Genomic DNA, 57671 nt, shown 5'->3' on the forward strand with positions numbered 1-57671 from the left:
TCAATGCGCTTCCGGTCGAAGAACTGATGGATGGCGCGATTGATCTGATGGACAGTCTGGAACGGCTGGCTAACGACGACAGCACCCGTCAGGCACCGCAATCGCTGGTCGCGCTGCTGGATGAAAGCCGCGCATTGATTGCCAATGACGATTTGCAAAACGTGCCTGCGGACCTGCGCGCCGTGATTGCGGAACTCGATTCCATCGTGGCCCGCGCCAATGAACTGGACATTGTGGGTGATATTGACGGCGTTGTTGCCAGCGCCGCGCAAACCGTTGCCAGCATCCAAACCGCCACACAAAACCTGCCGCAGATCACCGCCAACATCGAAGCCCTGACCGCCAAGGCCAATGCGCTCGAGCTTGAGGCGCTTGTGGCATCAGCGGGCAGCACGCTTGATTCCATCGACGCACTGATCGCCAGCGACGACACGATGGACCTGCCTGGCACGGTGAATGGCGCGCTTGATGAAATGCGCGTATTTCTGGCCGAGGTCCGCGAAGGCGGGGCCATCGAAAACGTCAACGCCGTGCTTGCATCCGCGAATGAGGCCGCCCAAGCCGTCGAAGAGGCGGTCGCGGGCCTGCCCGAACTATCCGCGCGCGCCAACAGCCTTGTCGCGCAAACCCAAGCCGTGATCGAAAGCTATGGCGAACGATCGCGCTTTAACGCCGAAACCATGGCGACGCTGCGCGATATCCAATCTGCGGCAGATGCGCTGACCGCGCTTGCACGCACCATTCAACGCAACCCAAGTTCACTGCTGACAGGACGTTAAAATGCTCAAAAATGTAACAATCCTTGCCGTTGCCGCTTTGGCCGCCTGTTCTGCCCCTGCCGACCGTCTTGCACTGACAGCAGCGCCGTCAGCGCTTGAATTGCGCCCGCTTGTGCGCAGCGCGATGGTGCGCACCGTGTCATTGCCGACCTATGCCGCCGCCGAAGAAATCGCCACACAAACCGCCGAAGGGTTGATTGCAACCGATGACAGCGTGCTTTGGGCGGATGATCCGCAGCGCGCGATCACCTTGGTCATTGCCGATACGTTGGGCGATATTCTGAACACCGATGTCGGCCCCGATCCTTGGCCCTTTGTCGGGCTTCCAGACGTTGCGATTGATATTCGGGTCACCCAGATGCTGGCAGGTGCCGACGGGCAGTTCCGCCTGTCCGGCCAGTTTTTTGTCGGGGGTGACGGGATCGATTTTCGCAATAGCGCGCACCGCTTTGCGATCAGCCAGCCGATGCCGGATCAGTCTTTGTCCAGCATCGCGACCGCACAGGCCGCCGCGTTGCTGGTATTGTCAGAAGACATTGCGCGCACGCTAGCCCGCTAGTTTGACCCAAGCCGCATCGCGTTTGGATGACCGCACGCAGGCATCCACAAAGCGCATGCCTTGCAGCCCGTCCTCGATGGTCGGGTAAAGCACGTCCTTGCTGACCTGTTTGCCGTCGCGGTGCGCCTCGATGGCTTCTGCGGCCTCATTATAGATGGTCGCAAAGCCTTCGAGGTATCCTTCGGGGTGGCCCGCCGGAATGCGCGTCACACGCGCAGCCGCGGCACCCGTACCAGCACCGCCACGGGTCAACAGGCGTTTGGGTTCACCAAAGGGCGTAAACCAAAGCTGGGTCGGCGTTTCTTGCGACCATTCGATCCCCCCCTTGTCGCCGTAAACCCGCAACCGCAACCCGTTTTCATTGCCGGGTGCAACTTGTGAACACCACAAGGTGCCCCGCGCGCCGCCTTCAAAGCGCATCATGACATGCGCGTTATCGTCCAACGCACGACCCGGAACGAACGACTGCAAATCCGCGCTCAGCGTATCAAGCGTCAGACCGGTGACAAAACTGGCAAGGTTAAACGCATGCGTGCCGATATCGCCGGTTGACCCGCCAAGACCCGAACGCGCAGGGTCAACGCGCCAGTCGGCTTGCTTGCCCTCAACATGTTGGGTCAGCCAGTCTTGGACATATTCCACCTGCACCAGACGGATATTGCCCAGATCACCATTCGCAACCATTTCGCGCGCTTGGCGCATCATCGGATAGCCGGTGTAATTGTGGGTCAGCACGAACAGCGCGTCACTGTCATCCGCAACCTTCGCCAGTTTCTTGGCGTCAGCCATTGTCGATGTCAGCGGCTTGTCGCAGATCACATGAATGCCCCGCTTCAGGAACTCGCGCGCGGCGGCGTAATGCACGTGGTTCGGGGTAACGATAGCGACGGCTTCGATCCCGTCTTTCAGGCGGGCCTCGCGGATCGCCATGGCTTTGAAATCATCATAGGTACGGTCAGGCGCAAGACCGAGTGCCGCACCCGATGCTTGCGCCTTTTCTGGGGTGGACGACAAAGCGCCCGCCACCAGATCAAACCGCCCGTCAATACGCGATGCGATGCGATGTACCCCACCGATAAAGGCATCGTTGCCGCCCCCTACCATGCCCAGTCGAATTGGTCGTTGTGTCATCTTACAGCCCCAACATTTTGCGGTTTGCCGCGTGATCAATGTCACCGCCAGCAAAGTCATCAAAGGCGCGTTCTGTCACGCGGATGATGTGGTCTTTGACAAATTGCGCACCTTCGCGCGCGCCGTCTTCGGGATGTTTCAGACAGCACTCCCATTCAACCACGGCCCAGCCGTCAAAGTCATTGGCGGCCATTTTCGCAAAAATCGCGCCAAAATCGACCTGCCCGTCACCAAGGCTCCGGAAGCGCCCCGCGCGGTCCACCCAAGACTGGTAGCCGCCGTAGACACCCTGACGTCCGGTCGGGTTGAATTCGGCATCCTTGACGTGGAACATCTTGATCCGGTCTTTGTAGATGTCGATATTATCAAGATAATCAAGACATTGCAGCACATAGTGCGAAGGATCGTACAGCATGTTGCAGCGCGCATGCCCGTCGAGGCGTTCCAAGAACATCTCGAAGGTGACACCGTCGTGCAGGTCTTCGCCGGGGTGAATTTCATAGCAGACATCCACACCGCAGTCTTCGGCGTGATCCAGAATTGGGCGCCAACGCGCAGCCAGTTCATCAAAGGCGGCTTCAACCAATCCGGCGGGGCGCTGCGGCCAAGGGTAAACATAAGGCCAAGCCAAAGCGCCCGAGAATGACGCCATTTCGGTCAGTCCCATATGTTTGGACGCTGACAGTGCGTTTTTGACCTGTTCAACCGCCCACGCCTGACGCGCGGCAGGGTTGCCCTGCACCGACGGATCGGCAAAGCCGTCAAACGCCGTGTCAAACGCGGGGTTTACCGCGACAAGCTGCCCTTGCAGGTGGGTCGATAGTTCGGTGACAGCAACGCCATTTGCGGCGGCCTGCCCGACAAATTCATCGCAATAATCTTTGGATGCAGCGGCCTTGGTCAAATCGATAAACCGACCATCCCAGCTGGGCACCTGCACGCCCTTATAGCCGCAATCAGCCGCCCATTTTGTGATACCGTCCCAAGTATTAAACGGGGCTTCGTCGCCTGCAAACTGCGCTAGGAACAGCGCGGGTCCTTTGATCGTTTTCATTGAAATCCTCCCTGAATCGGGAAAACTATATCGTTTTCGTAATATTACGCCAGCCTAAAGTATACGTTAACGCGCAAATTGACCGGCAGACCCGCAGGAGTAGCGCAAATTCAGTCGCGGGTTTGCGCATTAAATGTGAACAGGGGCGTGCCGTTGATCGTATAGCCATTGATCAACTGCGCGGCATCCGCGCCCGTCAACCATTGCTCTAACTGTTGCGCCAGTTCATGTTTGACATGCGGGTGCCGCGCAGGGTTCACCGGAATATAGGCATATTGGTTAAACAGGACCGGATCGCCGGAAAACAGCAGTTCAAGTCCGGCCTTATTGCCAAAATTCAACCAGCTCGCGCGGTCGGAAAGGACATAGGCGTCCATCGCTGCGGCAGTGTTCAGCGCGGCCCCCATCCCTGCCCCGACAGACCGATACCAGTCGCCGCCCGGTGCGCTTTGCGCGCGTTCCCACAGCGCGCGTTCCATTTGATGGGTGCCGCTGTCATCGCCGCGGCTGACAAATATGGATTCTGTGCGGGCTATCCGCGCCAGCGCGTCACCGGCGGTTGGCGCTAGGGCAATTGCGGCGGGGTCGGCGCGCGGGCCGATAAGCACAAAGTCATTATACATGATCTCGCGCCGGTGCGTGCCATGGCCCGCGGCAATAAACGCTTCTTCTGATGTGCGCGCATGCACCAAAATCGCATCAACATCCCCCGCCTCGCCCAATCGCAGTGCTTGGCCGGTCCCGACGACCAGTAATTGCACCTCAATGGCCGTATCTTCGGCAATCGCGGGCAACAAGATTTCCGCAAGCCCCGCGTTGTGAAACGACGTGGTCACTGCCAATCTTAGGGTTTCTGCATGGGTGGCGGAAGCAACCAACGCCAAAACACAAGTAAACAAACGGATCATTCGACAATATCCCCCCTTAGTAGCGCAGCAGCCTGCGGTGTTTTCGGACTGGCGAAAAACGCGGCTGCGGGGCCGTTTTCGACGATGGCGCCCCGCATCATGAACACCACCTCGGTCGCGAGCCGTTTTGCCTGCCCGATATCATGGGTCGCCATGACAATCCTTGTACCTGACGCGTGGGCCGCAAGCAAAATGGTTTCGATTTCGCGGGTGGCACGCCCGTCAAGGCTGGCACATGGTTCATCCAGAAAAACGATCTCGGGGGCGGTGATCAGCGCACGTGCCAGCGCCAGCTTTTGCTGTTCGCCGCCCGAAAGCTGTGGCGCGGGCTGTTCCAATGCGCGGTCAAGCCCCACGCGCGCGGCCCAGCCACGCGCCATTTGCGCAGCCTCCGGTTTTGCCATCCCGTTCAGCCGCAAAGGATAGGTCAGGTTGTCCAGAACACTGCGCCGCAACATGATGGGCGATTGAAACACAAAACCTTGCCGTGCGCGCGCCTGATCCAACGGCACCTGCCAGACAGTATCCCCTTGCGCCAGCCTTTCCAGCCCGTGCAGCGCGCGCAAAAGCGTGGTCTTTCCGGCGCCGTTTGGCCCCAGAACAATCGTTAACCCCTGCCCGCCAATGGTCAGATCAACCGGGCCAAGCACGATCTTGCTGCGCCGTTTCACAACGGCACCCGACATTGTCAGCGGTAGAACCGGCGTTACCATTTGCCCTCCCTTTCCGTGCGTCCGACCGTGTGGATCACGATATTGACAGTCACCGCCAGCCCGATCAGCACAAAGCCAAGCCCGAGCGCGCGCGCAAAATCGCCCTTACCCGTTTCCAACGCGATGGCCGTTGTCAGCACCCGTGTTGCGTTGTCGATATTGCCGCCCACGATCATGATCGCGCCGACCTCGCCAATGGCGCGACCAAACCCCGCGAGCGCCGCCGTCAAAAGCGCGCGCCGCCCGTCCCAGATCAGCGTCTTGACGCGCTGCCATTTGCTGGCCGACATTGAAATCAGCAGATCATGGTAATCGGCCCAAAGGTCACGCATCGCCTGATGCGCAATTGATGCAATCAGCGGTGCAATGATGATGACCTGCGCGATGATCATGGCCGTGGGCGTAAACAACAGCCCCAGCACCCCAAACGGCCCCGAGCGCGAAAACAGCAGGTAAACGATCAGCCCGACCACCACCGGCGGCAACCCCATCAGCGCATTAAGCACTGCAATCACCAACCGCCGGTGCCGGAACCTGCGGATCGCAAGCCACGCCCCAAAGGGCAAAGCGATGCACGACGCAATCAGCGTCGCGGTTACCGTAACGCGCAACGACATCAGCGTGATCGCGACCAGATCCGGATCAAGGGTCACAACCAGCCAGAAACCGGATGCCAGCCCTTCCCAAATATCCCCCATGCGTTGCAGCCCTTATGTCGTCCCTTGGGCAGGGTTTCACGCAACGCGCGGGCGTTCAATGAAAATCAGAAAGTTGCGGATGCCTTGCGGGTTTTCTGGCCCGCACGGATAAACGCGCCGACAAAGATCAGGGTCAGCACAAGGATCACGGTCGGCGCAGGCGCGCTGTCGATGAAAAAGCTGATATAGATGCCCGCAAACCCTGAAATCAGCGTTACCGCCACGGCAATCACCAGCATCAGCCCGAAACGCTTGGTCAACAGGAACGCAATCGCCCCCGGTGCGATCAGCAGACCGATGGCCAGAATGATCCCCACCGCCGAAAGCGTGGCAACAATTGTCATCGAAATCAGCGTCAGCAGCCCGTAATGCAGCCAGCCGACCCGTAGCCCCACGGCCTGCGCTTGCACCGGATCAAAGGCATGTAGCAGAAAATCGCGCCGCTTGGCCAAGATCACCAGCGCGACAAACCCTGCGATAATCCCCGCAGTCCACAGATCGCCCGCGCTGACCCCCAGCATGTTCCCGAACAGGATATGATCCAGATGCATATCCGTGGTGATTTTTGTGTAAAGCACGATGCCAAATCCAAACATCCCCGAAAACACGATCCCCATCACGGTGTCTTGCTTTACGCGGCTGTTATCGGCCAGAAATCCGGTGCCCACGGCGCAGACCATCCCCGCGACAAAGGCCCCGATAATCAGCGGGATATGCAGCAGATAGGCCAGCACCACACCGGGCAAAACCGCGTGACTGATCGCATCGCCCATCAGCGACCAGCCCTTAAGAACAAGGTAGCATGACAGCAGGCTGGTTGGCACCGCGATGATTGCCATCATCAAAAAAGCTTTGTTCATAAAGGCAAATTGGAATGGGAAAAGAAGCGTCTCCATCATGATGCCCTGAGTGCAGCGGCGGCGCGGCGGCGCGCGGCCAGATAGCCATGTTTGGGCGCAAAGATGAACACCGTCAAAAAGATCAGCGTTTGCAAGGTCACGATCAACCCGCCCGTGGCACCATCCATAAAATAGCTTAAATATGCCCCGACAAAGCTGGTCCCTGCCCCGATTGCCACGCTTAGTATCAGCAAACGCGGGAAACGGTCGGTCAGCAAATAGGCGGTCGCCCCCGGTGTTACCACCATCGCGATCACCAGAAACGCGCCGACCGTTTGCAAGGCCGCAACGCAGGATGCCGACAACAGCGTGAAGAACACCACTTTCAATGCATCCACCCGCAGCCCGATCGACCGCGCGTGGGTTTCGTCAAAGAAGGTAACCATCAGGTCTTTCCACTTGGCCAGCAGCACCGCCAAGGTCACAAACCCGATGATCGCAAGTTGCAATGTGTCCGACGGGGTGATTGCCAGAATATTGCCCATTGTAATGGTTTCCACGCTGACCGATGTGGGCGAAAGCGACACCATAAACAGGCCAAGCCCGAAGAATGATGTAAAGATGATCCCGATGATCGTGTCTTCTTTCAGGCCCGAACGCTGGTTCAAAAACAGCATCGCCCCCGCCGCCAGCCCGCCTGCCGCAAAGGCGCCCAGTGCAAATGGCAGCCCCAGCATATAGGCCCCCGCCACTCCCGGAACGATGGCGTGCGAAAGTGCATCACCGATCAGCGACCAGCCTTTGAGCATCAGATAGGCCGATAAAAACGCACAGACACCGCCCACCAGCGCACTGACCCACATGGCGTTGAACATATAGCTATAGCCGAACGGTTGTAGCAGCGTGTCGATCAATTGCCGCCCCCTTCATCATAGACGACAAAGGGGCGTTCATCGTCCGAGATCACGGTGATCTGACGACTATCGTCATCGTCATGCAGATCCGACCCGCCCAGTACGAAATGGCGCAACACGCCACCAAAGGCCAATTCAAGGTTTTCGCGGGTAAATGTCGTTTCAGTCGGGCCAAACGCCAGCACGGTTTCCTTGACCAGCACGGTGCGGTCGCAAAATTCGGGGACAGAGCCAAGATTATGCGTCGACACCAGCATCACCCGACCTTCATCGCGCATATCGCGCAACAGTTGGATAATCGCGTCTTCGGTTTGCACATCGACGCCTGTGAACGGCTCGTCCAGCAAGATCACCTTGCCGTCTTGTGCCAGCGCGCGGGCCAGAAACACACGTTTACGCTGGCCACCAGAAAGCTCACCAATCTGGCGGTGCCGGAAATTTGCCATGCCAACGCGCGCCAAGGCAGCGGTGACGGCATCCTGATCGGCCTGTTTGGGGCGGCGCAGGAAACCCATATGGCCATAGCGCCCCATCATCACCACGTCTTCGACCAGCACCGGAAAGGTCCAGTCGACTTCCTCGGATTGCGGCACATAGGCGACGATGTTCTGGCGCAGGGCTTCTTTGACCGGCATGCCCAGCACGCTAATGCTGCCGCCCGCGGCAGGCACAAACCCCATGATCGCCTTGAACAAGGTCGATTTGCCAGCCCCGTTGACGCCGACAAGTGCGGTAATTGTGCCTGTAGGTATGTCAAAACTGGCGTGGCGCAAGGCGGTATGCCCGTTGCGATAGGTGACCGTCACATCATCCGCGACAATGCCTAAGGTCATTGGGTCAGCCCCAGCGCGATGGTTTCAGATGTCACACGCAGCAGGTCAATATAGGTGGGCACCGGCCCGTCAGATTCTGTCAGGCTGTCCACATATAGCACCCCGCCATAGGTCGCACCGGTTTCACGCGCGACCTGTTCGGCAGGGGCTTGGGATACGGTACTTTCGCAGAAAACGGCGCTGATATTGTGTGCGCGGACGGTATCGATCACGTGGCGCACCTGTTGCGGCGTGCCTTGGGCATCGGCGTTAATGGGCCACAGATACAGTTCTTGCATCTCGAAATCGCGCGCCAGATAGCTGAACGCGCCTTCGCAGCTGACAAGCCAGCGGTCTTGCGCTGGGATCGCCATAATGGCCGCGCGCAAGGGTTCAATCGCTGCGGTAATTTCGGCCTTATAGGCATCGGCATTTGCGATATAGGTTTCGGCGTTGGCGGGATCATGCAGCACAAACGCATCGCGGATATTATCGACGTAAACCAGCGCGCTTTGCAGGCTCATCCATGCGTGGGGGTTTGGTTTGCCTTCATATTCACCCGACGCAATGCCGATCGGCGTGATACCGTCGGTCAGTGTGACACTTGGCACGTCACCCAGATTGTCCAGAAACTGCGCAAACCAGAGTTCAAGGTTCATCCCGTTCCATAATATCAGATCGGCATCATGGGCGCGGATAATATCGCGCGGGGTTGGCTGGTAGCCGTGGATCTCGGCGCCGGGTTTGGTGATGCTTTCGACAATGGCCGCATCCCCCGCCACATTGCGGGCCATATCGGCGATCACGGTGAATGTTGTGACCGCCTTGAACCGGTCATCCGCAAGCCCCGCAGTCCCCGCAAAAAGAAACGACAATAAGATCAATGCACGCATTGGAAGGCTCCGGGTTATTTGCTTTGTTTCTGCATATGAGAATTATTCGCAACTGTAAATGCCGTAAGTAAAAGGAAATTCTTGGCGGCCCCCAAAATTGGCAAATTCACGTTTATGCGAAATCGCGCAGGAATCCTGCGCGAAAAGCAAATTCCAACCAAGAAGCGCAACACGTATGAAGCAGGCGATTTTCCCTAGATTGCAGAATGGGCAGAACATATGGCCCAAGTATTGCGCATTTCCCACCCACATCGCCTGAAACAAAGAATCTTTGCCTTTCACGTTGCAAATTAACGTCATGACCGTTTTAGTTGGAGGTGAAAATACCAATCCTCGGGGGAGCTGGTTTGTCAGAAGCGATAAGCGACACAGCGTTTGTAGAATTCGAACGCGTACAAAAAAGTTATGACGGCGAAAATCTTGTTGTAAAAGATCTGAACCTGTCGATGCCAAAGGGCGAATTTCTTACCATGCTTGGGCCGTCAGGGTCCGGCAAAACCACCTGCCTGATGATGTTGGCGGGCTTTGAAACGGCGACACACGGGGCAATCCGGCTGGACGGCGTTTCTATCAACAACATCCCGCCGCATAAACGTGGCATCGGCATGGTGTTCCAGAACTACGCGCTATTCCCGCATATGACAGTGGCCGAAAACCTGTCCTTCCCACTGGAAGTGCGCAAAATCGGCAAATCAACCCGCGAAGAAAAAGTCATGCGTGCTCTAGGCATGGTGCAAATGCAGGATTTCGCCGGACGCCGCCCTGCGCAGCTTTCTGGCGGGCAACAGCAGCGGATCGCGCTGGCGCGTGCGCTGGTGTTTGAGCCGGAACTGGTGTTGATGGATGAACCGCTGGGCGCGCTTGATAAGCAATTGCGCGAAACGCTTCAGTTCGAGATCACAAATCTGGCGCATGAATTGGGCATTACGGTTGTTTATGTGACCCACGACCAGACCGAGGCGCTGACAATGTCGGACCGCGTGGCCGTGTTTGACGATGGCCGCATTCAACAACTGGCCCCGCCAGATGAACTTTACGAAGCACCCCACAACAGCTTTGTCGCGCAATTCATTGGTGAAAATAACACACTTGAAGGCGTTGTTCAGGAAATCAAGGGTAATAGCTGTATTGTACGCCTTGACAGTGGTGACGTGATCGACGCGATCCCTGTTAACGTCAGCAAAGTCGGCGAACGGACCAAGGTTTCGATCCGCCCCGAACGGGTCGAGGTCGATAAATCGCGCCTCAGCCCCGATGCACATACGCTCAAAGCCGAAGTGCTGGAATTCATTTATATGGGTGACATTTTCCGCACGCGGTTACGGGTCGCGGGCACAGACAACTTTGTTATCAAATCACGCAACGCCCCTGATCAGGTCCGCCTGACACCGGGCAGCCAGATCGATATCGGCTGGCTTGCAGAGGATTGCCGCGCGCTTGATGCGTAACGGCTGAAACAGGGCTGGCCTTCGCCCGGAAGGCCGGCTCGCACGCAATAATCCGGGTAAACTAACGGGAGACTACAATGAAATTGACCAAAGCACTCATGGCCACTTCGGCTCTGACGCTGGCTGGCACAACAGCCATTGCTGACGGCCACATGGCCAACGAAATGACAATCGTCAGCTGGGGCGGCGCGTATTCCGCGTCACAACAAGCTGCCTACCATGACCCCTATATGGCGAACACTGGTGTCACGATCGTCAACGACGAAAGCTCAAACGAAGCGGTTGCGAAACTGCGCGCGATGAACGAAGCGGGCAACGTGACCTGGGACGTTGTTGACGTTGTTGCGTCTGACGCGATCCGCCTATGCGACGAAGGCCTCGCAATGGAAATCGACGCGGATGAAATGCTCGCTGATGGCGATGACGGCTCAACCGCCTCCGAAGATTTCGGCGACTTGCTGGTATCCGACTGCTTTATTCCGCAGATCGTTTATTCGACAACTGCGGGCTACCGCACAGACATGGTTGGCGATACACCGCCAACATCGATCTGCGCATTCTTCGATCTCGAAGCTTACCCAGGTATGCGTTCGCTTGAAAAGCGCCCAATCAACAACATGGAATGGGCCCTGCTTTGTGACGGCGTCGCCAAAGAAGACGTCTATGACGTTCTGGCAACCGAAGAAGGCCAGGCACAGGCATTTGCCAAGCTTGACACCATCAAAGACAGCGTTGTCTGGTGGTCTGCTGGTGCGGACACCCCTCAATTGTTGGCCGACGGCGAAGTCGTCATGGGCACAACATACAATGGTCGTCTGTTCAGCCTGATCGTCGAGCAAAACCAGCCTGTTGACATGCTGTGGGACGCGCAAGTGTTTGACCTTGACGGTTGGATCATCCCCGCGGGCCTGAGCCCAGAGCGTGAAGCACGCGCATTGGACTACATCCGCTTTGCGACAGACACACAGCGCCTTGCTGACCAAGCGAAATATATTTCCTACGGTCCAGCACGTGCATCCTCTGCGCCACTGGTTGGTCAGCATGCGGAACTTGGTATCGACATGGCACCACATATGCCAACCGATCCTGCAAACGCGACAAACACCTTCTTGTATAACTACGAGTGGTGGGCCGATTATCGCGACGATCTGGATGCAAAATTCCAGAGCTGGCTCGCACAATAAGCCATAATAATTGCGCAAGGTGGGGCAACCTGCCTTGCGCATTTTCATCTTTGGGAATTTATGATGCCAAAAGGCTATATCATCGGCCATATCACGGTGAATGATCCTGATGCCTATCAGGAATACATCACCAGAGACACGCCCATGATCGCAGCCCACGGTGGCAAGCCTATTGTGCGCGGTGGACCGTCAGAAGTGCCCGAAGGGGCCGTATTTGACCGGCACGTGATCTTTGAATTTCCAGACTACGCAAGCGCCAAGGCGCTTTATTATTCCAAAGAATACCAAGAGGTCGCGCGTATTCGCCGCGAAAACGCAACAAGCATGATCATCTTGGTCGAAGGGGTTTAGACACATGGCAGAGCAAGTCCTCGCCGCAGACGGCACACCACTCAAGGCGAGCCTCAACCGCGCATTGCGCCGCCAAAAGATGCGTGCGCTGGTCCTGATCGCGCCCCTGCTTTTATTTATTATGCTGACATTCATTATCCCGATCGGACAGATGCTGTTCCGCTCGGTTGAAAACAGCATTGTCGCAGATACAATTCCACGCACCGTTGTCGCCTTGGACAATTGGGATGCCTCGGGCGACGCCGAACCCGACGAAATTGTGTTCCAAGCGCTTTTCTATGACCTGTTTGTGGCATCCGAAGCCAAGCTTCATACACGACTTGGATCACGCCTGAACTATGAAAGCTCTGGCATTTCATCACTATTTCGCAAATCCGGCCGCGGGCTTGATGATATCGCGGACGTCTATAAAGACGCCTTTGTGGACCAAAACGACGTATGGGCTGATGGGGCGTTCTGGTTCGAAATGATGAATACGGCCGATGGCGCGCCAAGCGCCGATGGTGTATTTGCACAACAGCGCGACCTGCTTGGAAACCTGACATCGTCAAGCGTGCGCAAGAACATCGGCTTTCTTCCTAATCAAGAAATTGCACGCGCACTGCCCCTCACCACGCAAACATATACCGAATGGGCGCTTTATGTCGCGAACTTCGACGACGACGTCGTTGCAGACGAAAAACCTTGGGAATCCGTCTATGCTGCTCTTTTTGACGACCTGCATGCACCTGGCGCCGCAGAGCGGTTGGCAAACTATACCGGGACTGGCGCAGACGAACTAAATTCCGCGCTCGCAATCGTGGATACGATTCCAGATCAACCTTACCACGCCGCGTTTGCAGATCTGGATGATGGTTGGCTGTCACCGGACGTGTGGCGAACCATTCAGGCATACGCGCCGCGCTTTACGAGCGGCTATTTCTTGAATGCAATCGACCTGCAAAACACAGATGACGGCGTTGAATGGCGCCCAGAAAACGAACAAATCTACCTGACCCTGTTTGTACGCACGATGATCATGTCAATGACCATCACCATTAGCTGTATCTTGCTGGGTTACCCCGTCGCTTGGATGTTGGCGAACCTGCCTGCGCGCAAAGCGAACATGCTGATGATCCTTGTGCTTTTGCCGTTCTGGACATCGCTTTTGGTGCGCACATCCGCATGGAAGGTGCTGCTGCAAAATCAAGGGGTGATCAACGATCTGCTGGTCTGGGCCGGTTTTGTGGCCGATGACAACCGGCTGGCGCTGATCAACAACGCGACAGGCACCGTCATTGCGATGACGCATATCCTGCTGCCGTTCATGATCCTGCCGCTCTATTCTGTGATGCAAACCATTCCGATAAGCTATCTGCGGGCGGCCAAATCGCTGGGCGCGACCAACTGGACAGCCTTCTGGCGGGTCTATTTCCCGCAGTCTGTGCCGGGTATCGGGGCGGGGTCGATCCTCGTGTTTATCCTGTCGATCGGCTACTACATCACGCCCGAAATCGTCGGCGGGACCAAAGGTGTCTTTATCTCCAACCGGATCGCCTACCATATCTCAAGCTCGCTTAACTGGGGTTTGGCAGCGGCACTGGGGGCCATCCTGCTGGCTATCGTTCTGGCGCTTTACTGGGCCTATGACCGGATCGTCGGCATCGACAATGTAAAACTAGGAGGCTGATCAGATGAGCTTGCCAATCTATGCAACCACCGGTCAAAAGATCTGGTACTACAGCTTTCGCGTGATCGTGGGGTTGATCCTGTTTTTCCTGATCGCCCCGATCATCATCATCATCCCGCTGTCGTTTAACGCCGAAAACTTCTTTACCTTCACGCCCAAGATGCTGGCGCTGGACCCCGAAGGCTATTCGCTCAAACATTACCGCGACTTTTTCTCGAACCCTGACTGGATCAGACCGTTGCAGAATTCGCTGATTATCGCACCATTTGCGACGATCATTTCGGTATCATTGGGGACATTGGCGGCAATCGGCCTGTCGCAATCGCATGTGCCGTTCCGGCGCGGGATCATGGCCATCCTGATTTCACCGATGATCGTTCCGCTGATCATTTCGGCGACGGGCATGTTCTTTTTTTACAGCCAGATGGGCCTGTGGATGGAGGAAACATTCGGGATTTCCAAATCGCTTTCGGGCTATATCAAAGTGATCTTGGCGCATGCTGCACTCGGTATCCCCTTTGTGATTATCACGGTAACCGCAACGCTTGTAGGCTTTGACCAATCGCTAACGCGGGCTGCCGCCAATATGGGCGCTACACCCACCGTCACGTTTTTCCGGGTGCAAATGCCGCTCATCCTGCCCGGTGTGATTTCAGGCGGTTTGTTCGCCTTTATCACATCATTTGATGAGGTGGTTGTGGTGCTCTTTGTAGGGGCGGCTGCGCAGAAAACCCTGCCTTGGCAGATGTTCACAGGGCTGCGCGAACAGATCAGCCCGACGATTTTGGCGGTGGCGACGGTACTTGTTGGGATTTCAATCCTGCTACTTGCCACGGTTGAAATGCTACGGCGCCGGTCGGAACGCCTGCGTGGCATGTCACCCAGCTAAATTCAGCGCAAAGGCAGATCCAATCGGGTCTGCCTTTTGCATTGGCGCAGATCATTTTTTGCGAAAACTGATCCCCCGCCGCCGCTAGGCCAGAATATGCAGCCAACCCCAAACCGTCACAATCGACAATCCGGTGCCGATCAACACCGCAGAGGCCGCGACCCTTTTGGCCCGCCCGTACATATTCGCAAACACATAGGCATTGACCCCTGGCGCCATTGCGCTGGTCAGGATGGCCGAGCGTGTGGCAGACAGGCTCAGGTCGTTCAGACCCGCCAGAAGCCAGACAATGACCGGATGCAGCACCAGTGAAATCGCGACCACAAACAGGATGGCGCGCATATCGCCTTCGGGCCGATATTGGTACAACACGCCGCCCAAACCGAACAGCGCCGCAGGCAAAGCCGCCCGCGCAATCAGCCCGAGCGCATCGTTCATCACATTTGGCACAGGGATCCCGCCAAGGTTCACCACAAACCCGAGGCTGATCCCGATGATCAACGCATTGCTGAACATCGCCTTAAGCACCTTGCGCGGCAGTGCGGCGACACTATTGCCCCAATTACGCGCAATCTCCATCGCGGTGATGCCAACCCCGTAACAAAACGGCGAATGGATCGCGATAATGGCATAATTCGCCTCGAGTGCGTCAGGCCCGTAGGCGCGTTCGGTAATCGGCAGGCCAAGCAAAAGCGAATTGGAAAACAGCCCGCAAAATCCGAAGGCCACGCAGTCTTCCCAGTCGCGCTGAAACAACACACGCGCGCCGGTGAACGCCGCAATGAACCCCGCCAAAGCACCGGTGTAGAAGGAAAACAACAGCGAAAAGTCGAAATTCTGTTGCAGATCTAGCGTCGAGATCGCCAAAAACAACAGGCAAGGAATGGCGAACCCTTGGGTGAATTTCATCAGCCCGTCGACGGCACTTTGCGAAAAATACCCTTTCCAGACTGCCAGATAGCCAAATCCGATCACCAAAAAAACGGGCATGATTACGTCGATCAATGCGCTCATGGCGGGGGATCCTTTGGGTTAGGGCAAATCAAACGATAGCGTCATGCCATCATAGGCGGGCTGTACATGTGCAGGCGTTTCTTGCGCCACTGTCGCATAATCCAGATCATTATGCATATTGGTAAGTACCGCCTGTTTGGGCTGCGCGCGTGTGATCCATTCCAGCGTTTTTGCAAGATGCGCATGCGACGGATGCGGCGCACGGCGCAGCGCGTCGATAATCCAGCAATCAAGCCCCTGCAATTTGGCCCAAGTTTGTGCGGGAATGTCGGACACATCCGGAATATAGGCAATATTCCCGATACGGAACCCGAACGCGCCGATTTCGCCATGGGTGACGCTAAGCGGGGACAGCGTGATCGCCCCCCCTGCCCCTGAGATCGTCACATCGCCGTCCATCACATTAAGATTGCAAATCGGCGGGTACGATGACCCCTCGGGCGTCTCGAAAATATAGCCGAACCGGTCGCTAAGCGCCTTTGCCGTGTCAGGGTCCGCCCAAACGGGCAGCATTTCGCGGGTGTTGAAAACTACCATGCGCAGGTCATCAATCCCGTGTACGTGATCCGCATGCGCGTGGGTATAGACCACCGCATCCAATGTCCCCACATCCGCAGCCAGCAACTGGCTGCGCAAATCAGGCGAGGTATCAATCAGCACACGTGTTGCGCCCTGCCCGTTCGTGCGGGTCAAAAGGATCGAACAGCGCTGCCTGCGGTTCTTGGGGTTTTCGGGGTCGCAATCGCCCCAAAGCCCGCCCAGTCGCGGCACGCCGCCCGACGACCCACAGCCCAGAATGGTTACTGCGATTTGGTCGCTCATGCGCGTGCTTTCCAAAACAGCCGGTCAAAATTTTCGGTCGTCTGGCGCGCGAAATCGACGTAATCCATGCCGAACGCCTCTGCCCCGATTTTTGCGGTAAAGGCCGCATATGCGGGTTCGTTGCGTTTGCCACGGTGCGGCGGTGGCGCAAGGTAGGGGCTGTCGGTTTCGACCAAAATCCGGTCAATTGGCGCGCTTGTGAAAATATCGCGCAATTCCTTGCTTTTGGGGAATGCAGCGATGCCCGACATCGACAGGTAGAACCCCAGATCAAGCGCCTTTGCCGCCAGCGCGGCAGAGCTGGAAAAACAATGCATCACGCATGTATAGGCGCCGTTTGCATATTCCTCGGCCAGAATACGCGCCATATCGTCGTCAGCCGCACGCGCATGGATGATCAGCGGCAGCTTGGTTTCGCGCGCCGCCGCGATATGCACACGCAGGCTTTGCTGCTGAATATCCATGCTTTCGGCGGTGTAATGGTAATCAAGGCCGGTTTCACCGATGCCCACAAATTTGGGATGCGCCGCAAGCGCGACAAGTTCATCCACACTCGCCAATGGCTCCTCGGCCGCGCTCATCGGGTGGGTGCCTGCGGCATAGAACACGGGCGCAAATTTTTCGGCGATGGCGCGCACTTGGGGTTCCAGTCGCAGCCGCGTGCAAATTGTCACCATCCGCTCCACGCCTGCGTCCAGCGCGCGCTGGATCACTGCGGGGCGTTCTTCATCGAAATCCGGGAAATCAAGATGGCAATGGCTATCGACGATTGTAGGCTGTGTCATGGGGCGGCTTTCAGGCGGCAGCGACGCCAAGCGCCGTTTCTTCGATCTTGAAAATCATATCAAGGATCAAGGCCGCGGGGTCAAGGTTCACCGCGCGCCCATGGCGCGACCTGTTTGACAGATCTTGCTGGAGCTGCGCCCATTTGCGGGCCATGTGGTCATTCGGCGCGATCCGTGCAAGCAACGTCGCCTCGCCCGCCGCACCTTCGGTCAGCGGTTGCCCCAACAGGCCTGCGCGGGCTGCGCGCGACAAGAATAGATCAATCAGGTCCAGCGCCATACCATAACGCACATCCGCCGCACGCCCCGCGCAGCTATCCGCAAGCTTAAGCGCCAGCGGCCTGTCAATGCGCGGCATGCCGTCGAACAGGCGGATCAGTTCGGCATAAAGCTGTAGACCATTGTGGTTCAACAACCGGATCGCATCGCCCGCCGACCCGCCCGCCAATGCGGCCAGATGATCGGCATGCGCGGGCTCTTGTCCGGCTTGTGTCAGTGCCTTTTGCAAATCATCAGTGCCCAAAGTGCTGCAGCGCAACACCCGACAGCGCGACCGGATCGTCGGCAAGAGCCGCGAAGGCTGGTGCGCAATCAGCAAGATCACCGTGTTTGCAGGCGGCTCTTCGAGTTCTTTCAAAATAGCATTGGCCGCGTTGCGGTTCAATTCATCCGCCGCATCAACAATGACAACGCGCCGCCCGCCATCGGCCGATGACATCTGAAAAAATGTCTTGAGCTTGCGCACAGCATCCACCGTAATTTCGGCGCGCAGTTTTTTGGTCTTATCATCCCAAGTGCGGCGGATCACCGAAAGGCGCGGATGGGCGCCCGACTGGATAAGGCGGGCATCGGGATGCGCAGGATCAACGGCAAGCGTGGGATCACCAAACAGCCCTCCCCCCTGATCAGCCAGCAAGAATGTCGCTATTTTCCAGGCTAGTGTGGCCTTGCCAACCCCGCGCGGCCCCGTGATCAGCCAGCCCGAATGCATACGGCCGGATTGATAGGCGTCCAGAAAATCAGCCTCGGCTTGGGTCTGCCCGAAAAGCACAGGGGTCTCGCGCGGGTGCGGCGCGCCCTCGATCCGGTCGGGTTCTGGCAGCGCGTCGTCGCTCATAGGTGCGCTGCGATTTCGCTGGCGATCTGGTCTTGGGTGCGGTTGCCGTCAATCAACACACAGCGGTCCGTCTGCGCATGGGCCAGCGCCAGAAACCCGTGGCGCAGGGTTTCCTGAAAGCCCAGACCAAAATCTTCAAACCGGTCTTCGCCGGATTTGCGTGCAAGCCCGCGCGCCAGCGCCGTGGCCGGATCCATATCAATGATAAAGGTCAGATCGGGTTCGCGCCCGATCATCAGGCTATGCAACCGGTCGACCATCGCGCGCAAATCGCCACGGGTCGAACCCTGATAGACGCGGGTGCTATCGGCAAAGCGGTCGCAAATCACGATCTGCCCATCTGCCAGCGCGGGCTGGATCGTCTTTTCAAGATGGTCACGCCGCGCTGCGGTAAACAGCAAAATTTCGGTTTCTGCCGACCAGCGGTCAGTGTCACCAGTCAACAGCAATTGCCGGATTTCTTCGGCACCGGCGCTACCGCCGGGTTCGCGGGTCAAGATAACTTTACGTCCGCGCGCGCGCAGGTGTTCGGCCGCCATCCGTGCCTGCGTGGATTTTCCGGACCCGTCGATCCCTTCAAAGGTAATAAAATGCGGCTGGTTCATGCGGCGTCGTCAGCCGCACCGGATTGCGGGCCGAATTTTGTCCAAAGCACAAGCGCCGCCGTCCGTAGCCGCGTGGCAAAGCCGCCAACAGGCACATCGGCATCCGCCACAAGCGGAATGCGTTTTTCGGGCAAGCCGTCAAGGTTAATCACCAGTTCCGCCAGCGGATCACCCGCCACAATCGGTGCCTGAATCGGGCCGTTATAAATTACTTGGGCCTCAACGTTGCCTTGGTTCAGCACAGGCACCAGCATTGACAGATCTTCGGCAACGGTTAGCCCGACCGTTGGCCGCGCGCCCATCCAGACATCCGCCGTCGCAATCCGGTGACCTGCATCCACGACATCCTTTTGCGCAAATTGCCGGTAAGCCCAGTTCACCAGCCGTTCGGCCTCTTCTGCGCGGGCCTGTTCGGATGGCAGCCCCGTCAGCACAAAAATGATCCGGCGGTCGCCCTGTTTGGCAGACCCGACAAGCCCGTAACCGGCTTCGGTTGTGTGTCCGGTCTTGAGCCCGTCCGCGCCGATCCCCAATGACAGTACCGGATTGCGGTTGCGCGAATTGCTTGGCACGCGGCCGTCAAAGGCAAATTCACGTTCGGCGAACAGCGGGTAATAGGTTGGAAAATCGCGGATCAGCGCATCGGCCAGAATGCCAAGATCTTCGACCGACATGCGGTGCCCTGCCGCGGGCCAGCCGTTGGAATTGGCAAAGGTAGAATTTTCCATGCCCATCTGTTGCGCGCGCTGGGTCATCATCCGTGCGAAACCGGCTTCGGTTCCGTCAGGCGACAGGGTTTCAGCCAGCACCGCACTTGCGTCATTGCCCGAAAGGATAATCACACCGCGCAGCAGGTCTTCGACGCGCACGCGGTCGGTGGTGTCCAAAAACATCGAAGAGCCGCCATAAGCCGCCGCATGGGTAGAAACAGGCAATTCCTCGTCGATATTGAGCCGGCCATCGGCGATGGCCTCGAAGGCCATATAGATGGTCATCAGCTTGGACATAGAGGCAGGCGGCAATGGCACGTCTTCGTCCTTGGCCAAAAGCACGGTGCCGGTCGTCTGGTCAAAAACATAGGCCGCGCGGGCGCTTGTATCGAAAGTCTGTGCAAAGCCCGCTGTCGCACCAAAACAAAGCGCGATCACGGCGAAACGTAGCTTGAAAAAGGTCATCTGGTCTATGCTCCGAAGTTGGGGGCTATTCGGCGGCTTCAAGGACAAAGGCATCCACAAAACCAAGCGATTTCAGCTGTGCCAGCGTTGCATCATCGGGCACTGGGCCGGCCACGACGCGCCACACCGTGCGCCCGCCCGCATCCTGCGGCTCGACCGCGGCAGGAATGCCCGCAGCGCGAATGGATTGCGCGGCGTTATTTGCGTTTACCTCGACGCTAAAGACACCGATCTGCGCAATCGGGGCGCTGACGGCGGCAGTGGTCGCGGCGGCACCACCATCAAGCGCCGTCACGCTGACTGCCGCGCTTTCGGCGGCTTCGACTTCGGCAATTGCAGCCGCAGCCGAAGCAATCGGATCAGCGGCAGGTGCGGCATCCAATGCGGTTGCGGCAACTGTGACCGGCGCCGCAAGGCTGGCAACAACCGCGTTATCGGCGGGATCTTCGGCGACCTCTTGCGGCTCTTGCGCCACGTCGATTTCTTCGCGGCGCAATGCGATCACGCTCAGTTCGGTCGGGGCGCCCGCCAAAAGCCCCAGCGACTCTGCCGCGTCAGACGACACTTGCAGCAACGGTCCGGGGTTTTCGCGTTCACGGCGGAACAATGCCCCGACAATCGACTGGCCATTGGCAGGGTTGCGGATGATCACGCGCTCGGGGTCTTGCACATCAGGGTGGGCCACCCAGATACCTCCAAGTGACGGACGCCCATCCCATAGCCCACGATCGGTCACGTCAAAAATGTCAGGGCGTTCCACATCGCGGTCACCGCGCACCACGCGCGACGCATCCGCCGTTGCAGGGGCCGCCGCTGTATCTCCGCGCGCGCCAAAAATCCCGTCGCCGCCTTCTTCGCAGGCCGCCAGCCCCAATGCTGCTACCAACATAATCCCGAACGGTGCGCGATGCCCGATCTTGAAAAAACTGCCTGTCATGTCTCGCCCCTATGTTCCGCCCCTGAAATTTCACGGGGATCGCGCCGTTTTCCAGCTGCATTCATAATCTACCGCCAAATAAGACGCTGCCACCTAAGGTGACAAACGTGCGACGCGGCATCTGCTTTGGCGAACGATAACGCCATGCGGCAAATTAGGGAAGTGGCATCACAAAAATGTCGGCGAAATCCCCCAATGCAAAAAGTTGCTTTTCGAATCATTTCTTTACCGTTAGAGACCGCCCCACGGAGGCTTGGCAGAGTGGTCGAATGCACCGGTCTTGAAAACCGACGAGGGTGAAAGTCCTCCCAGGGTTCGAATCCCTGAGCCTCCGCCATTACCCATATGACGCACCGGGTAAATCGCAAAGCTGTTGCAGCTACATCATATTTCACCTCACATTGCGCAACGCTTGACGCGTTACGAATACCCTATGTTTACGGGTCGTGACGCACGCATTGTATCGCGAGGAATGGCGGAACAGCTTGGCTGGCTCACCCCAGCCCGCGACGCCCTGGATATCTTGCCACATATACAAAGGCCCCGATCCGCTGATCGGGGCTTTATGTTTGCTAGCGGCGGCCTTTTGGGCGTCTGATGAAACGCAGCATATCGCCCGCCATGATGCACCCGTACGGATCGATCCAGTCGACGATCTGCGCCATTCCAAAAGATTCAAATTGCGCGGCAACCGCAGCAGCAGGCTTATAGCTCGATGGCAGCTCGGACGCGTCAACCTTGCCACGAAGATAAATATCCCCGCGCCGAAAGACGAAATTATGCTCGTTCCAGAACCTTTCGCTAGCAGACGCCCCGGCCGCCTCCATCGTCGCCTGATGGATTGAGTTATGGTTAGTCTTTGTCCACTTGCGGATAATCTGCAACGCATCCCAATAGGCCGTAAAGAGCTTTGCCCCTGGCCCACGCGATCCGTGATGCGTGATCAGCGCCGTATGGCCCGTCGCGCGCGACTTGCCAACAAACAAGAAATGGTTGCCAGAGTTTGAATAGGTGCACTGTACCAGCTTGATACATGCGCAAACAGGCAAACGAGGATCAATGATTGCAGCGCGTCAAGAAAACCAACAACGCTTGGTCATTTCAAATCGGACCAAGCTTTACAGCTTAACAATGGTGTGTTCGGCATCCACTTCATGAAAGGCATATTGCCGTTAAGGAGCGCTGAAGTGGCGCGAGCGGAATTCAAAGTACGCATCGAGCATGTGCCGTTTGGTCTCCCCGATATGTGGAACTGCTCAAAAATGATACAGAAACAGAAAAATATTAGCGCGTTCGCGGTTTTTTCTTAACTTTGTTACGGTTTTATGAGAATTATTAGCCGAATAGCGTGTATTGGATCACGCATTTGGTGTTTTGGCGCTTTGTGTTCTCAGGAAGGAATTAAAATGAAATTTGATCGTAATATTTCAACAGGATTGGTATCAGTCGCCGCTTTGGCTGCAGCCGGATCCACAGCAGCAGCTCAGAATTTTGACGGCACATATGTCGGTATGTACTACGGTGCAGTGTCTGGTGACTATCCGTCGACTTCTTCAAGTGAAGACTACGCGTTTGAAGATCAGACTGCATTTGGCGTATTTGCCGGTAAAAACTGGTCCGCGTCCGGCAACCTGACCGCTGGTTTGGAAGTCGCGCTTCAGACAACCAACACCTATGAAGAAGACAGCGAATATTACCTGAACCACCTGACTGACGTTAAGTTCAAGGTCGGCACAGAATTCGCTCTCTCTGACATGCCTGTTCTGGTTTACGGCTTTGCCGGCGTAAGCTTGGGTTCAGCTACCGCTGAAGATGGCGACGAGCCATATCTGGCAATCGGTGGCAACCTCGGCTTTGGTGCTGACGTGAAGGTATCAGATATGCTGTCAGTTGGTATCGAGCATACACAGCGCGAGATGTCGTCACACTACACCGACGACAATGCGACTGTCGGTAACGGCACAACTTCATTCCGTGCGGCGATCCACTTCTAGGACCGCTTTTTCGACGAACGCAAAAAGGCCCCGCTTGCGGGGCCTTTTTTATTGGTAAATCAAGCCGAATTTGTGTTCAGCCAAAGCGCCATAGGGCTACGGAAGTTTGATGACGCAACCCAATCTTCGGGTGGGTTGGGCAACGCTATTTCCGGAAACTGGTCCAACAAACGACCGATGGCTGTCACGGTCACAAGTCGTGCAAGTGACGTGCCCAAGCAGTAGTGTTTGCCCGCCCCAAATCCAAGATGCCCACTAGGCTTGCGCCGGATATCAAAGGTATCTGCATCAATAAATTTACGCGGGTCACGGTTTGCCGCGCCATACATCAAAGCAACTTTGTCACCTGCGCGCATCGTTTGTCCGTGCAATATGGTATCGCGGGTCAAGACGCGCTTGAACCGCTGCGCAGACGTATTGAAACGCAAGGATTCTTCCATCGCATTGGGCAACAGGTCCGGCACGCTGACGATGGCGCGGCGGGCGTCATGAAAGCTGGCCAAATTCAGCATAAACATGCTCATAAAGCTTGAAAGCGATTCAACGCCTGCAACAACCAGCATTGCAGCGGTTAGCTGAACCTCTTGCGGGCTAAGATGGTCGCCATCAATTTCTGCGGTCGCGAGATGGGTAATCAGATCATCCGCAGGTTCACGTCTGCGTTCCTGAATATGTGTGTCCAGCAATGCTGTAATGCGCCGAAACGATTGTAATTGACCTTCGTTCTTGCCCTTGTTCGCCTTGTCCGTCGAAATTGCATTCACAACGTCACTACGAATTTCTTTGGGGTTACGCACGGGCAGACCAAGAAGTTCGAACAGAACTTTCACGGTTACAACGCTCGAAAACTCGGCGACAAAATCAAAATCACCCATCTGCCGTATCTGTGTGATTTGCCTATCTGCGATATCGGTAATAGGCCCGACAAGGTGGGTCAGGTTCTTCTTTGCAAAAGCGGCATTCGTCAGGCCGCGCAGACGGTCGTGCCGAGGCGGATCCGTGGTGCCCAGCGTATTGCCTGAGCGACCGGGTATTTCATCAATAAGATTTCCCGATAGGCTTGAATAAGACTGCCAGTCCATCGCGGCGGTGGACACATCGTCATAGCGGCTCAGCAGCCAGATTCCGGCGTCCTCGCTCCAGTAACAGGGAAAATTATCGCGCAAATCCGCGTAACCCGGAAAAGGGTCGCGATCAATTTGCGTGGAATAAAGCTGGAATGGTTCAGCCATATTAGCGTAACCTCAATAGGCGCAAAGCCCGCAAGAAAAGCCCGACTTTTACCACTTTGTTCAATGGGCTCGTCGGAATTTTCATGATGAAATCGCGCGCCAGTTCTGGTTTCGCACCTGGTCCTTCCAGCCGAAACTGCGTCGCCTGCGCTGGACCGTAGACCAAGTGTCGCCAAAGACGTGGGCGCGTAAAAGCGTAACGCCAAAGCGGCGGCGCACAGCCGACAAGCGCGGCAAGCTGGTCCATGTAACCGAAATAGTCGACCAACCCGCGCACGCGCGCACCGGTTGCCTCGAACTGGTCCAGATAGCGGTCCTTGTCGGCACTTGCTTGCGCGATCATCGCATCCTTGGCCGGCAAACTGCACCGCCCCGATATCAGCTGCGCACAATAGCGTGCCTGCATTTCCATAATCGGAAACTGACTGCCGAAAGTAGGCCGTGCAAAACCGATCCAAAACAGGCCAAGCCCGATATCAGGGTGTATCATATGTTTGAACAGGGCGCGCGGATCCATATCGGCAAGCGGCGCATCCAGAAAAGGCACGTGGCTACGATAGCCGGTTGCAAATACCACGCAATCGATCGGTCCAATCTTTTTCCCGTCAGCGCAAGTCAGTGTCCGGCTTGCCTCATCAATTGCGGTGACTTCGCCGACGATCTGACAGCCGTATTCTGCAATCGCACGGGGCAATGAGAATGACTTGGTGCCATAAGTGCCCCATATGCCTTTTTTTGCAGTTACGGCTTTGTTCAGCTGCGCAAGCGCGGCCATCGCCGGATCGGATTTGCCCGCTTTTGTATCCCGATCAAGCAGCGCCCTGCTGATTTTAGCACCGTCATCACGCGGTAAGGTCCAAAGCCCACGGTGTGTGGATAAATCGGTCGCATTGCCATTGCGTTCGCGCGGTACAACCCACCCTGTGCCATTGCGCAGGCTCACTGAACATTTGGCAGCAACCTTTGAGATTTCAAGCGCAATATCCGAGGCGGATTCGCCACCGCCGACAATCAATACGTTTTTGCCAACGAAAGCATCGGCATTTTTATAGTCACATGCATGGACATATGAAATTGCGCCTAGACGCGATGCCCAATCGGGGGTGACAGGGTGGATATTGTTGCCCGGCGCGATTAACAGATGATCCGCCTGCAACCGGTCACCATTGTCGAGCGTCACAGTCCAACGCCCGTCATCCGATTGTGCGGCACTGCTGACATTGCAGCCAAATCGAATTTTTTCGGTGACCCCAAAATGATCTGCATAGCACGTCCAGTAATCGACAACTTCGGCTTTAGTCCAGAATTCGTGTGCCTTGCCGTCACCGATCCAGAAGTCCGAAAACATGCTAAACGCGGCTGAGGACGTCAAATACAGGCTGTCGTAGCTACGCTTGAATATCCCGCCTACCGAGGCGTCCTTTTCCAGACAAACGACATCTGTGATGCCTGCTTCGAGCAGCTCTTTGGTGCAAACCAACCCGCCGGGCCCTGCCCCGATGACAATACAATTTGGCATCAGCTGCTCCAGTCTTTGCGCAGCAATTGCCGCAAATCAGCATCAAGCGAAAGCGTTTCTTTTACACGGCATAGCCGGCGCTCGTGCCCTGTGCGCGCCATCGTGACATTTCGGCCAAATTGACCGGACGGCGTTTGGAATAGTCCGCGCGTAGTCACCCGCACCGAAATTCCGAAATCATGCAGCAACTGGCCGAACAAATTATCGCCTTCGCGCAGCCTATCGATCAACGTCGCCGGGACCTCTGATTTTCCGACTTCCAGCGTGGCCTTGAGGATCAGTGCGTCATCAGATCTGCGCCGCAGTTGCGAATTGCGTTGATAGGTACTTTCGGTATCGGTTGCCGATGTTTGGACGGCCTTCAAGGGACCAAAGGCGTCGACCAGTCTTGGGGTCATCAGCCCGTCGTGATCTAACAGCCAGACCGAGAGGCCTTGACTGTGATTGCACACATCCGTCTGAATTGTCTCGCGATCGGTCAAGACTTGCCTCTGGCCGCAGCTTCAAGCACCATTTGTGCGCATTTCGCGCGATCAGGTTCGCCCGTTGGGCAGCGTGGAACAAAATTAATCGGTCGTATATGCTTGGGTACGGTCAGTTCACCCAGTTTTTCTTCAATAGCAAACTTTGCAGATGCGATGGACTGCATTTGCGTCACGCTGTCATCAAAGACTGCAAAGGCCAGCAATTCGTTCAACGCGCCTTCTTTGGGGTTCTTAAAGCAGATCGCGTCGCTGATACCGGCTGTCTGTCGCATCAAATGATCCACCGCCAGCGCATTCACTTTCACGCCGCCCAGATTGATGACGTGGTCGGCGCGTCCTTCAAATACCAATTGGCCGTCTTCCCCCCAATGCGCAAGATCGCCGGGGTAGAACCATCCGTCACGAAAGCACTGCGCCGTTGCAGCCGGATTATCAATGTAACCCTCTGCGAGGTAGGGGTTTTTGATCCGTACAAACCCGCTTTGGAAGGCTTTGCATTTCTGGCCGTCGCTATTGACGATTTCCACTTGTGAATCGCGGGCTTGGCCGGTGGTCACAAGGTTGCCAACGATATCCAACTGCTTGATATTGTTAAAGCTATGGTTCGTTTCACTGGCGCCATATGCATCGACCACCCGTTCAAACGACTGAAGAAGGCGCGTTATCAGTGCGTCATCTGTATGTGCCCCGCCGATGTGCAAAAGATCTATCTTTTGGGATAGGGACACGTCCTTTAGGCGCGCCTGCACTTGAATGGGGCTACCCATCACAAATGTGACGCCGGATTGCAGCCAGAACGCAGGGGATTTGCTGATAACGATCGTGGCGCCGTTCAACAGTGCGGCAAACGCACGTGACAAGAATGGACGTGCGGTCGGCCCAAAAAGCGAAACAAATCGGGTCTGGCCCGCGATAAATTCATCGCTTGCAGCATGCGAGCGTGCGCGCACGCAATTCTGACTAAGTCCAATAAACTTGGGCAAGCCAGTACTGCCAGAGGTATGCACAATCAGCCAAGGGCAGTCTGCGTCGATCTGCGCAACGGCAACCGGTTCAATATCTACGCTGCCGTCATTGCCGACCGTCCAGGATTGATCGATGCATTCGCTATCGCCGGAATCTTCGCGCACGATTTCGTCGGTATGAAAGAAATGCGTTGGCTTGTATGCTTTCAGCATAGCGACTTCTTTGCGCGAGGTTGCAAATTTCGCGCCCAACGATGCAGTCGCAATTGCTGTCGCTATGACAACCAACGCATCGGCGCTATCGAGAACCACAAAACTTTGGTGGGTGATACCGCGCGCCATCAAACGCGCACGAACGGTTGCGACGATCCGAACGAGATCAAGGTAAGAGACCGTCAAGTCTTCAAAAACCAATGCGTCGCTTGCTGGCGCTGCCTGAGCCACCTTGAAAAGCGCGGTGCCGATATTGCCCATTTTTTGATTTCCTTGATGACCGCAGTCAAATACCTAAGTTACCATAACTTATGCGTTTAGCGCGCGCGGCGCAATAATTCTTGGGCCATTTGCTGGCATTGGTGGCGGCGCACTGCCCCGTCTTCTGTGCGCGGGATATGGGGAACCACAAAGATTTGGGATGGAGAGTAGAGCGGGCCGACATTTGCAACGCAGACCTCATGCGCGCCTCTTACGGTTTGCGCGGCGTTAGCGCCTTCGGCAATTTCAACGAAAGCAAACAGGGTCGGTTCATCGTTCTCGGTTGTGCCCGCAAAACATGCCGCCGCAAGTACATTTTCTGACAGGGCCAATGCGTCATCTACGCGTTTGGGATCAAATTTCAGGCCGTTCAGATTGATTAGCTCATCTATGCGTCCGGCGATGACCAATACGCCTTCGCTTGTGAGATGCCCTATGTCGCCGGGGTAAAACCAACCGTCGCGAAAATGCTTTGCTGTAAGTTCTGGCGCGCCAATGTAGCCGTCAATCAGGTAAGAATTACGAACGCGCACCTCGCCGGATTCACCGGCAGCACACACCGCGCCCGCTTGCGACACGATCTGTAGGTCACAATGGGCAGGCAACGCGGACTTTGTTATTTTACCGTCAGAGACAGCGACAATCCGTTGTGCGTAGGACTTGCTTGTTTCACCGGCACCGTAGACTTCGGTGACTGTTTCAAAACTGCGCAGCAGAAGTTCTGCGATATCGGCAGATATTTTCGCGCCCGCCGTTTCATATTCAGGCAACATGACGTCGCTTTTTTGATCTTCCAAAAAAACCTTTGCATGCTGGGGTGACCCCGTCACTAGTGTCGTTCCTGCTTTTTGTGCAGATACAGGATCAACGGTATCAACAATTGCACAGCCATACATGAGTGCGGCCATTGCACGTGCAAAAAACGGGCGGCTTTGGCAACCATACAATGAACAAAGCCGGACCTCGGGTCCGGCAAACTGGTCATGCGTTGCGACAGCGCGCCGGCGCACGAGATCCGCAGAAAGCCCCATATATTTGGGCGCACCCGTTGTCCCCGAAGAATGCAAGAGCAGCCAATGATCTGACGGTTTTGCAAAACCAACACATTGCTGCATTGAACGAGAGACTGGGGTGATCGCGGGTGACCATGTGTCGTCGATGACGTGAAACGGATGGTCGGGGAACGCGTTTGTTTCAGCAGAGCGCAAGAAATGCGTTGGTGTAATCGCAGAATGGTCAAACCAAAATCGCGATGCTGCGGCGTAGCGTGCGCCAAGCAACGCGGCCGCAATCGCTGAAGCCAAAGAAACAATCATGTCAGAGCTGTGCACCGCAACAACGGATGATCGATCAACGCCCAACGCTTTCATCTGAAAGACAAATGTATCAATTATCCGGCCAAATTTATTGTAGCTGAGCGTGACGTCGGGCGCGATGATCGCGGGATAATCTGCAAATCGTTCGGTCGCTTCAAGAATTGCAAATGCAATGTTGTTATCGGAATTCTGGCGCATCAGATTGCGCCCAATTCCATTGCGCGCGCAAGCAACAGTTTGGCGCAGGCGGGTCTGTCGACCTCGTGTTTTTCGGTGAGCGGCAGAGTGTTGACCGGCCAAAAATTCGCGGGTGTCGCCTGGGCGCCCAGTTTTTGCAGACACATGTGTCTTGCCTGCTCGATGCAATATTCTTTCTGCACAGCCGGCCCCAAGACAATAAACGCGATCAGCTCGTCGGCTGCACCCGGCTTGGGGTTCTTGAACGTTGCCGCACGCGAGATGCCGTCAACAGATTCAATAACCATATCGACAAGCAGGGCGTTCACCTTGATGCCAGCAAGGTTGATAACATTGTCAATCCGGCCAAGCAGTTCCAACCGGTCATCTTTTGTCCAAACCGCAGTGTCGCCACTATAAAACCAGCCGTCACGAAAGCTGCTGTCAGGGGCGTTGTTACCCAAATACGACTGAATGCTAAAGCCGTTGCGCACACGCACACGTCCGACGGTTCCAGCGGAAACAGGTTGGTCGGCATCGTCTACCACCTGTATTTCGCCTTCGCAGTGTCCTCTTTCGCATTTGATTTCGAGAGCTTCATCAAGCGCGTAAATATCGCCATAAGATTTTGATGTCTCGCCAGCGCCGTAGGCATTTTCCACCTGCACAAAGCTCTTGAGCAGCTCCGCGATTTGGGATGCGCGCAGCTCGGTCCCCGAAACTTCTAGATTTGCAAATCTTGGCGAAAGTATACGGTCGCCAATATGGCCATGGATCTGGTTAAGCGCACCCGTTACAAGCGTGACACCCGCGCGATACCAAAAATCTGTATTGGTACTGTCAACGATCGTACAACCATTCAGCAAGGCAGCCATGGCGCGCGCATAGAACGGCCTGCTTCCGGCGTTTTGCAAGATCGCAACACGTGTTTGTTTTCGTTCAAATTCGCGCGACATCGCGAGCGAACGTCGCAGTACCATTTGGTCTGAAAGCACAAAATACTTTGGCGTACCTGTCGACCCCGAGGTGTGCAAATAAATCAAAGGATCGGTCGCATGATCTTGGCGGGGTAGACCTGCAATGATCTCGGAAACCGGTGCAAGGCGTGTAGGCTGCCAAGAGGCATCAATAGTTTGGAATACGACCTGCCTGCTGCCCTGCACTTCTGGCGTTTTTAGAAAAAAGTCGGGACGTACCGCCTTGGTGCTTGCCAGTACCTTGTTTGCTGTGACAAGTCGGGCACCCGTAAACGCCAGCGCCAAAAGGACCACAACAGCATTCGGTGCATCGCGCGTATTCAGCGCGACAATAGATCCACGTTTAACGCCTAGTTCTGCAAGGCGCGCGCCATAGGACACACAAAGATTAGCAAGCTGCGCATAGGATATTGTTCCACGTTCATGAATGAATGCCGGAAAATCCGGCTGTTCGGCGCAAATCTCCAGAAAACGGCGACCGACACTATTTACGTAATTGTCATTGATTTCGTGCGTCACGGCTTTCCTCGGGAAATTGGATCAATACTGATACTGCGGGCGCTATCCCGTATGCATCTTTTCATACTTCTGGACGCACAGCCAGCGCTGGGCGCCGCCATCATGCGCGCGCGGGATTGCGTCCATCACGACGACGCGCTTGGGGCGTTCAGCTGGCTTCAGGTGCTTTTCGAATGTCGCGCTTAGCTGGTCACTCAGCGTTGCCAGCGCCTGTCCTTCCGCTGGCACGATCGCGCACATCAGCAGGTTCGGCTCGTGTTCGAAAGGGCTGCGAAAACACAGCCCGTCAGCCACACCGTCCACACTTTGAATAAGCCCATCAATCATTACCGCATTCACTTTCACACCGCCAAGATTGATCACGTCATCCGTTCTGCTGACGGTTACCAATGCGTTTTCGGGCGACCAATAGGCAATATCGCCCGGATAGAACCAACCATCGCGAAAGCTCGCCCTTTGTGCTGTCGGGTTATTAAGATAGCCGGTCGCCAGATACGGATTTTTAACACGTACAATTCCTTCAACCCCTTGCGGACAAGGGCCCCCGTCGGCGTCGACAATTTGCACTTGGCTATCAAGCGGCTGCCCTATGGTCGTTACCGTGCCATCGGCATTCCGCCGCTTGATGTTCTTATAGCTGCGGTTGGATTCCGAAGAGGCATACAGGTCGATAACAGTCTCGAAGCTGTCGAACAGGCGCGCCGCAAGCGCATCGGGGAGCCGCGCACCAGCAAGATGGATTTCGCGGATTTTCGGGCGAATTTGGACATCTGCCAAAATCTGTCCGGCGTGACTTGGTGAGCACATCACAAGGTTAACGCCTGCGCGGGGCCAATGCCGGGGATCTATGCCATAGACCAACGTGCATCCGTTCACAAACGTAGCAATTGCGCGTGTAACAAACGGGAAAGCCACGCAATCGAACAAGCAGCAGCAAACCGTTTCGCGTTCACGGTAATCATCTGCGACGATGATCGAGCGTCGGTAAATCGTGGATTGGCCCATACCGATCAGCTTTGGTCGGCCGGTGGTCCCCGAGGTGGCAACATAAAGCCACGGCACATCAAGCGAGATTTCCGCGTCCGGTACGAACGGCGCATCGATCGGTAAATCCGAAGTATCCCAACTGCGATCAATTGTGACAAACCCCGGCCCGGGTGGGGTACCAAGTGCGCAAAACCGGTGCGTCGGAATTACCAAATCTGAAAGCGTATTATAGCTGCGGTAAGAAATCCAACGCGCACCCAGCAAGGCCGTCGCCAGCACCGTGGCCATCGCGACGGTTACATCCGTGGTTTCAACCAGAACAGTGGACCCGTTCTTTACACCGCGTATCTGCATGTTTCGGGCATAGGATTTGGCGAGCCGGGCAAGCTGCGTGTAATTGAGCATGTAGTCTGCGGTAACAATCGCCAAGAGATCCGGATTGCGCGCAGCCGCTTCTAGGAAGGCAACGCCGATGTTCTTGTCATTACCCACGCCCGTACCCAATTTCTTAGTGCCACATTAATACACCAAAATTAACGCTAGCGGCCAACATTGTCCACGCGCTATGACCCTATCCAAGGCACGTACTTACAATTGGGGATACGCATTGGGACTTGAAATCATCGGTGCAGGATTTGGGCGCACAGGCACGGATTCTTTGAAGAAAGCATTGGACATTCTGGGGTTTGGCCCCTGCCACCATATGTACGAAATTCGCGAAAATCTTGATCTGTTGCCTGCCTGGGTAGACGTATCCCAAGGTGGTGCGCCCGATTGGGACACAATGTTTGACGGGTTCAGGTCGCAGGTTGATTGGCCCGGTGCTGCCTATTGGGAAGACCTTGCTGCGCACTACCCCCAAGCTAAGGTCATACTGACGACGCGTGACTTTGATAAATGGTATGCGAGCATGCAGGCGACAATTATCCCGTTCATCGCGGCGCGCGGGCAATTTGAAGAACCGCATCAAAATGCCATCGGCAATATGGTGCAGCGGGCTGTGGTCGACCGCATCTTTGACGGGGCGTGGGACGACAAGGATCACGCAAAGAAATGCTTTGAGGCCCATATCGCACGTGTGAAAGCGCGCCTTTCACCTGAACGCCTGCTTGTCTTTGATGTTTCAACCGGATGGCGCGATCTATGTCAGTTTCTAGACGTGCCAGCGCCAAACGAACCATTTCCCAAGGGAAACAGCGCGGCAGACTTTCAGAAAAAGCGTCAACCAACAAATCCCGAATAGCCGGCAAGCGGCAGGAAAGGTTAGCAACAAACAGCACAAGCATACCACAAGATCCGCGCAGCTATTGCGGTTGCACCTGTCCAAAGCGTTCACAGAATTACCTGTTTAGCTTATCTTTTTCTCGTAAATGCGGTGTGTCATCCGGATGTCAGCGCCGCACATCGCCGCTGTGCGCTTCATCATTTCATTGTCTTCAAGGACTTGGCTCAGTTCGACATATTTTACCCCAGAGCGCGTGCCGATAGCGTGCTGGTTGGCATGAAATATTACATCTACGCCGCGATTACGCCAATCTTCGACAACCCCCATCGCGATGACACGCATGGTTTTTACGGCGTTCTTGCGACTGTACCATAGTATCCTTGCAAGGCCTGTCGGCAGCAACCGGCCGCTCGGCATTTTTGCAAAAACCTCGTTCATGTTCGGAATCGCGATTGAAAAACCGACCATGCGCCCTTCCGCATCTTCGGCGATTTGCACATATCTGAGATCCGCAACTTCAAGAAGGCTTTCGACGATATAGGCAAATTCTGCTTCGTTGGCGGGGCGCCAAGGCCAGTTTTCTTTCCACGCGCCGTTATAGACTTCTTGCAAACGATGCACATCCGCCCTGACCGATGCCTTGGTGGGTGACCGCACGGTCAGTCCAAACCGCGCCTGAATCTTTGCACCAAGCGTAATCACGCGTGCGGGCATGTTCTCCATCGGTAGACCGTAGCAGAACAGATCGACGCATTTACGATATCCTGCTGCCTCGACAAGGGCCGGATAATAGTGCGGATTGCCGGGAACCAATAAGAAATTCTGCTGGTCAAATGCATCAATTTGCAACCCGATTTCGTCATGCACTGAATAGCTGAACGGCCCGCGCACAACGCTGCGCCCTTTGGTGCGCGCATGGTCGGAAACCCAATCGAACAGGGCTTGCGCTGCTTGCGGATCATCCTCGCAATCGAAAAAACCAAAGTGAAGCGCATTGTCATTATAGCGCGCGGCATGGCCCAGATCATCAATTGCGGCAATGCGGCCGACAGCGCGACCATCACGCAGCGCGATGACAAAAGCCGCATTTCCATTGTTAAAGAAAGGATGCTTTTTTGCGTTCAGCGTCTTGCGTGCCTGAATGCGCGGCGCGCGCACCCAATTTGGCCATTTGCGACCAATTTCATAAGGCAGGTCGACAAAGCGACGCATATCATGTGGCGATTGACAAAGATGGAGCGTCAGTGACATCGGTTCGTTCCTAAAAAACCATCGCAGTCGACAGCATAATTAACTTTTCATCCCCGATGTATCTGTAATGATAGCAAAGGGGTAGTACCCGCAGACCATGTCCCATCCGGAGGCCACGACCATTTCACCTACCCCCCAAAACAAGCCGCGGCTGGCCATCGTCAGCACATTCAATGACCAATGCGGCATTGCCGGATATACACGCGCATTGCTGACCCAGTTGCACAACGCTTTTGAAATCGAGGTCTTTGATCTTGACCAGTCGCTGATGCGCGCGACCCAAGGCAATCTTTTGACCGCGGCGGATGCCCAGATTAAATCGTTTTGCGATGCATTCGCTGGATTTGACGCTGTGAATATTCAGCTTGAATATGGTACGCTCGGGTCCATGCCTAGCGATATTTCGCGTCGTTTCAAAGCATTAGTAGATGCAGCGCCAGCACTATCGGTGACCTTTCACACTATTTTGCCCAATCAGGAATTTCCCAAAGACAAGTTTCGTGAACAGTTTTTTCGCGTCCAGATCTGGAATTGCTACGCTACAACTTCGCGCTATCTGGCCGCAAAGCGTTTCCGCAAACAGATCTACGATACTTTGCTTCTGGCCCAAACCCGAAAACCCGTAAGCATCATCGTTCACACCCCCCGCGATGCCAAGGCGATGCGCATCGCCGAAGGCTTCAAGACGGTTTATGATCATCCGCTGGCTTTCTTGACGCCCGAAAAAATAGCCGCATTAACCGCGCTAGATGGCCCCAACGCTCTTGCCTCCCTGCCCGGCCGACAGCGCGAACGCGTTGTGGTTGGCGTGTTCGGGTTCTTAAGCAGCTACAAAGGGATCCAGACGGTAATCCGTTCTTTGCGGCATTTGCCCGACAACTTTGAACTCGCCATTTTTGGCGGGTTGCACCCGGGTGAAATCAGGCCGTCAGAACATGGCGGCCCCGCCGAAACCCACCCCTATTTGCAGTCACTGCTTGAAGAAGCAAAGATTGATGAAACCATTGCGCAGGCGGTTGCGGGCGACGGAAAAACACCTAAACCGGCGACCTCTCTGCAGGAATTCGTCAAATCACCACAGAATTTGCGGGATCGGGTCCATTTCATGGGGGTGCTTGACGATGACCGGCTTGCCGCTGCGATGGGCGCCGTCGATGTCGTGGTCTTGCCGTATTTTGAAACCGGCCAAGCATCATCCGGCCCGATGAGCATTGCAACGGAAATGGGCGCGCGGGTGATCGCGTCACGTATCCAGGCGTTCATGCAGTTCGAAAAATACAAACCCGGTCGCGTGACATTCTTTGATGCGGGTAACTATCTTGAACTTGCGCAACGCATCGAGTCTGTGGCCCGGACGCCAAAACAGGACTATGCTGATACCTATAACACCGGTTCAAACCGTGAAACCTATATTGCAGCCCATCAGAACCTTGTATCCAACGCATAGGTATCGATGGCTGACAAAGGCATGGAGATAGCGCGTATTTTGTCAGATTCGCACAAGGCGCGCACGCAAGAGGCCAAGCTGCGCAAAGCCATCGCCGGCGCACAAGCTACCGGCGATAAACAAGAAATTGCGGGGCTATGGCAGGCGCTGGCCGACCATTGCGCGGACAATCGCATTTTCCAGCGGCAAGCGGCGCATGCGTTATCGGCGATTGGGGATATTGCTGCCGCGCGTGACTATGCACAGCGATCGCTTGATCTGGACCCGAACGATTACCTTGCCAGACTTTTGTTGGGTCGCTTGACGCTGCTTGGCAATGACCCGCGTGCGGCGATGGCGGTACTTGCGCCAGGATTTGACCACCCTGACTGCAGCGCCGAGCTCTATCATCTGACATCGCGCGCGGCGCTTGAATTGGACGAGGCGGATCTTGCGATCGAATTTGCGCAAAAAGCATGGCAGCGCCAACCGGACCGACAGGCGCATGCTATTCACCTGCTGAATCTCCTGGGCAAGAACGAACGTTATGCAGAGGCCGAAGCACTGGTCGAGATACTACAAGAAAAGGCCGATGTCGCAGCTTCTGCGCTACGCTCGCTGAGCGGGCACCTCATGCAGGCGGGTGATGCAACCAGCGCACTACGGCGGATCAATGCAGCACTTGGCCGCGATAGCACAAACACCGATTACAAACTTCACAAAGCAGGCATTCTGCGCCGTTTGCAAAGATTTCCGGAAGCCGAGAACCTGCTTGAACAAATCGTTGCACAAGACCCCGACCATCTGCGCGCGCGCCGCATGTTGGTTGCCCTTTATGCCGAAACCAACCGCCACGATGCCGCCATTCAAACGGCAGCTGGCCTTGTTGCGGCAGATCCCGAAAATACAGAGTACCGCAAGAACCTTCATGCGTTGCTAACAAGTCAATCCAATGGGGTGGATCGGGCAAGCACGGATGAAGAACCCGATGTCGCATCGCTAAAAACAGGAATTTCAAATCGCCCCGCGCGCATACCGCTTTCGTTTGGCAGCGCGGCACAACGCAAGGCACAGATATTGGCCGCGTTGGTCATGCGCGACATCCGCACACGCTACGGGCGCAACAGGCTCAGCTTTGTCTGGGCCTTGCTCGAGCCCTTGGCGCATGTCGCGGTTCTTGCGGTGGTGTTTTGGATAACGATGCGCAGTGACCCGCCATTAGGCGACAATTTCTTGCTCTTCTATTTTACGGGCGTCCAACCGTTCCTGTTGTTTAGCAAGATTGGCGGACAAGGTGCTGCCGCCGTGAGCGGCGGGCGCGGAATTCTGCAGCTATCGGCGATTACACCCGTTGATTTGATCCTCTCGAAAGCAGCCGTGGAATTGTTTATCACAGGCTGTGTTGTGATTGCCTTTGGCATGGGGTTGTTTGTGATGACGGGTCAAGGCTTGCCCGTGCGTCCGGGATATCTGTTCCCGGCACTTGGCCTCTCGGTCTGTCTCGGTGTCGGGTTTGCCGCAACGAACGCAATGCTGCGCGAGGTGAGCCATGCGTTCGCGCTGTTCAACATCGCATTATTGCGCGCGTTATATTTTACTTCCGGCGTCTTTTTTCTGCCCAGCGCAATGCCGGAAAACATTCGCAATACATTGCTATGGAACCCGCTGACCCACATTGGTGATATGTGGCGGCAGGCCTATTACCCGCTTTATGATGCCCCCTATACCAGCCCGCTTTACGCCGGATTGTTCGCGCTTGGCTTATTGACCTTCGGTATTTGCTTTGCGGTCCTTGGCACCGCCAAACTAAGGGCAATAAAGTGATCTGGCTTGACCGTGTAACCAAACTTTACCGGACTCCTTTGGGCCAACGCATGGTGCTAAATGACGCGAGCTATCATTTTGAGCCCGGTCATAACTATGGCATTCTGGGGGCGAATGGATCGGGAAAATCAACGCTTGTGCGGCTCATTTCCGGGGCAGAGGCACCAACCAGCGGGCGGGTCGTTCGGCAGGCAAACGTGTCGTTTCCGCTCGGGTTTTCGGGCACATTCAATAGCTATCTTACCGGCAGGCAGAATGCCGTATTTGTGGCCCGTGTTTACGGCGCCAATGTTGCACGCGTGCTAGAATTCGTTTGGGATTTCGCCGAACTCGGGACGTTCTTCGATATGCCGCTCAATACGTATTCATCCGGCATGCGCGCGCGGTTCGGGCTTGGCGTAAGTTTGGCCATCGACTTTGATGTTTATCTCATTGATGAGGTGACAGAAGTCGGCGACAAGCGCTTTCGCGCGAAATCACAGGCGGCATTTCGTGAACGGGCCTTGACGAGCGATGTAATACTGGTGTCGCATAACTTGCAAACGGTGCGCGCATATTGTGACCGCGCGCTGGTTTTGCAAAACGGGGAACTGACACCTTTTGATTCAGTAGAAGATGCAATTGCAGTACATGTCGAAAATCAAAAATATGCCAGCGATGAGTGAACAGACCCCAACCGCGCAAACCGATCGGGAACGGAGCCTGTCGTTGGTAACCGCCAAAACGCATGACCTACAGGTTGTTGCCCCACCGTCTGAACCGCGCCCACCGCAGCCCGCCTATCAAAGCTATGCGCCCAAGGCACGGCGCTGGCCATATTTCCTGTCATTCGTAATGGTGGTTATTTTACCTGCTTTTTCGGCATGGTGGTATCTGACGGAAATTGCCTCTGACCGGTTCACATCCGAATTTCGGGTCGCGGTGCGTTCAACGCAGGCCCCTGCGATCAACGGCATGGGGAGCATGCTTGGCCTTGCCGGCGGTGGCGGCGCAAGCAGTGACGCGCAAGCGCTGGTGCAATATCTGCAATCGCATGCCATCGTGAGCGACCCGCTTAATGATATAGATTTGGCTGCGATCTATTCCGCGCCTGATATTGACTGGGCATCGCGCCTGGTGGCAGCGCCGACAACCGAAGAGCTTCTCAAGACATGGAAAAGATATGTTGCGATCACATTTGAAAGCGGCAATGTCACCGTGGTGGGTCAGGTCACGGCCTTTGATCCCGATGATGCCTACCTGATTTCAACGGCACTAGTGACCCGCGCAGATGAATTCATCAACCGTCTTTCCGAAGTCGCGCGCCTCGATGCATTGGCCTTTGCCCGCCGCGAGGTCGCGCAGGCGGAAACGGCGCTAACCAATGCCCGCAGGGCCGTCGCGGATCTTCAGGATCAGGAATCGATTGTTAATCCGGCACGCAACATCGAAGAGGCGCAAAGCCTTGCTGCGGGGCTGCGTGACCGCATCGCACAAAGCCGCGCGCTGCTTGCCACACAGCGCAGCCAATTGGCAAGCGACGCGCCGTCAATACGTGCTACCGAACGTGACATCCTCGGGCTGCAAGAGGAACTGGACAGGGTCGAACGCCTGACAATCACACAAACGGACGAAGCCGACACCCAACAAGAAGATCGCCCGCTGTCTACGCTTGTGCGCGAATTTTCCGAGGCAACCAATACGCTGGACTATGCGCAACGGGCCTATGAAAGCGCCCTGACAACCTTCGAGGCCGCACGCATCGAAGCAGATCGCAAACAGATCTATCTTGCATCTGTCGTGGCGCCATCATTGCCACAACAGGCAAGTTTCCCCAAACCCGTCGAGGGAACGATGCTCGTTGCCGCTGTCAGCCTTGCGCTCTGGTTGCTTGGGCTTATTGGTGTCTTCGCAATCAAGGACCATATGTGAATTTGGCACGGTCCGCCCTTCCCGCAACAAACTGGCGACAAACCACCGAAATCGTACCGTTTCACGAGGCAATATTGCTTCGTGCGATAGTGCGCTGGCACGTGCTGCCCTTTGCAACTTTGCGCATCGGTGGCTGCACATGTTTGCTTGTCGCCCCAAGCTTCGGCGGCAAATCAACACTTATTGCACACGCGCTTGCGCAGCGCCGCATAGCCAGTGCGCAGGTCACGCTTATTGATGACAACACCACATGGATTGATCGCAGCGGGCGCGCCGTTTGTGTGCGCAGACCGCTAAAAATCCGCCAAGAAACGCTTGGCCAATTGGCCCGTAATTTGCCCCCACACCGGAAATCCACGCCGCACCGTGACGGATCGCTTTATGTGACGCCGACAGCATCGGCCAGATATTTGAGCCGGCATCGCATCAACGCGCTTGTTGTATTGGACCGTCATGTCGCGCACCCGCGACTGGAAATTCTCAGTGCGCGATCGGCAGACGAGGCATCATCATACCACCTGCGCCAACGCTTGGGGCGCCTGCCTGCAGCCGGCTTAGTGACAACGTTGGCGCGGGTTCTGCGCACGCCGGACATCGGGCTGTATAAGCTGAATTACCGCGCGTCTGATGACGGTTTGGCGCTTTTGGCCGAACTCAAGTCCCGCCACCCGCGATGACGCCATAGCCACCACCCCAATACCCATAAAAACGGCTCGAGGATATCGCGCAGCACCAATCCCAAATGCATCATAGGCGACCATCGCCGCACCACGCGCGCCCAAGCCCAGCATTCAGACAGGTGCAAAACTATCCAGACGGCTATTATTGTCAGCCCGATTGGCAAATCCAGTTGCGCAGCCAACACGCCAACAATCACCAGCACAAACCAGATCGCCGATAGCGGTTCCATCGCGTAGCCAAAGCAAAGATCGCGGCTACGCAAAAAACGCCAGCGTAGATTGCGCGCAAAAACGTCGCCAGCCAAGCGTTTGCCCAGTGGAATTTCTTGGTGTTGCGACGTTAATGCAATCCGCGCCCCTGCATTTCTGGCCAAAGCCACAAGCGCTGTATCTTCAGCCCGTTTTGCATGCAACTTGGCAAACCCGCCCTGCCCCTCCAGCCATGATTTGCGGAACGCCAGAAGTTTTCCATGTGCAAAGGGAAACCCCGATCGCGCAAGCGCATGCAGCCAGCGCGCATGGCTCAGGTTCAGCACCGCCGCTTCAAAATAGGCCCAAACCCCGTGTTCATCTGTTGTTACCGGAGAAGTTGACAAAACATCAATCTGGCTCTCCCAGTCCGCGCAAATCGCGTCAACATAGTGCGGCCCAAACCGCAAATTCCCATCCATAAAGATAATTTGGTCGGTCGGCGCGACGGCATATGCTTGGGCGATATTATCGAGCTTGGGATTGCGCGTATGCGCATTGCGTCCGGTCAGTATCTGAACATTAGAGCGGTCGTCAAACCCGCCTGCTTGCAATTGTTTGCGTAAGAATATGACTGCGGGATCGGCTTCATCAAATGCGCAATAGATCAAATGTGAAGACGGCGTCAGATAGCGTGCCGCGTCTACAGCGCCCATCGCCTCGTCACTTGCAAGTGCGGCTATGGGTACCACCACAGTCACAGCAGGCTGAGAAGCGTTGTGCTTTCGCGGCGTCGCTGCGCCGCGCCCAAAAAATAGCGATGTGCAGACGTGCGCCGCAGTTAGAAAGCCGACCACGCCTAAAAGCAAAAGGATCAATTCAACCTCACTTGCGCGGTGCGACGACAACGATATCGGCGCTTTTCTTTTCGCGTTTTTTACACTACCCGATCCCGAGAGGTAGCTCAAAAGTAGAATTTCCAACGCATGATCATTATCATTTCGACTGTTTCCCTCGGGATCGCGGTATTTGCGCTGTTAGAACTGCGTATTATTTTGGGATACTGGACACGGGTGCACCCCCATAAGCAGCCGGATTGCGCCGCTGACTACGATAATCTTGATGTGGACAACCTGCCGACTGTTCTGATCCAGCTGCCTATTTATAACGAACCCTCGGTCGCCGCGGCGCTGGTTCAGGCGATAGACGCGCTGCGGTATCCGCGCGACAAACTATCCGTGCAGTTGCTGGACGACAGTACTGATGAAACGACACGCATAATTGAATCTTGTCTTGCCGAAGTTGACCCATCAGGGTCGCTGTTTACGCATATCACCCGCGCTGACCGTGTCGGGTTTAAGGCCGGCGCGTTACAGGTTGGGCTTGACCAATCCGATGCCGAATTTGTTGCCATCTTTGACGCCGATTTTCTGCCGCCCGCGAACTTTTTGTTGCAGGCCTTTGCACCGGGATCGCCGTTGGAAAATCCGGATATCGCGTTCCTGCAAGGACGCTGGACATTCTATAACCAGCATCAAAACATCCTGACACGGGTTCAATCGATCCTGATCGACCGTCATTTTTATATCCAGAAACCGTTTCAAAAATCCGGCCCGTTGACGCTTCATTTCAACGGGTCCGGCGGTATCTGGCGCCGGTCAGCAATTGCACAGGCCGGGGGCTGGTCGTCCGATACACTTTGCGAAGATCTTGACCTGACCTATCGCTGCGCGTTGATGGGGCATTTCGGGGCCTACGATCAATCGCTCGAATGCCCCAGTGAAATTCCGCCCAATCTTCAGGCCTTTAAGATGCAACAGCGCCGCTGGGCAAAGGGCAGCGCACAATGCGCGCGCAAGCTTATGACGCGCGTCCTAAAGTCGCCGGCCTTGGCGTCGCGCATTGACGATGTCCATATGCTGTTGGGCTATCTTATCCACCCGCTCTTGTTTGTGTTTGTCATGATCTGGCCTTGGGTCGTCTTTAGCGGGGTTGATGACCACGTCTTGTTGCCGCTGCAAACCACGCTTGTCTTGGGCAACTTTGCCGCATTGTTTGGCTTTTGGTCCACCTACCGGCTTCGTGCGAAAGAAAACACGACATGGAAAGACGCGCTGATCGAAGTGCCCGTGGCACTTGCTTTGGCTGTGACGCTGATGGTGAACAACACGGTCGCCTTTTGCGCGGGCCTGTTATCGGACAACGGCACCTTTGAACGCACGCCCAAACAAGGCGGTGCATTGGGCAATACGCTTTCACATCATATGGCCACACATTGGGTGATTTGGATCGAGGCGGTCGTCGGGATTTACGGGATCGCGACAGGTGTCATGCTTTTTGCCGATGGCCACTATATTTGGGGGCAGCCAAGCCTGTTTATGGGGCTGGCACTATTTGGGCTTTTGCTTGTGCAGCTTGGCCCAATCGCAAAACAACGGTGGCGCCAAAAGGCCGTGATTGTATCGTAGTGCCTAGCTTTGCTGTATGATGGTCGCGCCAAAGATCTGCAATCCGCGCGGTTCTTCCAGATTTTGATCCGCCAACGAAATGCTAAGCAGACAGAATTCCCGCGGCTGTGGCGGTACTGAAACCGTGAGCGTTTCGGCGTCAATATCCGCGTCAAATGCGCATGCTGTCCCGTTCACGGCAAACTTCAGATTTTCAATCACACTGTCATTCGGGCGCCAGCCCATATCCAGCTTGAGCGTAAAACCAACCTGCGCCGGAGTTTGGATATAGGTTTCGAATGCTGTGCCGAACCGGACATAGATACAATAGCGGCCATCTGGAATCTGGACGCGCCCGTCATGACCGGTGGCGACAAAGGGTTGCGCCAGATCCAGCCCAACAACCTGATGGCCGGCATGGTGGTTGATCGCGGCAAACCGCCTCTGTAGCGGCCCGTTCTCGTATTCGTCTTTTTGCCGTGTCGGGTATTTTGCCCGCGCCGCATCAAACAGATCTGTCGCCGCTTCGTATAATAGCGCGTCTTGGGCGGTCAGACGGTTAATCACATCTTGCGCGTCCTGCACCTCATCCGCATCCAAGAGAGCACGGCTCGTCTGGTTGAGGACCGGCACATAGGTAACGGGCATCCAGTCAAGCGCCGATGCAAGCACGGCATTATTCGCCGTGCCCTGCTCCAGAATACCAACAAAATCCATATCCTGTTCAAGAACATCAAGCGCGACAGGCAAAATTTGCTGAACATCTTCAACGCGTTCGGCCAATAAACCCAACCGGTTATAAGCAAGCGCCCGGACCATGTAGTTATCAAAATACATATGGTGCCCTTGCACCTGATCGCTGTGCTTGATCAAAAACGCGCGCAGCGGCATTGCCTTGGCATCCTTAATCGCGCGCAAGGCAATCGGATTGGCTGTTGCCATGCTTTGTGCAGATAGACGGCGGTAGTCGCGCACCTGCGATAACAGGCGGTCTTGCGCATTGCGCAGCATCGTCATCCGGAATGCCCCCGCTGGCGCGCGACAGACCAAACCCAAATGGGTATGCGTGAGATCACGGTTTTCAAAGATAGAGCTGGCAAAGCGTCGAACCTTGGCGCGGTGGTTCATATAGGGGCTGCCCTCTTCCGACTGTTCGCCAAATATCTGCTTTTGCTTTGCACGCAAATCGTCCGGATAGACCGGATACTGCGTATCAAGCCAGGCGTTAAACGATGTCCCGCCACATTTCTTGAGGTGATGGCAGCAAAGTTTGCGCAGTGCCGGGGCATCTGTTTCGGACAATGTAGACGATCCCATTTTTATAACCCAGCGGTCGTAACGCGCGCCGTGACAAACGGCAGTTGCACCAGCCTTAAGAAACGCTCGAATTCATTGGCAGAGGCACCCGCCACATACAAGATATCGTCAGGCAAGATCTCGAACTGGCGCGCAAGAAACAAGCTGTTCGGGTCGCGGAGGTCGGCACTATAAACGACATTTACTGTCGATTGCCCTGCCGCGGCGACAAATGCAGGATCAAGCACCGTAGCAATCGCTGCCGGCTCTTGTCGCAAGATGAATACGCCGCTCGGGTCCGCGCGTGTTTGCGCCAGACCGCCTGCTTTTGCAACGGCCTTTTCCAGTGTTAACCGCAACGTATCAAACGGGATCAGCGCGTTTTGCCCCGTCGCGCCAAGCGCCGTAAACGTGCGCGGCGTGCGGGTCAGCGAAATCGTATCACCGCGCGTCACCGTGATGTTTTCACGCGGGATGCGCACGACCGAATCCATTGGCACAGACATGATGCGGCCCTGTCGCGTAAGGGTCACCGTGACCTCGTGCAGTTCCTCGCCTGCACCACCTGCGGCGGCGATCACATCCAGCAACCGGTCGCCGCCCCGCGACAACGCAATGCGCGCGCCCCCGACACCGGTGCCACTTACCGTGACAAAATTCGAACTGTTATCCGTCACGGTCACGATGACTTGCGGATCAATCGCCTTGCCAGCCAAAGACGCGACAATGCGGCGTTCGATTTCAGCCAGTGTTTGGCCTGCGACAACGACCCTGCCCGCATAGGGTACGGAAATGGCGCCGTCATGGTCGACCTCTTGCACCGGAAACGTGACACTATTGGCGCCGCTGCCGGTTTCGGGCGTGCCGCTCGCAAATAGCCCGCCGCTGCCCGCCTCCCAGAGGGTCACCGCGAGACTGTCGCCGATACCCACCGCGAAAACCTGTGGTGCTGGCGTCGCGCCAAAATGTCCATGCAGGCTTTGGGTTGCGCGCCCGGAAACGGCTTCAATGACTTGCGGCGATATGGGTGCCACGATGAACCCCGCCGTTTGCATCGGTGCTGACGGAGCTTGGGTCTGTGCAAGACTTTGGGCGGTCGGGCCTGCACCCGGCATGCTTGCGCAGGCTTGCAATAATGCGACACACAAAAGGACACTAGATTTTTGGTGAATGTTCACATGTACCTCTTTCAAAGTGCCTTTGGTTGAACACCAACTATGGCCAGTTGGCCCGACCATGTGCAAGCCCGAAGCGTGAACCTATGCCCGCGTGCGGATACATCGCAGTTCATCCGCGCTTCACCAGCTTGCCAATTACTTGCAAGCCATAGCGCATTAAACCAAATGGGTTCTTGCCACGGTTGCGACGCAGTTTTTTGCGCCACACCACATGCGTCGGCCGTTCGTCAAACCCGTATGCGCGACGGCGGCGGCCGGTTTCTTGTAGTAGCGCACGCAAAATTGGCTTGGGCATGATGTTGTGGAAATGGGCAATGGGCTTTGGCCATTCAGCGGCGCGCATATTTACCAGATCTGCCGTCCAGTGAATCGGCGACGGGGATGGCATCGCATGAATCTGATGCCGTCCACCAGCAATCCCAAATGCCAGCTCGTCATTTGCAAAAGGTATCATTAGCGGGTCTAGCTGTTCCAGTTCCGCATAAACCCGCACCGCGTCATGCATGACCTTTTGGGCGGTGCGGCGCGTATAGCAAAAGGCACCTGCGTGGTTCTTGAAAAACTGATCCGTTTTGAAGTGTTTGCAAAGAAAACCAATGTTTGCGCCATGAAATCTAGGGAGTTCATGCGCCTGCCGCAGCTCTCCTATCATCGTCAGCCCGTCGTTGAATGCATATGCACGCAACCGGTCCAAAGGTGCCACAACGATGCAGTCGGCATCAATAAACACAGCATGCGCAAGCGGCGCATGATCCCCGAGCGCGCATTTTGATAGAAAACCGCGGTTCACCCCCTCTGGCAACACAACGATCCGGTCAAACGCTCCCGCATAGCGCCCCTGCACAAAGTCCCGACCAGCAACATCTGTCATCAAGACAACAGGGTCTTGGTGGAATTGCCTGATCGACAGCGCGAGGTCGACCGCCATTTCAAAATAATGCGGCGCGCCAGTCGCGATTGTCACAAAGCCAAACGGCAGCAGGTCAGCAGGGTCTTCCAAAGTGAGCGTTCATTCATGCGACCGCGAGCCTCAAGTTAGCTTGTTCGCAGTGGTGGTCAGGGATAGCTTCTTGGTCAGAGTTACTAGGAATAACCGCCCATGTCATGTGTATTCGATGAAACCCATTACCGCGTTTTTGTCACCCGCCCGACTGTCCCCAGCCGTGGCACAATAATCTACTACCAACTTGTCGGGCCGCGCGACCCCGATACAGGTTTTGCGCCCAAACGCGCGCCAAGCGACAAGAATTTTATCACCTCTGCGGGGTATACTGCTGTGATGGTACAGCCAGCACGCCAAGACTGGTTTCAACACGAAAGCTTTGACGCGGCACTCGACGCGATCCGGCGCATCCCCGACTTGCCGCGGCCATGGCTCAGCTACGGGACAAGCATGGGCGGCTATGGTGCAATTGTTGGCGCCGCCGCGCTTGAGGCCGATTTTTTCCTGAGTGGCTCGCCCCAGGCGTCGATCAATGACGCTTATATGCGCAAGATTAAGGACGGCCGCTGGCGTCCCGGGCGCGCATTCTATCGCGTCGATCCCATTCGAAATGGCGCTTGCGCAGGCACAAAGGGGGTCGTTTTGTGTGATCCGCTCCATGCGGCCGACCAGAAACATGCTCTGACGATCCTGCGCAATACTGACTCACAGCAGATCAATTGCCCCGGGACCGCACATTTTGGAATTGTCCGCATGATGCGCGACGTCGGGTTCGAAAATTTCACCGAACAGTTATTCGACGTCATGGCCGGCAAAGAAACGCTTGCCGCCTTTGTCAATCGCGCGCGCCAGACATTTGATGCCTCTATTCCAGGTGCCTTTTTCAAGGCGGATCCCGCGACGCAACAAGACATGGTTGCCACGCTGGGTGCAGATGCGATCTTGCAAAGCACCCACATTTCGGCGCTCGCGGATCATCTCAATAGAATGCCTTCTGTTGAATACGCGAAGCTACTGGTCGGACTTCTTCCGCATGTCGCCAAAGGTGGCGCAAGCAATTATGTAAAACGGGTCATCGGCGAAGCGGATATGGATTATCTGCTGGAAACTTCCGAAGCGGGTGCGGCCTAGCGACGGCCGGCGCGCCTTGCGGATTTACGGTGCTGCGCGTTTTGCGATGCGACCCATCGCCCTTGCGCCGCCCGTGATTTGCCGCATCAAAGGGCAAAACGGCGGAGACAGTATGCACTGCGCCAATTTATCCCACGTAGAAACGCGTATCCTTTATTGCTCCTTTAGCCCCAAGGCATTAGAACCAGCCCAAAGCTGCGTCATTCTTCGGAATCGGCGCACCTGAAAGGTAGCCAACTTGAGGAGAGCCACAATGGCAGATGCAGCCATCCACGGCGATGAACATCACGACGACCGGGGGTTCTTTACCCGGTGGTTTATGTCGACAAATCATAAAGATATCGGGATCTTGTACCTGTTTGTAGCAGGGGCGCTGGGTTTCGTATCCGTCTTGTTCACCGTTTATATGCGGCTCGAACTGATGCACCCGGGTGTGCAATACATGTGTACCGAAGGTGCGCGTTTCATCGCCAATAGCGCTGAAACATGTACTCCCAACGGGCATCTGTGGAACGTGATGATCACCTATCACGGCGTTCTGATGATGTTCTTTGTGGTTATTCCGGCCCTTTTCGGTGGCTTTGGTAACTACCTGATGCCGCTACAAATCGGCGCGCCAGACATGGCGTTCCCACGGCTGAACAACCTGTCATTCTGGATGTTTGTTGCGGGCGCCTCTATGGGCGTTGCATCATTGCTTTCACCAGGCGGCAACGGGCAGCTTGGCTCTGGTGTTGGCTGGGTACTTTACCCGCCGCTTTCAACCAATGAGGCCGGCATGTCGATGGATCTGGCGATCTTTGCGGTTCACCTGTCTGGTGCCTCTTCGATCCTTGGTGCGATCAACATGATCACCACGTTCCTGAACATGCGCGCACCTGGTATGACGCTGCACAAGGTGCCGCTGTTTGCTTGGTCAATCTTTGTGACCGCTTGGTTGATCCTTTTGGCTCTGCCTGTTCTGGCTGGCGCGATCACAATGCTGCTGACTGACCGCAACTTTGGCACCACGTTCTTCCAACCCGAAGGCGGCGGCGACCCGATCTTGTACCAGCACATCTTGTGGTTCTTTGGTCACCCAGAAGTTTACATCATCATCATCCCCGGTTTCGGGATCATCAGCCACATCATCGCGACATTCTCGCGCAAGCCGATCTTTGGCTACCTGCCGATGGTTTATGCGATGGTTGCGATTGGTGTTCTGGGCTTCGTCGTTTGGGCGCACCACATGTATACCGTTGGCATGTCGCTGACCCAGCAATCCTACTTTATGCTGGCGACGATGGTTATCGCGGTGCCGACAGGGGTTAAGATCTTTTCTTGGATCGCGACCATGTGGGGCGGCTCGATTGACATGAAAACCCCGATGTACTGGGCGTTCGGCTTCTTGTTCCTCTTCACCGTTGGTGGGGTTACAGGGATCGTTCTGTCGCAGGCTGGCGTCGACCGCGTTTATCACGACACCTACTATGTTGTGGCGCACTTCCACTATGTGATGTCGCTGGGCGCTGTGTTCTCGATCTTTGCGGGTATCTATTTCTACCTGCCAAAGTTCTCGGGCCGCATGGCACCTGAATGGGCTGGCAAGCTGCACTTCTGGATGATGTTCATCGGTGCAAACCTGACTTTCTTCCCACAGCACTTCTTGGGTCGTCAGGGCATGCCACGTCGCTACATCGACTATCCGGATGCCTTTGCGACATGGAACCTTGTATCCAGCTGGGGCGCGTTCCTGTCGTTCGCTTCTTTCGTGTTCTTTATCGGCGTTCTGGTTTGGACACTGACCAAGGGCAAGCGCGTCACAGAAAACAACCCATGGAACGAATATGCAGATACGCTGGAGTGGACATTGCCTTGCCCACCACCAGAGCACACATTCGAGACCCTGCCAAAGCAGGAAGACTGGGACAAATCTCCGGCGCATTAGGCACCGGGTAACCGTTAACAAAAGGCCCCGCAGTTTTGTGGGGCCTTTTTCGTTTGATGCCGGTCATTGCGACGGGATCAAAAAATCCGATACGCATTTTGGTGAAGCAATGCCTTACGAATGGTCCCCTGCCCCACATGCACAAAACTGGCGTCTGTCGCTTTGGGCGTACAGGTCGCTGCTGCGCCGCGATTTTGTGATTTTTATGGGCGGCACTGCGTTGCTGGTGCTGCTGCCGTTGCTAGCGGTTATCGGCACCGGCGCGCTGTGGTTCATCCTGCCGTTTGCGGCAGTGATGTTTGCCGGTCTTTGGGGCGCGCTGCATGTTTCTTACCGCCGCGGAGAGGTGCTTGAAGAACTCATCGCCGATTCGACCCATCTGCGCCTGATCCGGCACAATCCGGATGGGCAAACCCTGCACTGGCAGGCCAACCGATATTGGGTGCGGGTAGAAATGCACCCCAATGCAGGCGGGGTCGAAAATTACATCACCCTGAGCGGGGGCGACCGTAAAGTAGAGCTGGGCGCATTTCTGGACGCCACCGAACGCGCCGCCCTATACGCCCAATTGCAGCAAAGGCTGCGCTAGGTTTTAGCCGAGCCGTGCCTTAACTGCAGGGCCTGCTTTGCCAAAATCCATGCGGCCAGTGTATTTGTCTTTCAGCGCCGCCATGACCTTGCCCATGTCGCGGATGCTTTGGGCGCCTGCGTCCTTGATGGCGGCATCTACGGCTTCTTCAACTTCTTCTTCTGACAGCTGGCGCGGCAGGAAATCTTCGATCACCTTGATTTCAGACAGTTCTTTCTCTGCCAGTTCAAGCCGCCCACCTTCTTCATAGGCGCGCGCGCTTTCCTGGCGCTGCTTGACCATCCGGCCCAGAATGCCCAGAATATCGTCGTCACTGACCCCGCCTTCTTCGTCGGCAGTGCCCCGCAAAGCGATATCCTTGTCTTTGATCGCTGCATTGATCAGCCGCAAGGTCGACAGGCGGTCTGCCTCTTTCGATCTCATAGCATCCTTGAGGGCCGTGCTGACCCGGTCGCGCATGTTCATGAATTTTCCCGATCACGAAGCTGTAAAACGAACGCGCACCATACTGCGCCTGTTAGCGCATGACAAGCCATCAAGGCGCAACGTCACCCCTTGTTTCAAAGGGTGCGATACGGCCTTGACCCGGCCTGTCCGGCCTCGTAAACCCTGCACAATTTGACTGATCGGAGACATGAGATGACGCTCAAACCAACAGCCTGTTTGGCACTCGCGGATGGCACGATCTTTTACGGGGTTGGATTCGGGGCTGCTGGTGAAACGGTCGCCGAGCTTTGCTTTAACACCGCGATGACGGGTTATCAGGAAATCATGACCGATCCTTCTTATGCGGGGCAGGTCGTGACATTCACCTTCCCGCATATCGGCAATACGGGCGTCACACCCGAAGATGATGAACACGCCGACCCGATCGCCCAAGGGATGGTCGTCAAATGGGACCCGACCACGCCGTCAAACTGGCGGATGACCCAAGACTTGACCACTTGGCTGGCCGCGCGCGGCCGTATCGGCATGGGCGGCGTTGATACCCGCCGGCTGACCCGTGCAATCCGCCAGCAAGGCGCGCCGCATGTCGCACTTGCCTATGATCCCGAAGGTAATTTTGATATCGCCGCATTGGTCCAGAAAGCCCGCAATTTTGCAGGGCTTGAGGGCCTCGATCTGGCCAAAGACGTGACCTGTGCGCAATCATATCGCTGGAACGAGACGCGTTGGGAATGGCCCGACGGGTTTGGCACGCAAGACGCCCCGCGTCACAAGGTTGTCGCGGTCGATTTCGGCGCAAAACGTAATATCCTGCGCTGCCTTGCCTCGGCGGGCTGCGATGTGACGGTTCTGCCCGCCACGGCAACCGCGCAAGAGGTTCTCGCGCTGAACCCCGACGGCGTATTTCTGTCCAACGGTCCCGGTGATCCGGCGGCAACTGGTATCTATGCTGTGCCGATGATCAAAGGCGTTTTGGATGCGGATATCCCCGTTTTCGGGATTTGTCTGGGCCACCAGATGCTGGCACTCGCGCTTGGGGCCAAGACCATCAAGATGAACCACGGCCATCATGGCGCGAACCATCCGGTCAAGGATAATGAAACCGGAAAGGTTGAAATTACCTCTATGAACCATGGGTTTACCGTCGATGCGCAGACCCTGCCCGCAGGTGTGGTTGAAACGCATGTGTCGCTATTTGATGGTAGCAACTGCGGGATCAAGGTCACTGGCCGCCCTGTGTTCAGCGTGCAATACCACCCCGAAGCCAGCCCCGGCCCGCAAGACAGCTATTATCTGTTTGAACGGTTTGCCGCCGCGATGGCCGATGCATAAGCCGCGACGTTCTTAACGGCGTATTAACCATGCAACCTGCATGATCGCTTGGGTCAACAGCCAAGAAGCGATCATGCAAGAACGTAACCACCAGACCCCGCGCACGCCTGCGCCAGACCGCGATTTTCTGTGTCAGGAACTGGTCTATCGCGGGCATGTGACAGCCGATATCGCGGATCGCGCGGCGGAAATTGCGCGGCTGCGCCGCATCCCGGTGGCGCAGGTTTTTACGCGCGGGTTTGGCGTGTCGCAATATGCTGTCGCACAGGCCCAAGCCACTGCATTGGGCGCACAATATATCAATCCCGTGACCGAAGCCCCCGACACTTCGTTGATCGCGCGGATAGGTGCACCCCAATGCATCAAAACGGGGCTGATGCCGTGGCGGCAGTTCGGGGGCGAAACGATTGTCCTGACATCGCGCCCCGAACAATTTCGCGACGAGACCCCCGCGCTAGTTGCAATATTCGGCCCCGTCCGCCTAGCCATCACAACCGAAGACCACCTGAACCGCGCGCTTAGCAGGCTGTGCAAACCTGCGCTGGTTGCCCAGGCGGAATGCAAAACCGCCCCGCGTGAAAGCTGCCGCAACTGGGCCCCGCGCCGCGCTGCGCTTATCGGTGGGTTTGTCGGAATTTGTGCTTTGGTTTGCGTGGTTTATGCGCCGGAATTGTTGCTGGCAGCGCTGACATTCTGGGCGGTTGCGACGCTTTTTCTGAGCACTGCGCTCAAGGCGGCGGCGGCTTTTATCGGCTGGCGCGATGCCCCCGATGGCGCGCAAAACGTGATCCCCGTGCAGTTGCCGGCCATCACCATGCTGGTGCCGCTTTACAATGAAACGGCGATTGCAAACCATCTTTTGGCGCGGCTATCGGGTTTGGATTATCCACGTACCCTGCTCGATATCTGTCTGGTGCTTGAAGAGGATGACAAGACAACGCGCGCCACCTTGGGCCGGACCACCCTGCCGCAGGGTATCCGCGCAATTACTGTCCCCAAAGGCAGGATCAAGACCAAGCCAAGGGCGCTCAATTACGCGCTGGATTTTGCGCGCGGCGATATCATAGGGATTTGGGACGCCGAAGACGCGCCTGCCGCCGATCAATTGCACCGCGTTGCGGTCGGTTTTGCCAATGCGCCGCCAGATGTGGTCTGCCTGCAAGGCAAGCTTGACTATTACAACGCGGCATCCAACTGGCTGACGCGCTGTTTTACGATTGAATATGCCGGCTGGTTTCGGGTGATCCTGCCGGGTTTGCAACGGCTTGGGCTGGCAGTGCCGCTAGGTGGCACAACATTGTTTTTCAAAAAGGATGCGCTGCACGCTTTGGGCGGTTGGGATGCGCATAATGTCACCGAAGACGCAGATCTGGGCATCCGGCTGGCGCGGCACGGCTACCGCACATGGCTGATCGACACAGTCACCGAAGAAGAAGCGAACGGCCGCGCATGGCCTTGGGTGAAACAGCGGTCGCGCTGGCTCAAGGGCTATGCGATCACATACGGGGTGCACATGCGCAACCCTGTGCAGCTTTGGCGCGATCTGGGCGCTTGGCGGTTTTTCGGGGTGCAACTGCTGTTTCTTGGCACGCTGTCGCAATTTGTGCTCGCGCCGCTTTTGTGGACATTCTGGCTGCCGGTGTTTGGCGTGACCCACCCTTTGGCTGCGGTCATGCCCGCTTGGGCGTTCTGGACACTTGCGGGCCTGTTCATCGGTTCCGAGATCATTGGCTGGTTGGTTGCCTATGTTGCGTTAAAAAAGGCGGGCAAACGCTGGCTGTTCAAATGGGCGTTCAGCCTGACGCTCTATTTTCCGCTTGGCGCGTTAGCGGCGTATAAAGGGTTGTTCGAGCTGCTAACAAAACCGTTTTATTGGGATAAAACCGCGCATGGGATTTTACTGTCAAAGGAGTGGCGGACCGCTACTCCGCCGCCTCAACCGCCTTTGCATCCAGCCTTAGACGGGTGACAAAAGCTTCTGAAATATGATCGCGCAACGCGCGGTAGGCGGCATCGCCGTCGCCTGCCTCGATTGCGGCGACAATTTCAGCGTGCTCGTCTAGCGTCTTTGCGCCGCGCCCTTCGGCGGCCAGCGATGTGGTCGCCAAAAGCGCCATTGAACGGTGCACAAGATCAAGCTGACGCACCAGAAAGCGGTTATGCGACGCAAGGTGGATCTGCTTGTGAAACCGCCGGTTTGCGCGGCTTAATGCCTGCGGATCATTGACCAGCCGCTTGTCATCCTCAAGCATATTGCGCAGCACACGAATTTCTTCGGGGGCCGCGTGACGGGCGGCAAGCCTTGCTGCCAGCCCCTCCAGCTCTCCGCGCACCACGTATAGCTCTGCCAGTTGCGTGTGATCCAGCGACGCCACAATCAGCGACCGCCCGTCACGCGCAAGCAACGACTGGGTCTCAAGCCGTTGCAAAGCCTCGCGGATCGGGGTGCGCGAGACACCGAACCTTTCGGCAAGTTCGCTTTCGACCAGCCGGTCGCCTGGCTTGTAGATATGGCTGTCGATCGCCTCGAGGATCAGGGCGTATGCATCTTTTTGGGTCGCGCGCGGGTCTTGCATGGGCGAAAGCCTTCTGTTGGTTCGCAGACCCTACCCCCGCACCGCCCCCGCAATCAACCCAAACCGATTGCACCGGTCAAATCAGGCGCATATTGTCCCGACATGGTTGCGCAGCATTTTGAACATATCGATACGTGGGTCTTTGATCTTGATAACACGCTATATCATCCTTCGGCCGACCTGTTCGGGCTGATGGACCCGAAATTTGCCGCCTATGTGATGCGCGTCACCGGTTTTGACGCGGCGCGGGCCGCGCAGCTGGCGATTGATTACTGGCATTCCCACGGATCAACGATGGCCGGCCTGATGGAAGAACATAACGTCGATCCGCATCATTTTCTGGCCGAAGTCCACGATATCGACATTTCGCACCTGACAACCGATCCGGCACTGGCCGAAGCCATCGGAACCCTGCCCGGTCGCAAGATTGTCTATACAAACGGGTCCAACCACCACGCCGCGCGGGTTCTGAATGCGCGCGGGCTGACCCATGCGTTCGACGCGGTTTTCGGCATTGAAGAGGCGGCACTAACCCCCAAACCCCACGCGCAAAGCTTTGCCACCGTCTTTGGGCGCGCGGGCGTGACCCCGACAACTGCCGCAATGTTCGAAGACGAGGCGCGCAATCTGGTGGTGCCGCATGATCTGGGGATGCGCACTGTGCATGTGCATGAAACCCCGCTGGACGCCGCCCATGTGCATCACGGCACCGATAATTTGACGGCCTTCTTGTCGCAGGTATTGCGCTAGGCCTTTTCGTGCGGCGCGCATCGGCCTATGTCTAAGCCATGAAACGCAAATCAACCGATATTTTCATTGCAGGTGGCGGTGTCGCGGGGCTTACCGCGGCGGCCGCCTTTGGCGCGGCGGGTTTTGACGTTGTGGTCGTTGACCCGATGCCGCCCGTGACCACGCAAAACGCCAAAGACGCCGATCTGCGCACCACGGCATTTTTGCAGCCCGCGCAGCAGCTATTGGCTGCCGCAGGGCTTTGGGAACGGCTGGCCCCTTTTGCGGCCCCGTTGCAAATCATGCGCATTGTGGATGCCGCACATGATCCGCATATCACCCGCGATTTTGATGCATCCGACATTTCCGACAAACCCTTTGGCTGGAACCTGCCCAATTGGCTTTTGCGTCGGGAAATGGTGGCGCGATTAGACGAATTGCCAAATGTTGATTTCCGCCCTGGCACAGGGTTCAAATCCATGCTCGCGCGCGACAAATCGGCGATTGTAACCCTGACGGACGGTAGCCAGCTAGACGCACGCCTTGTGATCGGCGCAGACGGGCGCGGATCGGCTGTGCGCAATGCGGCGGGCATTGGCGTCAAAACAAGACGCTACGGGCAAAAGGCGGTGGTGTTTGCGGTCACGCATGACGCGCCGCACGACAATGTATCAACCGAAGTGCACCGCGCTGGTGGCCCGTTTACATTGGTGCCCCTGCCCGATTTTGACGGGCGGCCCTGCTCGGCCGTGGTCTGGATGGAAAGCGGGCCAGAGGCGCTGCGGCTCAGTCAATTGAATGCCGCGGAATTTGAAGCCGCGGCATTCGACCGCTCTGCGGGAATTTACGGGCCGCTCAAACTGGCCTCACCGCGCGGGGTCTGGCCGATAATCAGCCAGATCGCGGATGAAATTACCGGCCCACGCATGGCGCTTGTCGCCGAGGCCGCGCATGTCATGCCGCCGATTGGGGCGCAGGGGCTAAACATGTCGCTGCGCGATATGGCCAGCCTTTTAGACCTCGCGACGGCATCGCCCGACACATTGGGCGACCGCACCATGCTGGACCGTTACGCACGCGCGCGCCACGGCGATATTAAATTGCGGATCGCGGGAATTGATGCGCTGAACCGCGCGTCCATTGCAGGCGGACCACTGGCGCAGGAACTTCGCGCGCAAGGCATCAAACTGCTTTACGGGCTGTCACCGGTGCGGCGCAAGCTGATGGAACTTGGGCTTGGTGCCGGCCGCTAAAGCGGGCCTGCCAATCGTTCTTCGGAAAGCAACACATTCGCCTCGACATTGCCGACGCCGGGAAGTGTCATGATCCGGCGGCGCAAAACCCGTTCAAAATCCGCCAGATCGCGGGCAACCACACGCAGCCGGTAATCATAAAGCCCCAGCACATGTTCAACCGATTGCACCTCTGCAATCCCTGAAACGGCGCGCTCGAAATCCTCGAGACTGACGCGGCCCTTGGTGGCCAGCTTAATACCCAAAAACACCGTCACGCCAAAGCCGACCTTTTGCGCGTCCAGCATCAGACGCCGCCCTGCGATCACGCCCGCATCTTGCAAGCGGCGCAGCCTGCGCCAAGTCGCAGGTTGGCTCAGGCCCAGCTTTTGGCCCAGCTGCGTTGTCGACTGATCGGCATCCGCCGCCACAGCCCGCAAAAGCGCGCGATCAATATCGTCCAGCGTCATAGCGGCAGGCTTTCGTCATGTTTGACCTGCGCAACCGTCATCAAGGCTTCGATATCCGCGATATGCGGCAAGGTCAGGATTTCTGCACGGTAAATCCGCTGATAATCCGGCAAATCGCGCGCAATCAGTGACAGGCGCACATCCACCCGCCCCAAAAACGTCTGCATCTCGATAACTGCACGGACTTTGCGCGCCGCATCCATAAATTCATCAAAGGCACGCGGCACGGTTTTGTCTAACGTCACGCGCAAACTAACCTCAACCGCGTAACCCAGCACGCGCCAGTCTATGATCGCACGTTGCCCCAACAACACCCCGTCTTGGCGTAGCCTATCCAAACGCCGCGTGACCCGCGCAGGGGTCAACCCCGCCAGCGTCGCCAGTTCAGGCAGCGGCTGGGCAGGATCACTTTGCAACAGGCGCAATATACGGCGATCAACATCATCAAGCATAATAATACGCATAATTCGAAATACGACGCATAACAATCTTCTTTTTTTCAAAAATACTCGAAAATCAACACTCGCAATTCTAAGCAACGCCCGCCATAAACCACGCAGGATAAAACTCATAAAGGATGCGGATATGCGCGTTTATTACGATCGCGATTGCGATGTTAACCTGATCAAAGACAAAAAGGTCGCCATTCTTGGCTATGGCTCGCAAGGTCACGCGCATGCGCTGAACCTGCGCGATTCTGGCGCGAAAAATCTTGTTGTTGCCCTGCGCGAAGGCTCCCCTTCACAAGCCAAAGCCGAAGGCGAAGGCCTGAAGGTCATGGGCATCGCCGAAGCTGCGGCTTGGTGTGATGTGATCATGTTCACAATGCCCGACGAATTGCAGGCCGAAACCTACAAGAAATACGTCCACGATAACATCAAGCCGGGTTCAGCAATTGCATTCGCCCACGGCCTGAACGTCCACTTC

56 protein-coding genes and 1 tRNA gene (2 of these 57 only partly in view) are annotated in these 57671 nt (G+C 56.2%); 24 read left to right on the plus strand and 33 right to left on the minus strand.

The window, feature by feature from the left end:
• Together BM320_RS08915 and BM320_RS08920 are read left to right on the plus strand one after the other, a co-directional pair.
• Positions 1-779, plus strand: the end of a protein-coding gene (locus BM320_RS08915; protein ID WP_090199119.1) for a PqiB family protein. The gene continues 1315 nt to the left of window position 1, outside the view; the window shows 779 of its 2094 coding nt (coding positions 1316-2094); the start codon falls outside the window, past its left edge; its stop codon occupies positions 777-779.
• 1 nt (position 780) lies between these two features.
• Positions 781-1338: a PqiC family protein gene (locus BM320_RS08920; protein ID WP_090199122.1), complete on the plus strand. Its 558-nt coding sequence runs from the start codon at positions 781-783 to the stop codon at positions 1336-1338.
• Here the strand turns inward: BM320_RS08920 and BM320_RS08925 are convergent.
• The 9 genes from BM320_RS08925 to BM320_RS08965 all read right to left on the minus strand — a co-directional run bounded on the left by BM320_RS08925 (position 1327) and on the right by BM320_RS08965 (position 9300).
• On the minus strand, positions 1327-2469 hold the full coding sequence (locus BM320_RS08925) for a Gfo/Idh/MocA family protein (protein ID WP_090199125.1): 1143 nt from the start codon (positions 2467-2469) through the stop codon (positions 1327-1329). The two genes, BM320_RS08920 and BM320_RS08925, sit on opposite strands and share 12 nt — an antisense overlap.
• Before the next feature lies 1 nt (position 2470).
• Positions 2471-3523 (minus strand): sugar phosphate isomerase/epimerase family protein, encoded by a 1053-nt coding sequence (locus BM320_RS08930; protein WP_090199128.1) that lies wholly within the window; start codon positions 3521-3523, stop codon positions 2471-2473.
• Positions 3524-3633: 110 nt separating this feature from the next.
• Entirely contained in the window at positions 3634-4431 is a 798-nt protein-coding gene (locus BM320_RS08935) for an ABC transporter substrate-binding protein (RefSeq protein WP_090199130.1), read from the minus strand.
• The gene (locus BM320_RS08940) at positions 4428-5144 is read right to left on the minus strand and encodes an ATP-binding cassette domain-containing protein (protein ID WP_090199133.1); all 717 of its coding nucleotides are present in this window, start codon (positions 5142-5144) and stop codon (positions 4428-4430) included. Before BM320_RS08940 ends, BM320_RS08935 begins: the two co-directional genes overlap by 4 nt.
• Positions 5138-5842 (minus strand): ABC transporter permease, encoded by a 705-nt coding sequence (locus BM320_RS08945; protein ID WP_090199135.1) that lies wholly within the window; start codon positions 5840-5842, stop codon positions 5138-5140. The genes BM320_RS08940 and BM320_RS08945 overlap by 7 nt, the downstream gene beginning before the upstream one ends.
• Before the next feature lie 65 nt (positions 5843-5907).
• Positions 5908-6741 carry a metal ABC transporter permease gene (locus tag BM320_RS08950; protein WP_278246422.1) on the minus strand — a complete coding sequence of 278 codons (834 nt, stop codon included), beginning with the start codon at positions 6739-6741 and terminating at the stop codon, positions 5908-5910.
• Positions 6738-7595, minus strand: coding sequence for a metal ABC transporter permease (locus BM320_RS08955; RefSeq protein ID WP_090199140.1), 858 nt, complete (start codon positions 7593-7595; stop codon positions 6738-6740). The genes BM320_RS08950 and BM320_RS08955 overlap by 4 nt, the downstream gene beginning before the upstream one ends.
• On the minus strand, positions 7592-8428 hold the full coding sequence (locus BM320_RS08960) for a manganese/iron ABC transporter ATP-binding protein (protein WP_090199142.1): 837 nt from the start codon (positions 8426-8428) through the stop codon (positions 7592-7594). The genes BM320_RS08955 and BM320_RS08960 overlap by 4 nt, the downstream gene beginning before the upstream one ends.
• Positions 8425-9300, minus strand: a complete 876-nt coding sequence (locus BM320_RS08965) for a metal ABC transporter substrate-binding protein (protein ID WP_090199145.1) — start codon at positions 9298-9300, stop codon at positions 8425-8427. The genes BM320_RS08960 and BM320_RS08965 overlap by 4 nt, the downstream gene beginning before the upstream one ends.
• Positions 9301-9647: 347 nt before the next feature.
• Between BM320_RS08965 and BM320_RS08975 the strand changes: the two genes are divergently transcribed.
• From BM320_RS08975 to BM320_RS08995, 5 genes are all read left to right on the plus strand, one after another.
• Positions 9648-10748, plus strand: coding sequence for an ABC transporter ATP-binding protein (locus BM320_RS08975; RefSeq protein WP_090199151.1), 1101 nt, complete (start codon positions 9648-9650; stop codon positions 10746-10748).
• A gap of 77 nt (positions 10749-10825) precedes the next feature.
• Positions 10826-11932 carry an extracellular solute-binding protein gene (locus tag BM320_RS08980; protein WP_090199153.1) on the plus strand — a complete coding sequence of 369 codons (1107 nt, stop codon included), beginning with the start codon at positions 10826-10828 and terminating at the stop codon, positions 11930-11932.
• Positions 11933-11995: 63 nt separating this feature from the next.
• The gene (locus tag BM320_RS08985; RefSeq protein WP_090200507.1) at positions 11996-12283 is read left to right on the plus strand and encodes a DUF1330 domain-containing protein; all 288 of its coding nucleotides are present in this window, start codon (positions 11996-11998) and stop codon (positions 12281-12283) included.
• Positions 12284-12287: 4 nt separating this feature from the next.
• Complete coding sequence (locus BM320_RS08990; protein WP_090199156.1) at positions 12288-13952, plus strand: ABC transporter permease; 1665 nt, start codon at positions 12288-12290, stop codon at positions 13950-13952.
• 4 nt (positions 13953-13956) lie between these two features.
• Positions 13957-14841, plus strand: a complete 885-nt coding sequence (locus tag BM320_RS08995) for an ABC transporter permease (protein WP_090199158.1) — start codon at positions 13957-13959, stop codon at positions 14839-14841.
• Between the two features lie 84 nt (positions 14842-14925).
• Here BM320_RS08995 and BM320_RS09000 read toward each other — a convergent pair whose 3' ends face one another.
• From BM320_RS09000 to BM320_RS09030, 7 genes are read right to left on the minus strand one after another with little or no spacing between them, the layout of a single operon-like run.
• A complete protein-coding gene (locus tag BM320_RS09000) occupies positions 14926-15855 on the minus strand; it encodes an AEC family transporter (RefSeq protein ID WP_090199161.1) in 930 nt (309 codons plus the stop codon).
• Between the two features lie 18 nt (positions 15856-15873).
• Positions 15874-16677: an MBL fold metallo-hydrolase gene (locus BM320_RS09005; protein ID WP_090199163.1), complete on the minus strand. Its 804-nt coding sequence runs from the start codon at positions 16675-16677 to the stop codon at positions 15874-15876.
• Positions 16674-17462 (minus strand): TatD family hydrolase, encoded by a 789-nt coding sequence (locus BM320_RS09010; protein ID WP_090200509.1) that lies wholly within the window; start codon positions 17460-17462, stop codon positions 16674-16676. The genes BM320_RS09005 and BM320_RS09010 overlap by 4 nt, the downstream gene beginning before the upstream one ends.
• Before the next feature lie 10 nt (positions 17463-17472).
• On the minus strand, positions 17473-18579 hold the full coding sequence (locus BM320_RS09015; protein ID WP_090199166.1) for a DNA polymerase III subunit delta': 1107 nt from the start codon (positions 18577-18579) through the stop codon (positions 17473-17475).
• Positions 18576-19184 carry a dTMP kinase gene (tmk, locus tag BM320_RS09020; protein WP_090199168.1) on the minus strand — a complete coding sequence of 203 codons (609 nt, stop codon included), beginning with the start codon at positions 19182-19184 and terminating at the stop codon, positions 18576-18578. The genes BM320_RS09015 and tmk overlap by 4 nt, the downstream gene beginning before the upstream one ends.
• Positions 19181-20359, minus strand: coding sequence for a D-alanyl-D-alanine carboxypeptidase family protein (locus tag BM320_RS09025; protein WP_090199171.1), 1179 nt, complete (start codon positions 20357-20359; stop codon positions 19181-19183). The genes tmk and BM320_RS09025 overlap by 4 nt, the downstream gene beginning before the upstream one ends.
• A 25-nt stretch (positions 20360-20384) precedes the next feature.
• On the minus strand, positions 20385-21296 hold the full coding sequence (locus tag BM320_RS09030) for an SPOR domain-containing protein (RefSeq protein ID WP_090199173.1): 912 nt from the start codon (positions 21294-21296) through the stop codon (positions 20385-20387).
• Positions 21297-21543: 247 nt separating this feature from the next.
• Here BM320_RS09030 and BM320_RS09035 point away from each other — a divergent pair.
• Positions 21544-21633 (plus strand) — tRNA-Ser (locus BM320_RS09035).
• Positions 21634-21868: 235 nt separating this feature from the next.
• On the opposite strand, the gene BM320_RS09040 is transcribed toward BM320_RS09035, so the two are convergent.
• Positions 21869-22282, minus strand: a complete 414-nt coding sequence (locus BM320_RS09040) for a hypothetical protein (RefSeq protein ID WP_207496864.1) — start codon at positions 22280-22282, stop codon at positions 21869-21871.
• A 420-nt stretch (positions 22283-22702) separates the two neighbouring features.
• Here BM320_RS09040 and BM320_RS09045 point away from each other — a divergent pair, with 420 nt between their 5' ends.
• Positions 22703-23290 carry an outer membrane beta-barrel protein gene (locus BM320_RS09045; RefSeq protein ID WP_165615014.1) on the plus strand — a complete coding sequence of 196 codons (588 nt, stop codon included), beginning with the start codon at positions 22703-22705 and terminating at the stop codon, positions 23288-23290.
• A 59-nt stretch (positions 23291-23349) separates the two neighbouring features.
• Here the strand turns inward: BM320_RS09045 and BM320_RS09050 are convergent, their stop codons facing one another.
• From BM320_RS09050 to BM320_RS09080, 7 genes are read right to left on the minus strand one after another with little or no spacing between them, the layout of a single operon-like run.
• Positions 23350-24522, minus strand: coding sequence for a cytochrome P450 (locus BM320_RS09050; protein ID WP_090199181.1), 1173 nt, complete (start codon positions 24520-24522; stop codon positions 23350-23352).
• A 1-nt stretch (position 24523) separates the two neighbouring features.
• A complete protein-coding gene (locus BM320_RS09055) occupies positions 24524-26041 on the minus strand; it encodes a flavin-containing monooxygenase (protein WP_090199184.1) in 1518 nt (505 codons plus the stop codon).
• The gene (locus BM320_RS09060; protein ID WP_090199187.1) at positions 26041-26523 is read right to left on the minus strand and encodes a hypothetical protein; all 483 of its coding nucleotides are present in this window, start codon (positions 26521-26523) and stop codon (positions 26041-26043) included. Before BM320_RS09060 ends, BM320_RS09055 begins: the two co-directional genes overlap by 1 nt.
• Positions 26520-27965: a class I adenylate-forming enzyme family protein gene (locus BM320_RS09065; protein WP_090199189.1), complete on the minus strand. Its 1446-nt coding sequence runs from the start codon at positions 27963-27965 to the stop codon at positions 26520-26522. Before BM320_RS09065 ends, BM320_RS09060 begins: the two co-directional genes overlap by 4 nt.
• 56 nt (positions 27966-28021) lie before the next feature.
• The gene (locus BM320_RS09070) at positions 28022-29479 is read right to left on the minus strand and encodes a class I adenylate-forming enzyme family protein (protein ID WP_090199192.1); all 1458 of its coding nucleotides are present in this window, start codon (positions 29477-29479) and stop codon (positions 28022-28024) included.
• Positions 29479-30954, minus strand: coding sequence for a class I adenylate-forming enzyme family protein (locus tag BM320_RS09075; RefSeq protein ID WP_090199195.1), 1476 nt, complete (start codon positions 30952-30954; stop codon positions 29479-29481). Before BM320_RS09075 ends, BM320_RS09070 begins: the two co-directional genes overlap by 1 nt.
• A 42-nt stretch (positions 30955-30996) precedes the next feature.
• Entirely contained in the window at positions 30997-32433 is a 1437-nt protein-coding gene (locus BM320_RS09080) for a class I adenylate-forming enzyme family protein (RefSeq protein ID WP_090199197.1), read from the minus strand.
• A gap of 73 nt (positions 32434-32506) precedes the next feature.
• Here BM320_RS09080 and BM320_RS09085 point away from each other — a divergent pair, with 73 nt between their 5' ends.
• Entirely contained in the window at positions 32507-33184 is a 678-nt protein-coding gene (locus BM320_RS09085) for a sulfotransferase family protein (RefSeq protein ID WP_242650984.1), read from the plus strand.
• Between the two features lie 105 nt (positions 33185-33289).
• Here the strand turns inward: BM320_RS09085 and BM320_RS09090 are convergent, their stop codons facing one another.
• A complete protein-coding gene (locus BM320_RS09090; protein WP_131802360.1) occupies positions 33290-34417 on the minus strand; it encodes a hypothetical protein in 1128 nt (375 codons plus the stop codon).
• Positions 34418-34514: 97 nt separating this feature from the next.
• Here BM320_RS09090 and BM320_RS09095 point away from each other — a divergent pair, with 97 nt between their 5' ends.
• The 5 genes from BM320_RS09095 (at position 34515) to BM320_RS09115 (ending at position 40255) form a co-directional block, all read left to right on the plus strand.
• Positions 34515-35864: a glycosyltransferase gene (locus BM320_RS09095; protein WP_090199203.1), complete on the plus strand. Its 1350-nt coding sequence runs from the start codon at positions 34515-34517 to the stop codon at positions 35862-35864.
• 6 nt (positions 35865-35870) lie between these two features.
• Complete coding sequence (locus BM320_RS09100; RefSeq protein WP_090199204.1) at positions 35871-37667, plus strand: tetratricopeptide repeat protein; 1797 nt, start codon at positions 35871-35873, stop codon at positions 37665-37667.
• Positions 37664-38332 carry an ABC transporter ATP-binding protein gene (locus tag BM320_RS09105; protein WP_090199206.1) on the plus strand — a complete coding sequence of 223 codons (669 nt, stop codon included), beginning with the start codon at positions 37664-37666 and terminating at the stop codon, positions 38330-38332. The genes BM320_RS09100 and BM320_RS09105 overlap by 4 nt, the downstream gene beginning before the upstream one ends.
• Complete coding sequence (locus tag BM320_RS09110; RefSeq protein ID WP_090199208.1) at positions 38325-39578, plus strand: KpsE/RkpR family capsule polysaccharide export protein; 1254 nt, start codon at positions 38325-38327, stop codon at positions 39576-39578. The genes BM320_RS09105 and BM320_RS09110 overlap by 8 nt, the downstream gene beginning before the upstream one ends.
• A gap of 74 nt (positions 39579-39652) precedes the next feature.
• Positions 39653-40255: a hypothetical protein gene (locus tag BM320_RS09115; RefSeq protein WP_131802362.1), complete on the plus strand. Its 603-nt coding sequence runs from the start codon at positions 39653-39655 to the stop codon at positions 40253-40255.
• Here BM320_RS09115 and BM320_RS09120 read toward each other — a convergent pair.
• Positions 40192-41304 carry a glycosyltransferase family 2 protein gene (locus BM320_RS09120; RefSeq protein ID WP_511256350.1) on the minus strand — a complete coding sequence of 371 codons (1113 nt, stop codon included), beginning with the start codon at positions 41302-41304 and terminating at the stop codon, positions 40192-40194. The genes BM320_RS09115 and BM320_RS09120 overlap by 64 nt on opposite strands.
• A gap of 129 nt (positions 41305-41433) precedes the next feature.
• Between BM320_RS09120 and BM320_RS09125 the strand changes: the two genes are divergently transcribed.
• Entirely contained in the window at positions 41434-42915 is a 1482-nt protein-coding gene (locus BM320_RS09125) for a glycosyltransferase family 2 protein (RefSeq protein WP_090199212.1), read from the plus strand.
• A gap of 3 nt (positions 42916-42918) precedes the next feature.
• On the opposite strand, the gene BM320_RS09130 is transcribed toward BM320_RS09125, so the two are convergent.
• The 3 genes from BM320_RS09130 to BM320_RS09140 all read right to left on the minus strand — a co-directional run bounded on the left by BM320_RS09130 (position 42919) and on the right by BM320_RS09140 (position 46368).
• On the minus strand, positions 42919-44211 hold the full coding sequence (locus tag BM320_RS09130) for a hypothetical protein (RefSeq protein WP_090199214.1): 1293 nt from the start codon (positions 44209-44211) through the stop codon (positions 42919-42921).
• 2 nt (positions 44212-44213) lie between these two features.
• Positions 44214-45305, minus strand: a complete 1092-nt coding sequence (locus tag BM320_RS09135; protein ID WP_165615016.1) for a polysaccharide biosynthesis/export family protein — start codon at positions 45303-45305, stop codon at positions 44214-44216.
• A 172-nt stretch (positions 45306-45477) separates the two neighbouring features.
• Positions 45478-46368: a hypothetical protein gene (locus BM320_RS09140; protein WP_090199217.1), complete on the minus strand. Its 891-nt coding sequence runs from the start codon at positions 46366-46368 to the stop codon at positions 45478-45480.
• 99 nt (positions 46369-46467) lie between these two features.
• On the opposite strand from BM320_RS09140, the gene BM320_RS09145 reads away from it, so the two are divergent.
• From BM320_RS09145 to BM320_RS09155, 3 genes are all read left to right on the plus strand, one after another.
• Positions 46468-47442 carry an alpha/beta hydrolase gene (locus BM320_RS09145; protein ID WP_090199219.1) on the plus strand — a complete coding sequence of 325 codons (975 nt, stop codon included), beginning with the start codon at positions 46468-46470 and terminating at the stop codon, positions 47440-47442.
• 253 nt (positions 47443-47695) lie between these two features.
• Positions 47696-49369 carry a cytochrome c oxidase subunit I gene (gene ctaD, locus BM320_RS09150; protein ID WP_090199220.1) on the plus strand — a complete coding sequence of 558 codons (1674 nt, stop codon included), beginning with the start codon at positions 47696-47698 and terminating at the stop codon, positions 49367-49369.
• 37 nt (positions 49370-49406) lie between these two features.
• Positions 49407-49958 (plus strand): DUF2244 domain-containing protein, encoded by a 552-nt coding sequence (locus BM320_RS09155; RefSeq protein WP_311135497.1) that lies wholly within the window; start codon positions 49407-49409, stop codon positions 49956-49958.
• 3 nt (positions 49959-49961) lie between these two features.
• Here BM320_RS09155 and BM320_RS09160 read toward each other — a convergent pair whose 3' ends face one another.
• The gene (locus tag BM320_RS09160) at positions 49962-50423 is read right to left on the minus strand and encodes a GatB/YqeY domain-containing protein (RefSeq protein ID WP_090199222.1); all 462 of its coding nucleotides are present in this window, start codon (positions 50421-50423) and stop codon (positions 49962-49964) included.
• 174 nt (positions 50424-50597) lie between these two features.
• Here BM320_RS09160 and carA point away from each other — a divergent pair, with 174 nt between their 5' ends.
• Complete coding sequence (gene carA / locus BM320_RS09165) at positions 50598-51737, plus strand: glutamine-hydrolyzing carbamoyl-phosphate synthase small subunit (RefSeq protein WP_090199224.1); 1140 nt, start codon at positions 50598-50600, stop codon at positions 51735-51737.
• Positions 51738-51777: 40 nt separating this feature from the next.
• On the plus strand, positions 51778-53706 hold the full coding sequence (locus tag BM320_RS09170) for a glycosyltransferase family 2 protein (protein WP_242650985.1): 1929 nt from the start codon (positions 51778-51780) through the stop codon (positions 53704-53706).
• On the opposite strand, the gene BM320_RS09175 is transcribed toward BM320_RS09170, so the two are convergent.
• On the minus strand, positions 53660-54313 hold the full coding sequence (locus BM320_RS09175; protein WP_090199226.1) for a GntR family transcriptional regulator: 654 nt from the start codon (positions 54311-54313) through the stop codon (positions 53660-53662). The two genes, BM320_RS09170 and BM320_RS09175, sit on opposite strands and share 47 nt — an antisense overlap.
• Positions 54314-54415: 102 nt before the next feature.
• Between BM320_RS09175 and BM320_RS09180 the strand changes: the two genes are divergently transcribed.
• Entirely contained in the window at positions 54416-55063 is a 648-nt protein-coding gene (locus BM320_RS09180) for a pyrimidine 5'-nucleotidase (protein WP_090199228.1), read from the plus strand.
• A gap of 38 nt (positions 55064-55101) precedes the next feature.
• The gene (locus tag BM320_RS09185; RefSeq protein WP_090199230.1) at positions 55102-56295 is read left to right on the plus strand and encodes a UbiH/UbiF family hydroxylase; all 1194 of its coding nucleotides are present in this window, start codon (positions 55102-55104) and stop codon (positions 56293-56295) included.
• Here the strand turns inward: BM320_RS09185 and BM320_RS09190 are convergent.
• Together BM320_RS09190 and BM320_RS09195 are read right to left on the minus strand one after the other, a co-directional pair.
• Positions 56292-56744 carry an Lrp/AsnC family transcriptional regulator gene (locus BM320_RS09190; RefSeq protein ID WP_090199232.1) on the minus strand — a complete coding sequence of 151 codons (453 nt, stop codon included), beginning with the start codon at positions 56742-56744 and terminating at the stop codon, positions 56292-56294. The genes BM320_RS09185 and BM320_RS09190 overlap by 4 nt on opposite strands.
• Positions 56741-57196, minus strand: a complete 456-nt coding sequence (locus tag BM320_RS09195) for an Lrp/AsnC family transcriptional regulator (protein WP_090200514.1) — start codon at positions 57194-57196, stop codon at positions 56741-56743. The genes BM320_RS09190 and BM320_RS09195 overlap by 4 nt, the downstream gene beginning before the upstream one ends.
• Positions 57197-57329: 133 nt before the next feature.
• On the opposite strand from BM320_RS09195, the gene ilvC reads away from it, so the two are divergent.
• Positions 57330-57671 carry the start of a ketol-acid reductoisomerase gene (ilvC, locus tag BM320_RS09200; protein ID WP_090199234.1) on the plus strand. 681 nt of this gene lie beyond the right edge of the window, so only the first 342 of its 1023 coding nucleotides appear in the window; it begins with the start codon at positions 57330-57332; its stop codon lies beyond the right edge, outside the window.

Source organism: Yoonia tamlensis (genome assembly GCF_900115105.1).
Taxonomy (GTDB): domain Bacteria; phylum Pseudomonadota; class Alphaproteobacteria; order Rhodobacterales; family Rhodobacteraceae; genus Yoonia; species Yoonia tamlensis.

Bases quoted from the DNA above. Each gene is read 5' to 3' on its own strand.
- BM320_RS08930 (WP_090199128.1), bottom strand. From the start codon at position 3,523: ATGAAAACGATCAAAGGACCCGCGCTGTTCCTAGCGCAGTTTGCAGGC.
- BM320_RS09030 (WP_090199173.1), bottom strand. From the start codon at position 21,296: ATGACAGGCAGTTTTTTCAAGATCGGGCATCGCGCACCGTTCGGGATT.
- BM320_RS09135 (WP_165615016.1), bottom strand. From the start codon at position 45,305: ATGCCGGGTGCAGGCCCGACCGCCCAAAGTCTTGCACAGACCCAAGCT.
- BM320_RS09070 (WP_090199192.1), bottom strand. From the start codon at position 29,479: ATGCGCCAGAATTCCGATAACAACATTGCATTTGCAATTCTTGAAGCG.
- BM320_RS09025 (WP_090199171.1), bottom strand. From the start codon at position 20,359: ATGACCTTTTTCAAGCTACGTTTCGCCGTGATCGCGCTTTGTTTTGGT.
- BM320_RS09010 (WP_090200509.1), bottom strand. From the start codon at position 17,462: ATGACACAGCCTACAATCGTCGATAGCCATTGCCATCTTGATTTCCCG.
- BM320_RS08925 (WP_090199125.1), bottom strand. From the start codon at position 2,469: ATGACACAACGACCAATTCGACTGGGCATGGTAGGGGGCGGCAACGAT.
- ctaD (WP_090199220.1), top strand. From the start codon at position 47,696: ATGGCAGATGCAGCCATCCACGGCGATGAACATCACGACGACCGGGGG.
- BM320_RS09055 (WP_090199184.1), bottom strand. From the start codon at position 26,041: ATGCCAAATTGTATTGTCATCGGGGCAGGGCCCGGCGGGTTGGTTTGC.
- BM320_RS08990 (WP_090199156.1), top strand. From the start codon at position 12,288: ATGGCAGAGCAAGTCCTCGCCGCAGACGGCACACCACTCAAGGCGAGC.
- BM320_RS09085 (WP_242650984.1), top strand. From the start codon at position 32,507: ATGACCCTATCCAAGGCACGTACTTACAATTGGGGATACGCATTGGGA.
- BM320_RS09130 (WP_090199214.1), bottom strand. From the start codon at position 44,211: ATGGGATCGTCTACATTGTCCGAAACAGATGCCCCGGCACTGCGCAAA.
- BM320_RS09145 (WP_090199219.1), top strand. From the start codon at position 46,468: ATGTCATGTGTATTCGATGAAACCCATTACCGCGTTTTTGTCACCCGC.
- BM320_RS09160 (WP_090199222.1), bottom strand. From the start codon at position 50,423: ATGAACATGCGCGACCGGGTCAGCACGGCCCTCAAGGATGCTATGAGA.
- BM320_RS08940 (WP_090199133.1), bottom strand. From the start codon at position 5,144: ATGGTAACGCCGGTTCTACCGCTGACAATGTCGGGTGCCGTTGTGAAA.
- BM320_RS09180 (WP_090199228.1), top strand. From the start codon at position 54,416: ATGGTTGCGCAGCATTTTGAACATATCGATACGTGGGTCTTTGATCTT.
- BM320_RS09100 (WP_090199204.1), top strand. From the start codon at position 35,871: ATGGCTGACAAAGGCATGGAGATAGCGCGTATTTTGTCAGATTCGCAC.
- BM320_RS08920 (WP_090199122.1), top strand. From the start codon at position 781: ATGCTCAAAAATGTAACAATCCTTGCCGTTGCCGCTTTGGCCGCCTGT.
- BM320_RS08950 (WP_278246422.1), bottom strand. From the start codon at position 6,741: ATGATGGAGACGCTTCTTTTCCCATTCCAATTTGCCTTTATGAACAAA.
- BM320_RS09190 (WP_090199232.1), bottom strand. From the start codon at position 56,744: ATGACGCTGGACGATATTGATCGCGCGCTTTTGCGGGCTGTGGCGGCG.
- BM320_RS09015 (WP_090199166.1), bottom strand. From the start codon at position 18,579: ATGAGCGACGACGCGCTGCCAGAACCCGACCGGATCGAGGGCGCGCCG.
- BM320_RS08945 (WP_090199135.1), bottom strand. From the start codon at position 5,842: ATGGGGGATATTTGGGAAGGGCTGGCATCCGGTTTCTGGCTGGTTGTG.
- carA (WP_090199224.1), top strand. From the start codon at position 50,598: ATGACGCTCAAACCAACAGCCTGTTTGGCACTCGCGGATGGCACGATC.
- BM320_RS09170 (WP_242650985.1), top strand. From the start codon at position 51,778: ATGATCGCTTGGGTCAACAGCCAAGAAGCGATCATGCAAGAACGTAAC.
- BM320_RS08935 (WP_090199130.1), bottom strand. From the start codon at position 4,431: ATGATCCGTTTGTTTACTTGTGTTTTGGCGTTGGTTGCTTCCGCCACC.
- BM320_RS09095 (WP_090199203.1), top strand. From the start codon at position 34,515: ATGTCCCATCCGGAGGCCACGACCATTTCACCTACCCCCCAAAACAAG.
- BM320_RS09175 (WP_090199226.1), bottom strand. From the start codon at position 54,313: ATGCAAGACCCGCGCGCGACCCAAAAAGATGCATACGCCCTGATCCTC.
- BM320_RS09005 (WP_090199163.1), bottom strand. From the start codon at position 16,677: ATGAGCGACCAAATCGCAGTAACCATTCTGGGCTGTGGGTCGTCGGGC.
- BM320_RS09110 (WP_090199208.1), top strand. From the start codon at position 38,325: ATGAGTGAACAGACCCCAACCGCGCAAACCGATCGGGAACGGAGCCTG.
- BM320_RS08960 (WP_090199142.1), bottom strand. From the start codon at position 8,428: ATGACCTTAGGCATTGTCGCGGATGATGTGACGGTCACCTATCGCAAC.
- BM320_RS08995 (WP_090199158.1), top strand. From the start codon at position 13,957: ATGAGCTTGCCAATCTATGCAACCACCGGTCAAAAGATCTGGTACTAC.
- BM320_RS09065 (WP_090199189.1), bottom strand. From the start codon at position 27,965: ATGGGCAATATCGGCACCGCGCTTTTCAAGGTGGCTCAGGCAGCGCCA.
- BM320_RS08980 (WP_090199153.1), top strand. From the start codon at position 10,826: ATGAAATTGACCAAAGCACTCATGGCCACTTCGGCTCTGACGCTGGCT.
- BM320_RS09045 (WP_165615014.1), top strand. From the start codon at position 22,703: ATGAAATTTGATCGTAATATTTCAACAGGATTGGTATCAGTCGCCGCT.
- BM320_RS09090 (WP_131802360.1), bottom strand. From the start codon at position 34,417: ATGTCACTGACGCTCCATCTTTGTCAATCGCCACATGATATGCGTCGC.
- BM320_RS09000 (WP_090199161.1), bottom strand. From the start codon at position 15,855: ATGAGCGCATTGATCGACGTAATCATGCCCGTTTTTTTGGTGATCGGA.
- BM320_RS09125 (WP_090199212.1), top strand. From the start codon at position 41,434: ATGATCATTATCATTTCGACTGTTTCCCTCGGGATCGCGGTATTTGCG.
- BM320_RS09185 (WP_090199230.1), top strand. From the start codon at position 55,102: ATGAAACGCAAATCAACCGATATTTTCATTGCAGGTGGCGGTGTCGCG.
- tmk (WP_090199168.1), bottom strand. From the start codon at position 19,184: ATGAACCAGCCGCATTTTATTACCTTTGAAGGGATCGACGGGTCCGGA.
- BM320_RS09050 (WP_090199181.1), bottom strand. From the start codon at position 24,522: ATGGCTGAACCATTCCAGCTTTATTCCACGCAAATTGATCGCGACCCT.
- BM320_RS08985 (WP_090200507.1), top strand. From the start codon at position 11,996: ATGCCAAAAGGCTATATCATCGGCCATATCACGGTGAATGATCCTGAT.
- BM320_RS09195 (WP_090200514.1), bottom strand. From the start codon at position 57,196: ATGCTTGATGATGTTGATCGCCGTATATTGCGCCTGTTGCAAAGTGAT.
- BM320_RS08965 (WP_090199145.1), bottom strand. From the start codon at position 9,300: ATGCGTGCATTGATCTTATTGTCGTTTCTTTTTGCGGGGACTGCGGGG.